This window comes from Enterobacter sp. NFIX59, from assembly GCF_900113755.1.
In the GTDB taxonomy this organism is placed as follows: domain Bacteria; phylum Pseudomonadota; class Gammaproteobacteria; order Enterobacterales; family Enterobacteriaceae; genus Enterobacter; species Enterobacter pseudoroggenkampii.
The window spans coordinates 1-44117 of sequence record NZ_FOQN01000012.1 but is presented as its reverse complement, the minus strand read 5'-3'; the positions used below and the strand labels follow the sequence as shown (position 1 = coordinate 44117).

49 protein-coding genes and 1 pseudogene are annotated in these 44117 nt (G+C 51.1%); 40 read left to right on the top strand and 10 right to left on the bottom strand.

Features of this window, described 5'->3' with window-relative positions:
• Window positions 1-419: 419 nt before the first annotated feature.
• A complete protein-coding gene (locus tag BM007_RS22465) occupies window positions 420-1481 on the top strand; it encodes a GTP pyrophosphokinase (RefSeq protein WP_090421127.1) in 1062 nt (353 codons plus the stop codon).
• Between the two features lie 190 nt (window positions 1482-1671).
• Here BM007_RS22465 and BM007_RS22460 read toward each other — a convergent pair whose 3' ends face one another.
• The 7 genes and pseudogenes from BM007_RS22460 to BM007_RS22430 all read right to left on the bottom strand — a co-directional run bounded on the left by BM007_RS22460 (window position 1672) and on the right by BM007_RS22430 (window position 5547).
• Complete coding sequence (locus BM007_RS22460; RefSeq protein WP_090421124.1) at window positions 1672-2850, bottom strand: phage integrase Arm DNA-binding domain-containing protein; 1179 nt, start codon at window positions 2848-2850, stop codon at window positions 1672-1674.
• Between the two features lie 2 nt (window positions 2851-2852).
• Window positions 2853-3062, bottom strand: coding sequence for a hypothetical protein (locus BM007_RS22455; protein ID WP_047055370.1), 210 nt, complete (start codon window positions 3060-3062; stop codon window positions 2853-2855).
• 46 nt (window positions 3063-3108) lie between these two features.
• Window positions 3109-3342: pseudogene (locus BM007_RS23500) on the bottom strand (hypothetical protein); the annotation flags it as partial.
• Window positions 3343-3431: 89 nt separating this feature from the next.
• Entirely contained in the window at window positions 3432-3629 is a 198-nt protein-coding gene (locus BM007_RS23495; RefSeq protein WP_016247400.1) for a hypothetical protein, read from the bottom strand.
• Window positions 3617-4156: a hypothetical protein gene (locus BM007_RS22440; RefSeq protein ID WP_090421121.1), complete on the bottom strand. Its 540-nt coding sequence runs from the start codon at window positions 4154-4156 to the stop codon at window positions 3617-3619. The genes BM007_RS23495 and BM007_RS22440 overlap by 13 nt, the downstream gene beginning before the upstream one ends.
• Window positions 4157-4291: 135 nt before the next feature.
• Entirely contained in the window at window positions 4292-5122 is an 831-nt protein-coding gene (locus BM007_RS22435; RefSeq protein ID WP_090421116.1) for a YfdQ family protein, read from the bottom strand.
• A 53-nt stretch (window positions 5123-5175) separates the two neighbouring features.
• The gene (locus BM007_RS22430; protein WP_016247397.1) at window positions 5176-5547 is read right to left on the bottom strand and encodes a hypothetical protein; all 372 of its coding nucleotides are present in this window, start codon (window positions 5545-5547) and stop codon (window positions 5176-5178) included.
• Window positions 5548-6319: 772 nt separating this feature from the next.
• On the opposite strand from BM007_RS22430, the gene BM007_RS22425 reads away from it, so the two are divergent.
• Complete coding sequence (locus BM007_RS22425) at window positions 6320-6610, top strand: hypothetical protein (protein ID WP_090421113.1); 291 nt, start codon at window positions 6320-6322, stop codon at window positions 6608-6610.
• Between the two features lie 290 nt (window positions 6611-6900).
• On the opposite strand, the gene BM007_RS22420 is transcribed toward BM007_RS22425, so the two are convergent.
• Window positions 6901-7545: a helix-turn-helix domain-containing protein gene (locus tag BM007_RS22420; protein WP_090421110.1), complete on the bottom strand. Its 645-nt coding sequence runs from the start codon at window positions 7543-7545 to the stop codon at window positions 6901-6903.
• A 94-nt stretch (window positions 7546-7639) separates the two neighbouring features.
• Between BM007_RS22420 and BM007_RS22415 the strand changes: the two genes are divergently transcribed.
• From BM007_RS22415 to BM007_RS23165, 38 genes are all read left to right on the top strand, one after another.
• A complete protein-coding gene (locus BM007_RS22415) occupies window positions 7640-7849 on the top strand; it encodes a Cro/CI family transcriptional regulator (RefSeq protein WP_090421107.1) in 210 nt (69 codons plus the stop codon).
• Between the two features lie 28 nt (window positions 7850-7877).
• The gene (locus tag BM007_RS22410; protein WP_032678779.1) at window positions 7878-8426 is read left to right on the top strand and encodes a YmfL family putative regulatory protein; all 549 of its coding nucleotides are present in this window, start codon (window positions 7878-7880) and stop codon (window positions 8424-8426) included.
• Window positions 8427-8598: 172 nt separating this feature from the next.
• Window positions 8599-8778 (top strand): DUF4222 domain-containing protein, encoded by a 180-nt coding sequence (locus tag BM007_RS22405; protein ID WP_020690687.1) that lies wholly within the window; start codon window positions 8599-8601, stop codon window positions 8776-8778.
• On the top strand, window positions 8768-9631 hold the full coding sequence (locus BM007_RS22400) for a conserved phage C-terminal domain-containing protein (protein WP_020690688.1): 864 nt from the start codon (window positions 8768-8770) through the stop codon (window positions 9629-9631). The genes BM007_RS22405 and BM007_RS22400 overlap by 11 nt, the downstream gene beginning before the upstream one ends.
• Window positions 9631-10527 carry a phage N-6-adenine-methyltransferase gene (locus BM007_RS22395; RefSeq protein ID WP_090421136.1) on the top strand — a complete coding sequence of 299 codons (897 nt, stop codon included), beginning with the start codon at window positions 9631-9633 and terminating at the stop codon, window positions 10525-10527. Before BM007_RS22400 ends, BM007_RS22395 begins: the two co-directional genes overlap by 1 nt.
• Window positions 10520-12457 carry a DNA cytosine methyltransferase gene (locus BM007_RS22390; RefSeq protein WP_090421104.1) on the top strand — a complete coding sequence of 646 codons (1938 nt, stop codon included), beginning with the start codon at window positions 10520-10522 and terminating at the stop codon, window positions 12455-12457. The genes BM007_RS22395 and BM007_RS22390 overlap by 8 nt, the downstream gene beginning before the upstream one ends.
• 14 nt (window positions 12458-12471) lie before the next feature.
• Window positions 12472-13164 (top strand): phage regulatory protein/antirepressor Ant, encoded by a 693-nt coding sequence (locus BM007_RS22385; RefSeq protein WP_016247390.1) that lies wholly within the window; start codon window positions 12472-12474, stop codon window positions 13162-13164.
• Window positions 13161-14222, top strand: a complete 1062-nt coding sequence (locus tag BM007_RS22380; RefSeq protein ID WP_090421101.1) for a DUF968 domain-containing protein — start codon at window positions 13161-13163, stop codon at window positions 14220-14222. Before BM007_RS22385 ends, BM007_RS22380 begins: the two co-directional genes overlap by 4 nt.
• 21 nt (window positions 14223-14243) lie before the next feature.
• Window positions 14244-14936 (top strand): bacteriophage antitermination protein Q, encoded by a 693-nt coding sequence (locus BM007_RS22375; protein ID WP_090421098.1) that lies wholly within the window; start codon window positions 14244-14246, stop codon window positions 14934-14936.
• Window positions 14937-15088: 152 nt separating this feature from the next.
• Window positions 15089-15769, top strand: coding sequence for a hypothetical protein (locus tag BM007_RS23170; protein WP_139210948.1), 681 nt, complete (start codon window positions 15089-15091; stop codon window positions 15767-15769).
• Window positions 15770-16420: 651 nt separating this feature from the next.
• Window positions 16421-16723: a hypothetical protein gene (locus tag BM007_RS22370; protein WP_052953277.1), complete on the top strand. Its 303-nt coding sequence runs from the start codon at window positions 16421-16423 to the stop codon at window positions 16721-16723.
• On the top strand, window positions 16723-17259 hold the full coding sequence (locus tag BM007_RS22365; RefSeq protein WP_090421091.1) for a lysozyme: 537 nt from the start codon (window positions 16723-16725) through the stop codon (window positions 17257-17259). Before BM007_RS22370 ends, BM007_RS22365 begins: the two co-directional genes overlap by 1 nt.
• A complete protein-coding gene (locus BM007_RS22360; protein WP_090421088.1) occupies window positions 17256-17771 on the top strand; it encodes a hypothetical protein in 516 nt (171 codons plus the stop codon). The genes BM007_RS22365 and BM007_RS22360 overlap by 4 nt, the downstream gene beginning before the upstream one ends.
• A gap of 124 nt (window positions 17772-17895) precedes the next feature.
• Entirely contained in the window at window positions 17896-18393 is a 498-nt protein-coding gene (locus BM007_RS22355) for a hypothetical protein (RefSeq protein WP_139210946.1), read from the top strand.
• A gap of 193 nt (window positions 18394-18586) precedes the next feature.
• Complete coding sequence (locus tag BM007_RS22350; protein WP_020884621.1) at window positions 18587-19075, top strand: DUF1441 family protein; 489 nt, start codon at window positions 18587-18589, stop codon at window positions 19073-19075.
• Window positions 19075-21177 carry a phage terminase large subunit family protein gene (locus BM007_RS22345; RefSeq protein WP_090421082.1) on the top strand — a complete coding sequence of 701 codons (2103 nt, stop codon included), beginning with the start codon at window positions 19075-19077 and terminating at the stop codon, window positions 21175-21177. Before BM007_RS22350 ends, BM007_RS22345 begins: the two co-directional genes overlap by 1 nt.
• The gene (locus BM007_RS22340; protein ID WP_001704123.1) at window positions 21174-21389 is read left to right on the top strand and encodes a hypothetical protein; all 216 of its coding nucleotides are present in this window, start codon (window positions 21174-21176) and stop codon (window positions 21387-21389) included. Before BM007_RS22345 ends, BM007_RS22340 begins: the two co-directional genes overlap by 4 nt.
• Window positions 21386-22885: a phage portal protein gene (locus BM007_RS22335; protein WP_010429887.1), complete on the top strand. Its 1500-nt coding sequence runs from the start codon at window positions 21386-21388 to the stop codon at window positions 22883-22885. The genes BM007_RS22340 and BM007_RS22335 overlap by 4 nt, the downstream gene beginning before the upstream one ends.
• Window positions 22830-24845 carry a ClpP-like prohead protease/major capsid protein fusion protein gene (locus tag BM007_RS22330; RefSeq protein WP_020690717.1) on the top strand — a complete coding sequence of 672 codons (2016 nt, stop codon included), beginning with the start codon at window positions 22830-22832 and terminating at the stop codon, window positions 24843-24845. Before BM007_RS22335 ends, BM007_RS22330 begins: the two co-directional genes overlap by 56 nt.
• An 82-nt stretch (window positions 24846-24927) precedes the next feature.
• Complete coding sequence (locus BM007_RS22325; protein ID WP_090421079.1) at window positions 24928-25254, top strand: DUF2190 family protein; 327 nt, start codon at window positions 24928-24930, stop codon at window positions 25252-25254.
• 25 nt (window positions 25255-25279) lie between these two features.
• The gene (locus BM007_RS22320; protein ID WP_254780663.1) at window positions 25280-25522 is read left to right on the top strand and encodes a DNA breaking-rejoining protein; all 243 of its coding nucleotides are present in this window, start codon (window positions 25280-25282) and stop codon (window positions 25520-25522) included.
• A 9-nt stretch (window positions 25523-25531) separates the two neighbouring features.
• Entirely contained in the window at window positions 25532-26110 is a 579-nt protein-coding gene (locus BM007_RS22315; protein ID WP_032623278.1) for a phage tail protein, read from the top strand.
• Entirely contained in the window at window positions 26107-26508 is a 402-nt protein-coding gene (locus tag BM007_RS22310; protein ID WP_001704117.1) for a phage minor tail U family protein, read from the top strand. Before BM007_RS22315 ends, BM007_RS22310 begins: the two co-directional genes overlap by 4 nt.
• Before the next feature lie 9 nt (window positions 26509-26517).
• Entirely contained in the window at window positions 26518-27261 is a 744-nt protein-coding gene (locus BM007_RS22305) for a phage tail protein (RefSeq protein ID WP_090421073.1), read from the top strand.
• Between the two features lie 10 nt (window positions 27262-27271).
• Window positions 27272-27703: a phage tail assembly chaperone G gene (locus tag BM007_RS22300; RefSeq protein ID WP_032638505.1), complete on the top strand. Its 432-nt coding sequence runs from the start codon at window positions 27272-27274 to the stop codon at window positions 27701-27703.
• A gap of 50 nt (window positions 27704-27753) precedes the next feature.
• Window positions 27754-28026 (top strand): phage tail assembly protein T, encoded by a 273-nt coding sequence (locus BM007_RS22295; RefSeq protein ID WP_010429901.1) that lies wholly within the window; start codon window positions 27754-27756, stop codon window positions 28024-28026.
• Window positions 28010-31153, top strand: a complete 3144-nt coding sequence (locus BM007_RS22290; protein ID WP_090421070.1) for a phage tail tape measure protein — start codon at window positions 28010-28012, stop codon at window positions 31151-31153. The genes BM007_RS22295 and BM007_RS22290 overlap by 17 nt, the downstream gene beginning before the upstream one ends.
• Window positions 31154-31156: 3 nt before the next feature.
• Entirely contained in the window at window positions 31157-31504 is a 348-nt protein-coding gene (locus BM007_RS22285) for a phage tail protein (RefSeq protein ID WP_090421130.1), read from the top strand.
• A complete protein-coding gene (locus BM007_RS22280) occupies window positions 31501-32256 on the top strand; it encodes a phage minor tail protein L (RefSeq protein WP_090421067.1) in 756 nt (251 codons plus the stop codon). The genes BM007_RS22285 and BM007_RS22280 overlap by 4 nt, the downstream gene beginning before the upstream one ends.
• A 1-nt stretch (window position 32257) precedes the next feature.
• Entirely contained in the window at window positions 32258-32968 is a 711-nt protein-coding gene (locus BM007_RS22275; protein WP_090421064.1) for a C40 family peptidase, read from the top strand.
• A 29-nt stretch (window positions 32969-32997) separates the two neighbouring features.
• Window positions 32998-33408: a hypothetical protein gene (locus tag BM007_RS22270; protein WP_200882527.1), complete on the top strand. Its 411-nt coding sequence runs from the start codon at window positions 32998-33000 to the stop codon at window positions 33406-33408.
• Between the two features lie 58 nt (window positions 33409-33466).
• Entirely contained in the window at window positions 33467-34057 is a 591-nt protein-coding gene (locus BM007_RS22265) for a tail assembly protein (RefSeq protein ID WP_090421057.1), read from the top strand.
• Window positions 34058-34109: 52 nt separating this feature from the next.
• Window positions 34110-37322, top strand: a complete 3213-nt coding sequence (locus tag BM007_RS22260) for a TipJ family phage tail tip protein (RefSeq protein WP_090421054.1) — start codon at window positions 34110-34112, stop codon at window positions 37320-37322.
• On the top strand, window positions 37322-38275 hold the full coding sequence (locus BM007_RS22255) for a DUF6453 family protein (protein WP_302847493.1): 954 nt from the start codon (window positions 37322-37324) through the stop codon (window positions 38273-38275). The genes BM007_RS22260 and BM007_RS22255 overlap by 1 nt, the downstream gene beginning before the upstream one ends.
• Window positions 38276-38322: 47 nt before the next feature.
• Complete coding sequence (locus BM007_RS22250; RefSeq protein ID WP_090421048.1) at window positions 38323-39576, top strand: phage tail fiber protein; 1254 nt, start codon at window positions 38323-38325, stop codon at window positions 39574-39576.
• A gap of 146 nt (window positions 39577-39722) precedes the next feature.
• Window positions 39723-40142 (top strand): translesion error-prone DNA polymerase V autoproteolytic subunit, encoded by a 420-nt coding sequence (locus BM007_RS22245; protein ID WP_090421045.1) that lies wholly within the window; start codon window positions 39723-39725, stop codon window positions 40140-40142.
• Window positions 40143-40144: 2 nt separating this feature from the next.
• Window positions 40145-41413: a Y-family DNA polymerase gene (locus BM007_RS22240; protein WP_090421041.1), complete on the top strand. Its 1269-nt coding sequence runs from the start codon at window positions 40145-40147 to the stop codon at window positions 41411-41413.
• 112 nt (window positions 41414-41525) lie between these two features.
• Window positions 41526-42677, top strand: coding sequence for a YaaC family protein (locus BM007_RS23165; protein ID WP_139210944.1), 1152 nt, complete (start codon window positions 41526-41528; stop codon window positions 42675-42677).
• A gap of 32 nt (window positions 42678-42709) precedes the next feature.
• Here BM007_RS23165 and BM007_RS22225 read toward each other — a convergent pair whose 3' ends face one another.
• Complete coding sequence (locus tag BM007_RS22225; RefSeq protein WP_090421032.1) at window positions 42710-43390, bottom strand: SOS response-associated peptidase; 681 nt, start codon at window positions 43388-43390, stop codon at window positions 42710-42712.
• Window positions 43391-43617: 227 nt separating this feature from the next.
• Window positions 43618-43857, bottom strand: a complete 240-nt coding sequence (locus BM007_RS22220) for a DinI family protein (RefSeq protein WP_068795469.1) — start codon at window positions 43855-43857, stop codon at window positions 43618-43620.
• Between the last annotated feature and the right edge of the window lie 260 nt (window positions 43858-44117).

The window sequence follows — 44117 nt, the reverse complement described above, 5'->3', positions numbered from 1 at the left end:
AGGCTGGTTTTCAATGTGTTTTTGGTCGGCACGAGAGGATTTGAACCTCCGACCCCCGACACCCCATGACACCGCAACTAAAGTGCTACAAACAGCGTCTTTTATGGTGTCGGGAGGTGTTCATGTGTACAAACAAACAGTGCTTTTTTAGCAAAATTCGCACTATATACATCAATGGGTTATGGGTAGTTTCTCCCCAAAGGATTTAAGTATGAGTTGCCTAAGCTTAGGGTGGAAAGCATCAAATATGCCTGTGGCACTGTGGATGAAAACTCTTTTTGGCGAGGGTGATGTGATTTTACAAATTTAAGGTTAAAATGTTTTAAATTAACTCTAATTAAATTTATAATATCATAGGTTGGAATAGTTAATTTGTTGTATGTAATGCGCATGAATTTAATAATTTCAAGGGTAAACACATGGCGAAGGAATTTGAGTTAAATAAATGGATTGATGAGAGTCTTCCAAAATTTGAGCTTTTAGGAAAACATATTGCTTTTATAATTGAAACTTTACTCCAGCAGAATGAAATAGCGTATCTTTCTGTAAGTTATAGGACTAAAACCAAAGAAGGAATTATCGAAAAGGTTGGTCGAAAAAATTATAGAAAACCAGTTGATGAGCTAACCGATGTTTCAGGTGTCAGAGTTATACTTTACCTTGAATCAGATATAGCTAAAGTAAGTGAAATTATAAAATCAACATTTAATATCGATGAAAAAAACAGCATGAGTAATGAGAGTAGACTTTCATCAGATAAAATAGGTTATAGGTCCGTACATTATGTATGTGATATTGGTGAAAATAGAATTGCTTTAAAAGAATATGAATATATTTCAGGGTTGAAATGTGAAATTCAAATTAGAACAATGTTGCAGCATGCTTGGGCTGAACTGACACATGATAGAAATTATAAGTTAGGTACCAACTTACCTTTACAAATACAGAGAAAAATAAATCTATTTTCGGGAATGCTTGAGATAGCCGATCAGGGATTTTCTGAAATAGTTAGCTCAATTGAACAATATAAAGAATTAATTGATAGTAATGACTTAGGGCAATTAACTTTACAAAAAATCAACTCTATAAACTTACACAAGTTCGTGGAGGAAATTACCAAGGAATTGGGGCTGGAGCTAATGCCAGTCTTTGATTGGGAAGGTGATTCATCAAAGGAAATTCTTGAGGAGTTAAAAATCTCAGGTCTTAATAGTTTTAATGAAATTACTGAAGCCATACCAGAAAATTATAGTGAAGTATGCAAACTAAATGGTGTCCATTTAAATATATATGCTTTTTTACGCGATATAATGGTAATTCATAATTATGAGGCGTTGAATGGGAAAGATTCTATTAATTGGGTTCTGGCTTCAGAGTCTGAACCTGAGGAATTGGAAAGGCATAAAAAATTCTATTCCAACTTTATGGATCAAAATAGAGCAACACAATTAGTTCAAGCTTTTACATTAATGAATGATTAATTTTTTTTGTCGAGCATCAATAGCCATCAAAAATGATGGCTTTGAAAAATGGAGTACATTTATCCTGAATGATTCAAAGTTTTTTAGTCAAAAAATTCCCAAGTCCTGACCGAAGCCCATTCAGATGGAACTGTCAGTATAAAACCTGTCATTTTACATAAGCTAGTTCCAGCTTGTTATGCGCAATAAGCTAATAAGCCATAATTTCTCCATGCGGAACGACAACCCAATCGATGTGGTTTTGCGTGTAGATTTTTGTCGACTTCGCATCGCTGTGCGCCATGCGTCCTTGTGGATCTATACCTTGCTTATCAAAAAGGTGAGCAGCCAGCGCTCGGATTTCATGAAAAGTTGGTCTTTCATCCATTGCCAGCTTGTCACATAAACCTAGCTTGTCTCGTAGTGCTGAAAACGACCTGCTCAGATAATCTGGAGCAACCTGTGTCGGGTGTGACACCTCTTTACTGCGTTTAACCTGTCGCTCCGGAATCCTGTGAACAACAAACGGACTGGCTACGTTATCCCTACTTTCATCAATTATGCGCTTTAACTCATCTCCAATTGGAATCGCAACGTGGGATGCTTCCTTCTTTTGTACCTTTTGACGATGGATGTAAAGCGTTCCATATATGCCATCTTCTGGCTGTTCGAGCCATACACAACCACAAATACCATTCTTTGGTTCACGAATGGAATACCGAATCCTAGATACTTCTAGGCGTGCATGTGTCGTCTGTAAGGCCAAATCCATCGCAGTTCTTAACCACGGCGCCGCAGCACTACGTATAGCCATGAAATGCTCTAGCGACAGTCGTTGCCTTTTCTTCTCTTCAGTCCTGCGCATTTTCTTCCTGGTCGCTGGATTGTCGAGCATCAAGGATTCATCGACTGCATACGAAAAAAGCTTTTTTAGAAAGCTGACTTTTCTGTTTTGCACGTTGGCGGACGCGCCGGCATGGTATTTGTTGATGTAGGCGTTCACGTGCTCCAGTTCGATATCGCAAGCTGGAATACTAGTGAAGAAATCTTTCACGCGTAATGCGTCATTATTCCAATCATCCAATGTACTCTGAGAAGGGCGTTCGTCTTCAACAGCCCGAGCCATGATGTGATCCACGTGATCTGCAAATGGTTTGGCTTCTCCAGTAACACCGCCGGATTCTCTAATGAGATTATCAACGGATGGAGAAAGTTCAGGTCTCATTCTAAGGTTGTACTCACGGGCAATAGCTATGGCCATGGCCCGATCCTTACCTATATTCTTCTTCTTGCCTGTTACAAGCGTGAATTTATAAACACCGCGATCTTTATCAAAAAATAAATAATCTGGCAGGTGTCGGTATTCTTTTTTTCTTGGCCTTGCCGCCATGGTTAGCCCTCATTAATCAACTGGCGAACTGCTTGACTAACCATTGAGTCGACGCCCCATTTTTCTGTTTCGCAGACAAAAACAGATCCGTCCACGATACGCCCCATGAGTAAACCATTCTCGACCCAACGTTTAATCGTTCGGTTATCAGGAACAGAGTCATCGGTGAACTCTCGGCGTCCCCATTGACTCGCCTTCATCAGCTTTGCCATGGTTTCCTTCTCCATAAGCCCGGCTGCACCCGGGCTAATAGTATTGTTACTCGCTACTGGTAGTGATGTTCAACTTCGGTGCTGCAAAAATCTTAATGCCAGCCGTAAGAATCTCGTGAATAGCGTTGTCATTACCAGAACACCAGCCTTCTGCATATTCGCGGCTGAACCCGCTAATGTGCATTACTTCGCCTACGCTACGTTTTGGAAGATTTACCTCCCGCGCCTCCAGTACAGCACTTCGCTTTTCCGCGTTTGCTAGTTGTTCGAGGAGTTCTTCAACTAACGTCACACGCATCACTACCTTCTGACAGTCGTGGCGTTTGGCTCTGGCGATTGTGGCGCGCAGAGTCGCATATTTGTTGGGGGTCATTGGACGGACTCCTGACGAAGATGGTTTATTTCGGCGTCAAGGCTCATTCGCTGGTCCATCGATTCCGTCAAGGCGGCAAATGTAACGTCCAAGCGAGTGGCTACCTCACGCATCAGGGAAGCTTCTGCTGGTGGCAGTTTCCCCGCCGCAGCATGGGCTGCGGCTACCAGTTCTTTTATCTTCATGCGAGGCATGCGCGTGATTCCGTAAGCTCATTGAAACGGTTAATGAACAAACCATATGCCTGGCCTGGGCGAAGAGGAACGATCTGGATAATGTCGCTGGCCGGAATACCTTCGAGGCAAGGCCAGAGTGAGCCGTCGTCGATATCCAGATCGCGGCGTTCCGTGGCAAGCATCACCAGATCGGCGTATTTCACTACCGCTGACATATCAGGGGTGATGCTGAATTTGGCCCGGAGCAGCTGTTCTACCCGCTCTTCAATGCGGCGGTAATCTGGAAGCAATGCTTTCAGGGGGGCAGGGATGTCCTGGCAATAGGCTTCAGCTGCGTCATGCATCAGGGCTTCAAAGGCAAACTCTGGCGGCACAATTTGGCTGCACAGTACCGAGTGCTGGGCCACGCTGTAAAATTCCGGCAGATGACCACTGAAGCGGCAGATGTGGGAAAGTGCGGTCGCAATATCCTCGATCTCTACGTCGTCAGTGGTTGAATTGAGGTAATCGAATTTCTTACCTGAAAGTGTCTGGATATAACTCATCGTATTTTCTTCTCCATATTTGGCAGCTGCACCTGCGCCAGTTTTTGGTTGTACGAATCCCTCGCCATTGGCGATTAATAAAGGGAATTACGCTTCAATAAATCCCCGCGGCGCCGGGGATTTAATGCAGTGAAATTACGCTTTAAAGTTACCGATAAAGGTTTCAACCGGCTTGTCGGTGAACTTCTCGATCAGCAGGTCACGGAACTCGTTGGCGATAGCTTCTTCCTGGGCTTCCAGTTGAACGATGCGGAGTACAAACACCGGTTCGCCGCTTTTAAGCAGGCTGTTACGCAGGCTAAAGCGGCGTTCGCCCAGGCCTTCATATGGCACGCATTTGAACTCGAAGGCGACAGGCATCACGTCTTTACTGCTGGCTTCAACGCTCTGCATCAGGGACTTTCTGCCGCCAAAATCTTCGTCTTCATGAGCTGCTTCCGAGACTTGTTTGATATTGACGCGACGAACGGCACCAGCTGCCTGCGCGATGGACAACACATTCCCGTCGGCATCAAATGCGGTCAGAAAGTCGGCCCAGTCCTCCAGCCATTCAGCAATTTCTTTCTGGCCCAGACGATTGCCGTTTACCTGAAGCAAGGCTCGGAATGGTGCTGTCTTTTTGAGGTTGATAGAGGCGACGTTATCAGCATGGCCAGGGTTAGCCAATGTACCGATGTTGAAGACAGAGCGTGCGGTCATGTTGTCAGCATCGATAAAGCAGCGCGCTGGTTCGGCTTCGTTGGCATAGCCTGCTGCGTAACGCACAAAATCAGGAATACTGGTTGTGGTCATGGCGCCACGGAAGCGAAAACGCTCCAGTTCGAAACGCTCGAGGCTTTCAACGTTAACACCTTCAGGAAGCAGGGCAGTCGGGCATGCCGTAACTTTTGCTGCATCCAGGTGGTACCCGGAAAGAACCAAGTCTTTCACCTGCTGCAGGGCATTGCCGTCTAAAATCTGGGACATAAAATTTCCTTAATATGTGGTCAATCGGATGTCAGTGATTTGTCTGCTGCGAATCACTGTGCCGCTTTAAGCTTTCCGTCAACGCCGCCATTGATCCCGAACAGCTGCCCCTGATCTTCCTGCAGGATGGTCAGCTTGCCGCCTTTGTTAACCCACATTGGTGTTTCGGTGGTGTCTTCTTCGGAGGCTTTACCGCGCGGGGTTGGGGTGACGTAGTTCAGCTTGTGCTTGATCTTGACGCGCTTCTCTTCGACGGAGTTACCCATACGCTCAATATCAAAGGTGAGGACTACTTTGCCCTTGGTACCGTTGTTCAGAACGCCAAGCGCGGTAGTGTTTAAAGCTGCCGCGATCTTGTTCATGAACACGCCGGCATCCAGTTCGCCCAGGAAATCGGGCACTACGGTCATGCGGTCATTACTCATGGTCTAACCCTCGGTGAGGCGGCTGCCACCGCCAGTGGAACTTCTCCATACACAACAGAAAAGGGCACCTGCGTAGCACTGACGGCTGCAACCACCATTTCTGCGCCCGGGTGGATTGGGGAATGAGCCCGTCGCCCGGTGATGCCCTTGTCTCTTGTGTAAAAAAGGTGCCCACCGATGTGATGGGCAAAGACTACACACAGCAATGATTTTGTTGTGGCGGTGGTGCCTCCACCTGCCGGACCGGCCAGAACCGGCGACGCTACACCTCAAGAAACGTATTCATTTCAAATGTTGAAATAAAAATTTGTTGGCCTCGTCACGTGCGCAGAGCCGCATTACCACAACTGGAAGCGCACTCCACCAGGTAACAAACCGATCCCCATCAGTGAAAAGAGGAATGCGCTTTCATGTTGTGTTGTGCTGGTCGGTGCTGATCTCCAACTTTCGGGATGGTTGTGCCATTGCCCCGCGCGGGTTAATAGTCCGCTGCACATCAGCCTGTGCATTCACCACAACGGTGAGAGCACTGTTTACCTGCTTTACCGCGTCGCGTCTCACGCAGTCCGATAATCAGCAATGCTCTCGCCTGTTGTGCCCTTAAAAAGCTGGCTGTCACCCTCAAGGGGGAAGTGAGCAGCCAGAACAGGGAGCACGTCTTATTGTTTTGGCCTGCTTTTAGCCACATCAGGCGAGGTGATGCCTGCTATTCCCCAACAACAAGGATTCGGTTATTCTGCTTATTCCCCAGCAAGTTAAAGGACTAAGCGTTATGTCATCTGCTCAAGAGCAAACTATTAATCAACTCCGCTCCGATATCTCTAATCTTACAAAGGCACTCGAGCTGGTTAATGAAAGGCTCAACAAAACTCAAAACGAACTTTATGCGTATGTACTAGTTTTATCTTCTGGACTTACCGCTATGGATGAGTCCACAAAGGAGCGTGCACGAGTTTCCTTAGCCTCAACTATTGAGCACTATCCTGAGGGGGATAAAGACCGACCTGAGTTTCTTGACCAGGCATCTGAGATAGCGAAAACAGTCTTTGTGAAACACGGATAGCGATTTTTTCCAATATCCTGCAGCTCCTCAGTGGATGGCACTTTCGCCATCCATTCTTTGCGACCGCAAACTTAGCATTCTGATTCCTGCTGAAGACGTTTCGTCATTTCTATTCACCTATATATTCCTGCGAATCATCCGGTCATTCATATGCTACCGGCGGCTACTTCGTGGGCTTCCTGCCTGTTCGTTGTTGATGAATGAAATCTAAAATAATTTAGTTTAATGGTCAAGGTGAAATGGCTAAATATTTTTAGTTTTCACCAAGGGAGGAGGGAAAGGAGGAAGGATTAGCGGCGCATTTGTCGTCGATGTTCTACGACCACTCCAATTATAGAGATATGTTCTACAGCAGAGTTTAAAGGAGCAAAATCAGGATTTAATGGAATAAGTTCAAAGACTTCCTTACCGTCCTCATTAACGCCTCTTGCACGATATTTCTTGAAGGTGGCGTACTCGCTACCATTTTTGGCGACTACGTAATCTCCTGGGGCTGGGCAAAGGTCAGGATCAACAATTATGGTATCGCCCTCCTTAAATTCTGGCTCCATCGATTTGCCGCGGACTTTAAGGGCAAACGTTCCAAAGGAGTGCGCACCTGTTGTTAGAATGTAATCAACAGCGCCTTCTAGATTCCTTGCGTCGCTTTCAGATGTCCACGTTCCCGCTTGTACCCAACTGATAATAGGTACTTGCATTGCTCCAATGGTACCAGTAGAGACATTAGATTTTTCTTCTTTGCCTGTTAAAAGAAAAGCTTCTGATACGCCAAAATACCGAGCAAGTTTAGTAAGCGAGACACCGCCTGGGATGTTTAGGTCTTTCTCCCAATACCCGACAGTCACATCCGTCACGCCCACAACCCTACCAAGTTGCTTTTGTGTGAGCTTTCGCTCCTTTCTTAGTGATTTTAAACGACTTCCAAATGTATTCACGGTTGTTCGCCAGTTGTCAAAAACTAAATTATCTTAGCTTTAATTGACCTAAATTTGTTTGGTACGTAATATCTAAATAAATTTAGGAGGGTGTATGACAACAACTGAGTTAGAAACGTTCTTCGGAACACCCAATAAAGCAGCTGATTTCTTCGGTGTATCCCCTGAGGCATTTTACCAATGGCGGAAAAGGCCGGGCAGTTTAATACCAAAAGGCCGCGCTGCTGAAGCTGCATATCGCACCAAAGGAAAGCTCGTTTTTCGTCCTGAGCTTTACAACAAGCCTAATGGACTGAAGTCCTAAGAAATACCACAGAAGAGAGGTACAAGCCGTGGGTATAGAACCTGAATGGAAAGTGGATAAGCAGCCAGCCTGGCTGGTGGCCGCAATCAAAAAAACGATAACTGAACTGCCTGGCGGGTATTCCGAAGCAGCTGAGTGGTTGGGTGTGACCGAGAATGCGCTGTTTAACCGGCTGCGTACCGATGGCGATCAGATCTTCCCGCTGGGTTGGGCGATGGTGCTTCAACGTGCTGGTGGTTCAAACCACATAGCGAACGCTATTGCACGTCACTCGAACGGTGTTTTCGTGCCATTGGCTGACGTTGAAGAAATAGAGAACGGCGACATCAACCAGCGTCTTATGGAGTCAGTGGAGTGGATCGGCAGGCATTCGCAATACGTTCGCAAAGCTACCGCTGACGGCGTTATTGATGCTCAAGAACGCGCCCAGATTGAAGAGAACAGCTATCAGGTGATGGCTAAGTGGCAGGAACATTTGACGCTGCTTTTCCGTGTGTTTTGTGCGCCGGAAAAAGGTGACGCCCGCGAGTGTGCAGCTCCGGGCGTCGTGGCAGACAAATCTTGTATGGAGAAGTAATCCGCATGACCAGTTTAACGGCTTTTAACCGTTTACCGCAACTCAGGATGATCCCGGTACCGGGCGCTCCGTTGTTTCGGTATGAACGCAGAATAGCAAACCGCTGGGTGCCATGTAACCACAGTCGGGCGGTCGCAATTGTGGGGGTTTACTACAGGAAGGCGAAACGCTTATGCGCGAAGTTAACCGAAGGTTCAAAGACCACAGAGGGATCCCCGTTCGGGTTATCCGGTGGGAGCCAGAGACTCAACGAGTTATCTACCTGCGGGATGGTTATAACCACGAATGTTTCAGCCCGCTCGAACAATTCAAGCGCAAGTTTACAGAGTTAAAGGACGACCATGAGCACTAAATTAACGGGTTACGTTTGGGACGCTTGTGCCGCTTCTGGCATGAAGCTGTCCAGCGTTGCCATCATGGCGCGTCTGGCAGACTTCAGCAGTGATGAAGGGGTTAGCTGGCCCTCCATTGCTACCATCGCGCGCCAGATTGGTGCTGGTGAGAGCACGGTTCGCACTGCCATATCTCAACTGGAAAAAGATGGTTGGTTAACCCGCCAGCAGCGCCGTAAAGGCAACCGCAATGCATCGAACGTTTACCAGCTCAATGTTGCGAAATTACAGGCTGCTGCCTTTTCTCACCTGTCAGATTCTGACGCATCAAAATCTGATGCCTCAAAAACCGACGCGTCAAAATCTGAGGCATCAAAAAACGATGAAAAAGGGGGTTTTCACCCGTCAGAATCTGGGGGGGATCCGTCAGTAAATACAACTACTGATCCATCAGATAAAAAACATTCTTGTCCGGTTGCTGCGCAACCCGACCCTGTGGTGGTTATCACCGATCAGGCGAAGCAGGTTTTATCACATCTGAACAAGACCACCGGATCACGGTATCAGGTCTGCAAATCGTCCTTGGAAAACATCCGGGCTCGCCTGGCTGACGGGTTTACGCCCGATGAGCTGCTGTTGGTGGTGGATTACAGCGTCGAGAAGTGGGGCGAAGATCTGAAAATGGCCGAATATCTGCGCCCAACAACGTTGTTTTTGCCATCTAAATTCCCAGGTTACCTGCAATCCGCAAATAAGTGGAACGCAGCAGGACGCCCAGAACGACAGTACTGGGGCTCAATTCGTAAGCATGATCCGATGAAATTTGGTGGGCCAGATAAAGCCATCCCAGCTGGCTTCAGGGGAGCGAAATGATGAGCATGAATGCTGATAACAAATATTGCCGCGCGCTGGCTGAACTGCGCTCAAAGCCAGCGCATGAATTGAAAGAGGTTGGCGATCAGTGGCGCACTCCGGATTTGTTGTTTTGGGGCATCAATTCGATATTTGGGCCGATGGTTCTGGATCTGTTTGCAGACGATAGCAATGCTAAATGTCCTGCATGGTATACCGCCGAAGATAACGCGCTAACGCAGGACTGGTCAGAGCGTCTGGCAGAACTCGGTGGCGCCGCGTTTGCAAATCCGCCATACAGCCGTTCTCAGTACCATGAAAAGCAGGCCATCACTGGCATGACCCACATCATGAATCACACAATGGTGATGCGTGATAAAGGTGGTCGTTACATATACCTCGTGAAGTCAGCCACAAGTGAAACATGGTGGCCGGAGGATGCCGATCACATCATGTTTATTCGTGGTCGTATTGGGTTCGATCTTCCTGTTTGGTTTGTTCCCGCTGACGAGAAGCAGCAACCCACCAGCGCATTTTTTGCCGGGGCAATCGCTGTCTTTGACAAAACCTGGCGTGGTGAAAGATTCAGCTATATCAATCGCACCGAACTGGAAGAAAAAGGGCGTGCTGCATTGTCATTGGCTCAATTCGCCGCGGCAAAATTGGCCCTTCCGTCGGTGCCGACAAAAGTAATGCCTGCTCCCATTGCAACGCCTGATGCAGAGTCACGCATCTGGCCGCTGGAGGTTGGTCTGGTATTCAACCAGGTCGAGGGGGCGGATTCTCTGGGGGTGAACCAACAGAACAAGTTGAAGGCCAACATCAACCAACTCTGGCTGGAGCGCGTGCCTACCAGCGAAATAATTAGCGTGGCTGGTGGTCTGGTTAACAGCATGCAGGGGGCCGTCAATGCGTGAAATTATCGTTGATAACTTTGCCGGTGGCGGTGGCGCGAGTACCGGCATTGAACTGGCGATCGGGCGTAGCGTGGATATCGCTATCAACCACGAAGAAAACGCTATTGCGATGCATAAGACGAATCACCCGGACACTCTGCATTATTGCGAGTCGGTGTTTGACGTTGATCCAATCGCAGCCACCAGCGGTAAACCTGTCGGTCTGGCCTGGTTTAGCCCAGACTGTCGCCACTTTTCCAAAGCGAAGGGCGCTAAGCCAGTTAAGAAAGAGATTCGCGGGCTGGCGTGGATTGTCTTGCGCTGGGCGCTGGCAGTACGTCCGCGCGTCATGATGCTGGAGAACGTCGAAGAATTTAAGACATGGGGCCCGCTGCTGGATGAAGAATTACGGCCGGATCCTGAGCGTGCTGGTGAAACATTCGAGGCATTTGTCGGCATGCTGTCGACGGGGATCGCGGCGAATCACCCAGCATTGGCTGAGGTTTGTGAATTTCTTGCCATTGAGCCGCAAGGCCAGCAGGCGCAACAGCTGATCGCCGGGCTTGGCTATGAGGTCGATTATCGTGAGCTGCGCGCTTGTGACTACGGCGCGCCGACGATCAGAAAGCGTTTCTTCATGGTCATGCGCTGTGACGGCCGCAAGATTCATTGGCCTGAAGCGACTCATGGGGATCCAAAATCACTGGAAGTACAAAGCGGCAAGCTGGCGCCATGGCGTACCGCGGCGGAGTGCATTGACTGGAACATCCCGGCCCGGTCCATCTTCGACCGCAAAAAGCCGCTGGCGGAAAATACGCTCAAACGTATAGCCCGCGGCATCCAGCGTTTCGTTATCGAGAATGCTTCGCCGTTTATCGTTAAGTGCAACCACACCACTTCACACGGCAAATATGATTGTTTCCGTGGGCAGGAGCTTGAGGCTCCTTTACAGACCATCACGAAAACCCACGGCTATGCGCTGGCGGTACCGCACCTGACTAAATTCCGCACCGGGGCCACCGGGCAGCCAGTAACCGAGCCGGTACCAACTGTCACCGCTGGTACGTCGGCGCGCCCGGGCGGGAATGGGCATGCGCTTGGCGTAGTTGAGGCCGCCCTGACACCGTTCCTGGCTGGCAATGGCGGCAGTGAGTACCAGGCAAAGCCGCGCCCGCTGGATAAACCCGCTCATACAATCCTCAAGCAGTCCCGCGCGTGCGTGGTTGCGCCGGTCATCGCCCGCCAGTTTGGCGCCAGTGTTGGGCACAGGGCTGACGAACCGAGCGCGACGATTACTGCAGGTGGTGGCGGTAAGTCGCAGCTGGTAACTCCAACACTGATCCAGATGGGGTACGGCGAACGCCCAGGGCAAGAACCGCGTGTTCTTCAACTGAATAACCCGCTCGGCACGGTCACTGCTGGTGGTAATAAGTTTGCAACGGTGAGCGCGTTCCTGGCGAAGCACTATGGTGGGAATTACACGGGGCCGGGTGTTGGTATGGATGAGCCTGCCCACTCAGTCACTACTGTTGATCATCACGCGGTAGTTGCGTCGCACCTGGTGAAGCTGCGCGGAACCTGCCGCGACGGTCAGACCATGGATACACCTATGCCGACGATTACCGCTGGTGGCCAGCATGTTGGCGAGGTCCGGACATTCCTCGAAACATACTGCGGTGATAGCGAGGATGAATGGCTGGTGACGATCGAGGGGGTTAAGTACCAGATCGTCGATATCGGAATGCGCATGCTGCAACCGCATGAGCTTTATAAGGCGCAGGGCTTCCCTGACGGCTACGTTATCGATCAGGACTATCGCGGCAATCGTTACGCCAAAGACAAGCAGGTAGCGCGCTGCGGTAACGCAGTACCGCCGCCGTTCGCTCGTGCGCTGGTAGAGGCAAATCTTCCTGAATTATGTGCAAATCAAAAGGCGGGTGCAGCCGCCTGATATGGAGAAATAGCATGAATCAGTTAACCGCAAAGGGTGTTGTGACAATGTCCAGCCGTGAAATTGCCAGGCTGGTGCAGAGCAAACATGGTGATGTGAAGCGCTCAGCTGAGCGCCTTGCATCTGCTGGTATTTTAACCGCGCCGTTGGCGCACACCCCCTACACACACCCGCAAAACGGGCAAACCTACGAGGAGTATTGGTTCAACAAACGTGATTCTCTGGTGATCGTCGCCAGGCTGTCGCCAGAATTTACCGCCGCTGTTGTCGATCGCTGGCAAGAGCTGGAGAACAGCCAGGCCGTAAGTGTCCCGCAAACATTGCCGGAGGCATTACGTCTCGCCGCGGATCTGGCCGAGCAGAAAGAACAGCTGGCCCAGCAGTTAGCCGCTGCCGCGCCGAAAGTTGAGTTTGTCGATCGGTATTGTACTGCTAAAGGCTCAATGTCTTTCCGCCAGGTGGCAAAGCTGTTGCAGGCCAAAGAGACCGATTTCCGCTTGTTCCTCATTGAGAGCGGCATTTTGTACCGGCTCAGTGGAGTGCTGACACCACGGCACCAGCACATTGCTGCCGGGCGGTTTGAAGTGAAAACTGGCACCACGAGCGAAACAAACTACGCCTTTAGCCAGGCACGTTTTACACCCAAAGGCATAGAGTGGATCGGCGGCCTGTGGACGGCACACATCGCTAAGGGGCATGCCGCGTGAGAGGACTTTTTACAGCCGAGACTGTTCCGCGCCTTGGGCTGGTGGTGTTAAAGCCGGGCAGCGAACTGATGTCTCTGTTTCAACAGGGGCGTGTGCTGGTGGAGCCTCAGCCAAAAAGCATGGCTGGGCTTCCGTCGGGCCTCGTCCCTGATGCCAGGCAGCCGCTGGCAGAAGATAAGTCCCTCGAGGAATTCTTCACCGACGAGAGAGTAATCCGTGCAGCAGGCGGTTTGACCGCGTTGGAATCCTGGTTAGAGCGTAACGTGAAGGAATGCCAGTACCCGCACGCTGATTATCACCATCATGAGCTGGTAACGATGCGACATCCCCCCGGATCAATGTTGCTCTGTTGGCATTGCGATAACCAGCTGCGCGAGCAAACCACCGCGGCGCTGGCAGAACTGGCCCGGCGTAATCTCATTAACTGGCTGATCAGTTCCATCCTGTCTTCGCTTGGCTACAACAACGAGCGTGAACTATCACTCGGTGAATTGTGCTGGTGGGCCGTTTACTCAGGCATTGCTGATGCAATCACGGAAAGGATGGCCCAGCTTGCGCTTCGACTACCGGATGAGCCGTTTTTATCCGTATATCGAGAAACTGACATTGTGCCGATGCCCCCGGCAAAAAGCATTTTGCAGAAGAAGGTCACCCCTGCGGTCACGGCTGCGAAATTAAAGCATGGAGCAAATCAGGAAGTAGCCTATGAACAGCCAAAGGTTCTGGCTCTGCATGCGGATCCCGAATCCCCTGAATCATTCATGTTGCGCCCAAAACACCGCAGGTGGGTGAATGAGGACTATACCCGGTGGGTTAAAACCCAGCCCTGTGAAGGTTGCCGGCGGCCAGCGGATGATCCACACCATGTCATTGGTCACGGCATGGGCGGTACCGCCACTAAAGCCCACGATTTGTTTGTGATCCCTCTGTGCAGAGAGTGTCACGGCAAATTACATGCTGATGTTGCAGCGTTCGAGAAAAAACACGGTACCCAGCTGGAGCTGCTATTCCGGTTTATGAATCGAGCGCTGGCGATCGGCGTAATAACAAAAGCGTAATTGTATGGAGCGCTGAACATAATGAATTTACAAGAACTGGAATTTACGCGGATTGAACTGCGCCGCGCTCTGGCAGATTTATCAGGAACGACCAAAGGACAGCTGCAGGCGTTCAGTGAGCATCCACCAGCAGATAAGAACAAATACCCCCGGCGCCATCCTGAAATCGTCATGGAGGGTGGGGAATGTTGTGGATCAAAGGTTGTAAAAACGCTGGTCACTCCACTTTATGTTCTTGAGACAAGGAGCCGTCGTCGACCTTTACCGCCTATTAAAGATACGGAGTTCGCTTATTCAGCATGGCGTCGTTCGGTCAATGGTCTGGGTAAGCATTTGCAGGCATGGGTGCGGTACTGCTATGGGTATGACCTTACTTTCCGGTATCAGACGTTAATGTGCCAGTACGTGTGGGAACAGTTTCAGCGTCAGCATAGTGGCAAAAAAATCCAGGACCGTGTCACTAAAAAACTGGTAGGGCTTGTCTGGCTGGCGGCGCAAGAGGTTGCTCTCTCACGTAATAACAATACCTATCAGGAGTATGCTGGTGCAGCTTTGGCGCGCATGGTCAGCGTTGAGCGTTCAACCTGGCTTAGAGTGTATTCAGGCCACTGGGCGGCGTTCAAAACGTCGTTTGCTGAAATGGACAGTCAGGCACTAAGCGAAATTTTGACACGATATGAAGAGTATCAAGAAATGAAAGTGGCAGAAATGTGAGGTAAATTTCACTAACTTCTTCTATCAGGCTTGCAAAATGCAACAAAATGAGTCATATTTGTTTGTGATCATATAAAATGCCATTATTATATTCAACCTCGCAATTGCGAGGTTTTTTGCTATGATAGCTTCCTTTTACAGGAGAGCAGATCATGGATCTGATTCATTTATTAGAAATTTTAAGTCCAGCTAAAAATGTATTAACGGTAAAAGTTGATAATGCTAAATCAACATTTGATACTATATCTCAGTTATTAGTGGCAGCTTCTCCTGTAGCTGTTGGGCTGTTAGCAATGTGGCTTTCACACCGACAATTCAACAAAAATTTATCGCAGCAATCGTCACAGTTTAACTTGAGTATTAAAAATCAATTAAGTGCATTAAGATTAAATACTCGGTTGGTAACTGAAATAGAATTGAAAAAAGAGACTTGCAAAGAAGTGCGGTCAGCTTGCGTTGACTTTTTGGAACATGCTTATGCTTTTTATACAAATAAATATTTATATAATTCCTATCAAAAAATTTCATTAGAAAACCGAGAAGCAAATCATAGACAATTGATCGATGATGCTTTCAATGCGTCTGTAGAGTTTGGTGTGAAACTTTCGTCCTCTCGTTGTTATTTAGGTACTTTTCTTGATCTCGATAAAGACAAGGATTTTATAAATAAAATAAACCATGTCTTTGATATAGCAAATAGTGACTACTCAAGCGAACTTCCAAAAAAATTTGGAGATGCAAGAAGGCAATGTCTTGATATGTGTCGCCTGTATATATCTTCTATTCATCAAGAAGTAATAAACTTGTCTGAAAATTTAGAGTCTAATTCATAAAGTTTTAACTATAAAGGTCTCATGTGAGGCCTCACTTCTGTGAACAGGGCGACTAAAGGATGTTTTATCACCAATATAGTCATAAGTTCATGCATTTAGATCACAAGCTAACCAAAGCTCACTGCGTTAGCGCAAAAATCTAGTGAGCCTATCTGTTTTACGCTTATTATCTATGGATAATACTTTGAATATAATCAGCAGTGAATGAGTTAACTAATTAGCCGCTTAGAAAGTGTGTTGTATTCTCTCGCAAATTATTCTAGAGGAGTTGAGATTATAAGAGGGGGTAATGTACGATCCTGTTTCTGGCACTATTTTAACGACAGATAGTCTTTTCTTCACTAACTTGAGCACAAAAAAGTGCGGAGAACGACATCACTCCTCTCCGCAATAATAACTCCATCCCATGCCCGCTTGTCTTTCTTTTATCCACAAAGAGGTAAAGTCATGACTTAGTGCAAATGGTAACATCTAAAAACTATTTGAAAAGTTAATTATTTTTTCATTGGTTAGCTCTTCTTAAGGATTGTTTAATTTATTGCACTCCTAAGGAGAAAAAAGCTCCGGAAAGTATCAAACATCCCAAGGTTGCCGTTTGGCGGCCTTTTTTATTTCAAGTAACAGCACCCGCACATTGCGAGGTGAGAGACCATGAAAATGAATGATTCAGGGAACATCTTCACGCAGTTCTTCGCGTGGGTAGCGGCTCTGGCGTCAGCCATTGGATTTACCACTCAGGATCTGGTGTTCATGTTCTTTGGCGCAGCCGGTTTGCTTATCTCGCTTGCCTCCTACATCAACGGGCGTATAGATGCACACCGCAGGCGTAAAGAGGATGAGAAGCGAACAAAAATGGTCAATGACTACCTGAAAGGCGTTGGTGACAAACCGCTTCACGAACGTCCTGCAGCTGCAAGCGTGGTCGTTGAGGCATTACAAAAGGAAGGTGAGTGATGGGAACCAGAGCAAAATTGAGTGCTGCTGTTCTGGGGCTGGTACTCGCTGGTGCGCCAGCATCCGTCATTCTCGATCAGTTTCTGAATGAGAAAGAGGGTAACAGCCTCACGGCGTACAAAGATGGCGGCGGAATCTGGACTATTTGCCGCGGTGCCACGATGGTTGATGGTAAAGCGGTTGTGCAGGGCATGAAATTGACACAGGCCAAATGCAATCAGGTGAACGCCATCGAACGCAATAAGGCTCTGGTGTGGGTTAACCGCAATATTACGGTACCGCTTACCGAACCGCAGAAGGCCGGGATCGCATCTTTCTGCCCGTACAACATTGGTCCGGGTAAGTGCTTCCCTTCCACGTTCTACAAGCGCATCAATGCCGGTGACCGCCACGGGGCATGCGAGGCGATTCGCTGGTGGATTAAGGACGGTGGGCGTGATTGCCGCCTGACAAAAGGCCAGAAGAATGGCTGTTATGGGCAGGTCGAGCGGCGTGATCAGGAAAGTGCGCTGGCGTGCTGGGGGCTGGACCAATGAAAATTAATCCGGGTCTTATCGGCGTTGTCGTAATAGCTGGCCTTTCGGTCGCTCTCGTTAAGAGTTGCTCCGACGCCAGTAGCCTTCAGAGCGATAACGACGTTCTGCGAAGTGACAACTCTATGCAGGGGCAGGTGATCGCCACCCAGGCATTCAACTTCAATCGATTCAATCAGGTTGCAGAACATGCCAACAGGCTTAACTCCCTGATCGACACCAGCACCGAAGAAACCGTAATCGAATACCTGGAGATACTCCGCCGTGAAAAAACCTGTGATCTGCCTGTTCCTGCTGACATTGCTGGTGGGCTGCTCGAATACGCGTACCGTTTACGTGCCAGCGCAATGCACGCCGATACCGACGGACCTAACGCAGCCGATGATAGTACCGCTGCCGCCGGCTCAATAACGTATTGCCAGGCTGTTTTGTGGATTAAGCCTCTGCTGGCCGTTATCGAAAAAGGTAACAACAACTTCGCGGGTATAAGGCAGATTGAGCAAGATCGCAAGTGACAATATCCCTCAATGGAATACCACAGTCATTATCTCAGCAGGATATTAAGCAACTTCCACTAAGCTGCTGCTTTGATAGATGCCATAAAATATAATCATTCGAAACGCCGTAATAAACGAGGTCATGATGGATGAAAAAGTAATGGCTTTATCGTCTCTTGAAGCAGCGCAGAAAGCAGCTGAATGGGCGTATTTGTCAATGTGGGGAACATGGGCCTCTGCCATAGCGACAGCTTTTGCAGCGTTTGTGGCCTTATGGGCGATCAAAGGCTGGAGAAAACACGAAGAAGCGCTTGAGCTGAGGGAATTACGAGTCACGGCTTATAACTATCACGTTTCTTTGATACGAGCACCTGAAAGAAACAGTGACGAGCTAGATGAACGTGAGTTTCTTGGAGTTCAAAGGACATACGATGCTCTGAATGAGTTTTATCTTTCCACAATAAAAATGCACTCTGCTGTCACTAGAGGAAGAGCCGCTGTGGTTTACAAGCAAATTGCTGATGTTCAGCAAAAATATACTGCTGGGCAAATAACAAAGGGTGAGGCTGAACAAGAGGTATTAAAGATTCGACAGCACGAACCTTTATTGGGTATCGGTTTGAAGGATGAAAAAAAATAAGTTGTCACAAGCCCTGCTAGTCAGGGTTTTTTTATGGGTCCTCCCGGCAGGGTAGCCTACCACGGGGCGGCGCGCTCGCGGGAAACGGCTAGTTTTTCGGATCCAGGGTCATCATCATCATATGCGCAGGTCTTTGATTTAATTAGAGGCCATTTTCTCAAGATGTCGAATCGTTCAAAAAGTGTTCACCATCATGGACCAGGAAATTGCCACTTTAAAACTCAATATCAACCAGCTGGCAGGGATAACCGGCGTACACCGTCAGACGGTTGCCGCGAGACTGAAAAATGTTGAACCTGCTCCAGGCAGCAACAGCAAGTTAAAGCTCTATCTGGTGACCGACATTCTGACCGAACTGATGATCCCTACCGTTTCGGCCAACATCGATGATATGCCCCCCTCTGACAGGCTGTCCCACTGGAAAGCAGAGAACGAGAGGCTGAAGTTCGAACAGGATACGGGGCAGTTAATACCCGCAGATGAAGTGGCGCGAGAATTCTCATTGATGGCGAAAGCTGTCGTCATGGTACTTGAAACCCTCCCGGATGTGCTCGAGCGCGACTGTGCTTTAACGCCTGCTGCGGTAGTTCGTGTGCAAAGCGTTATCGATGATCTGCGCGACCAGATGGCGGAGAGGGTGCAGGACGCTGAAAAAGAGGAGGAAGAGCCTGAGGAGGACTGATGGCAAAGCGGGCATCCGCCAGGGACATCCGCCGCGATGTTTCCGGTATTTTACGAGCCCCGCGTCGTATGCCGGTGGCCGATGCGGTCAGTACTTATATGCGCGTGCCGATGGGGGCGGGAAACTCAGTTCCGTGGGATCCGGATCTGGCACCCTATGTGATTGAGCCGATGAACTGCCTGGCATCGCGTGAATACGATGCGGTGGTGTTTGTGGGCCCGGCACGAACGGGTAAAACCATCGGGCTGATTGACGGCTGGATTGTTTATAACATTGTCTGCGATCCGGCAGATATGCTTGTGATTCAGGTATCTGAGGAAAAAGCGCGCGAGCATTCCAAAAAACGCCTCGACCGCACTTTTCGCTGTAGCCCTGAAGTTAAAACCCGGCTAAGCCCAAGACGTAACGATAACAACGTCTACGACCGTACATTCCGCGCCGGTAACTATCTGAAGCTGGGCTGGCCATCCGTCAATATCATGTCGTCCTCGGACTATAAGAGTGTGGCGCTGACGGATTATGACCGCTTTCCGGAAGATATCGACGGGGAGGGGGATGCTTTTTCACTGGCATCAAAACGTACCACGACATTCATGTCCTCCGGGATGACGCTGGTTGAGAGCTCGCCCGGGAGAGATATCAGAGACACAAAATGGCGGCGCTCCACGCCCCATGAAGCCCCTCCGACCACCGGAATTTTATCGCTCTATAACCGTGGTGACCGCCGTCGTCTTTACTGGCCATGCCCGCATTGCGGCGAATATTTCCAGCCGGAAATGGACAATATGACCGGATACCGCGACAGCAGCGATCCTGTGCTTGCCAGCGAAGCGGCGTTTCTTCAATGCCCTGCCTGCAAAGGGAGGATCACGCCGGACATGAAGCGTGCGCTGAACATGAAATGTGTCTGGCTCCGGGACGGACAAACCATCGACAGTAAAGGCCTGGTTAGCGGTGACGGCCGTCGTTCCCGTATTGCCTCCTTCTGGATGGAAGGTCCGGCAGCTGCTTACCAGACCTGGTCGCAGCTTATTTATAAGTTCCTGACCGCCGAGCAGGAATATGAATCCACGCGCAGCGAAGAAACCCTGAAGACGGTGATCAACACCGATTTCGGCAGGCCCTATTTGCCGCGGGCCAGCATGGAGCAGCGTAAAAGTGAATTGCTTGAACAGCGTGCCGAAGAAGTCCCAAAACGCTCGGTACCGGACGGCGTGCAGTTTCTCACTGCGACCGTGGACGTGCAGGCCGGGCGCAACCGGCGCTTTGTTGTGCAGATTACGGGTTATGGAAGTATGGGTGAGCGCTGGATAGTTGACCGTTACAACATCCGGCATTCGCTGCGCTGCGACGGCAACGGGGAAAGCTTACAGGTGGATCCGGCGAGCTACCCGGAGGACTGGGATCTTTTACTCACCGACGTCTTTGATAAAACGTGGCCACTCGCAGCTGACCCGTCAAAGGGCATGCGGCTGATGTCGATGGCCGTGGACTCAGGGGGGGAAGATGGCGTGACGGATAATGCCTACAAATTCTGGCGCAGATGTCGTCGTGAAGGGCTGGGTAAGCGTATCTATCTCTTCAAGGGGGACAGCGTCAGGCGCAGCAAACTTATCCAGCGAACGTTTCCCGACAACACGGGCAGATCAACGCGCCGCGCACAGGCGACGGGTGATGTGCCTCTTTATCTTCTCCAGACCGATGCCCTTAAAGACCGGGTGAACAATGCGCTGTGGCGTGATTCACCCGGCCCTGGCTATGTGCATTTCCCCGCCTGGCTGGGCAGCTGGTTCTATGACGAACTGACGTATGAGGAACGCTCGAATGAAGGGAAATGGAGCAAGCCCGGCCGGGGCGCAAACGAAGCATTTGACCTGCTCGTTTATGCCGACGCGCTCGCCATCCTTAGTGGTTACGAAAAAATCAAATGGCCGTCAGCTCCTGAGTGGGCACGGCGGGAAACGTGGATCGAGGACACGCAGACGGAAACTGGCGAAATGCCATCCCCGCCGCCTGCGCCGAAATCTAAATCAAAACCAAAACGTGAGAAGCCCGTAACCGAGCAGGCTAATCCGTGGTCTTCGTCAGGAGGTTGGGTGTGAATCCAGCAGATATTCAAAACATGATCGACCGCTACGCTGCAGCCGAGCTGTCTGTTCTGGAGGGGAAATCAATCACTTTCAACGGACAGCAGATGACGCTCGAAAACCTGTCGGAAATCAGAAAAGGCCGTCAGGAATGGGAGCGACGACTGGCAACGCTCAATAACAAACGCCGCGGGCGACCCGGCTACAGGCTGGCGAGGTTTGGATGAGTTTTTTAGATGATGCGATTGGCCTGTTTTCACCAGGCTGGAAAGCCTCACGCCTGCGTGCCCGCGCAGTTATTAAGGCGTATGAGGCGGTAAAGCAAACGCGTACCCACAAAGCCCAGAAGGAAAATCGTTCAGCCGATCAGCTCAGCCAGATGGGGGCGGTTTCACTGAGGCAGCAGGCGCGCTGGCTGGACAACAACCACGATCTGGTGATTGGCGTTTTCGACAAGCTGGAAGAAAGGGTGGTGGGTGCGAAGGGCATCATAGTTGAACCGCATCCGATGCTGACTAACGGGAAGATAGCTAAAAAGCTGGCCACTGATATCCGCAGAAAGTGGGGTGAATGGTCCGTAAGACCCGATGTTACAACCCAGTTTACCCGCCCCATGCTGGAGCGGCTGATGCTGCGAACGTGGCTCCGGGACGGTGAGGTATTTGCTCAGCTGGTTCGCGGTACCGGAAATGGTCTTCAGCCGGTTGCTGGCGTGCCGTTCTGGCTGGAAGCGCTGGAGCCGGACTTCGTGCCGATGAACAGCGATGCCGCCACCCAGCTCAATCAGGGCGTTTTTGTCGATAACTGGGGGCGCCCGAAAAAATATCAGGTCTATAAAAGCCTGCCAGTATCCGGGCGTCAGTTCGATACCAAAGAGATTGATGCAGAAAACATGCTTCATCTCAAATTCACACGACGCCTGCACCAGACCCGCGGAACGTCTCTTTTGTCAGGTGTTCTGATGCGTCTGAGCGCGCTGAAAGAGTACGAGGACTCGGAGCTTACCGCTGCCAGAATTGCTGCCGCACTCGGCATGTATATCAAAAAAGGCGACGGACAGAGCTTCGAGTCTGATTCCAGCAGCGATGACCGCGAGCTGATGATTCAGCCCGGTATGCTCTATGACGAGCTGCAGGCCGGGGAAGAAATCGGGATGATTAAATCCGATCGCCCGAATCCTAACCTCGAGTCGTTTCGTAACGGACAGCTACGCGCAGTGTCCGCCGGCAGTCGCCTCAGCTTTTCCAGCACATCCAGAAACTACAACGGAACGTACAGTGCCCAGCGGCAGGAGCTTGTCGAGTCAACCGACGGATATCTGATTCTTCAGGACTGGTTCATCGGTTCAGTGACCCGGCCCATGTACCGGGCCTGGCTGAAGATGGCTATTGCTGCCGGAGAAATCAAGTTGCCGAGAGGCATCGATATGGACTCGCTTTATAACGCGGTTTATTCGGGGCCCGTTATGCCGTGGATTGATCCCGTTAAAGAAGCGAATGCCTGGAAAACGCAGATCCGCGGCGGTGCTGCTACTGAATCCGACTGGATACGTGCCAGCGGTCGCAACCCGGATGATGTTAAGTCACGCCGTAAAGCGGAGGTTGACGAGAACCGTGAACAGGGCCTGGTGTTTGACACCGACCCCGCCAATGATAAAGGAGGCACCAGTGCCGAAGCCAAAGAACCGGGCGCGCCACCGTCCGAAAGCCAGCGCAAAAAGTAATTCGTGGTTCCGCATGCAGGCCAGCAATAACAGCGAGGCCGACATTTTTATTTATGACGAAATCGGGTACTGGGGCGTAACGGCGAAACAGTTCGTCAATGATCTCCGGGCACTTGGGGACGTCACCCACATCAACCTTTATATCAACTCGCCCGGTGGTGATGTCTTCGACGGTATTGCTATTTATAACGCGCTGAAGCATCACGGCGCGGCGATTACCGTGCATATCGACGGTCTGGCGGCCTCCATGGCCTCGGTGATTGCGATGGTAGGCAATCCGGTCATCATGCCTGAAAACACGATGATGATGATCCATAAGCCCTGGGGGTTTGCTGGTGGTGACGCGAGCGATATGCGCGACTATGCGGATCTTCTCGACAAGGTTGAATCCGTTCTTATCCCGGCTTATGCGCAGAAAACCGGAAAATCCACCGAAGAAATTGCGGCAATGCTGGAGGACGAAACCTGGATGAACGGCAGCGAGTGCCTTGAACTGGGTTTTGCCGACCAGGTGACACCATCCCTTCAGGCTATGGCCTGTATTCATTCAAAACGTATTGAGGAATTTGAAAAAATGCCAAAAAGCATTCGCAACATGATCACCCCGCCGCGCAACACTACCCAGCGTGACCCGGTTATTACCCAGCCTCAGGCACCGCAGGCAAAAACAGACCCGGCACCGGATGAAAATGCGATCCGCGCGCAGGTGTTGGCTGAGCAGAAAGCTCGTGTTAACGCTATCGGCGATCTCTTTGCCATGTTCGGCAATAAGCACATGGAACTGCAGAACCAGTGTGTAGCCGACCCTGATTGTTCCGTCGATAAGGCGAAAGATTTGCTGCTGGCAGAACTCGGTAAAACGGCCACGCCGTCCAATAAAACCACCCAGCCGCATATTCATGCGGGCAATGGTAACTTCGTCGCGGATGGTATTCGCCAGGCACTGATGGCGCGTGCGGGGTTCGAAGGTCAGGAGCGGGATAACGTTTATAACGGTATGACGCTGCGCGAGTATGCGCGTATGGCCCTGACTGAAAAAGGTATCGGCGTGGCCAGCTACAATCCGATGCAGATGGTTGGCCTGGCGCTGACCCACAGCACCTCTGACTTTGGCAACATTCTGCTTGATGTTGCGAACAAAGCGCTGATTCAGGGCTGGGACGAGGCGCAGGAAACCTTCGAGCAGTGGACCAAAAAAGGCCAGCTGTCGGACTTCAAAACGGCGCATCGTGTCGGTATGGGTGGTTTCCCTTCGCTGCGAAAAGTTCGCGAAGGGGCTGAGTACAAGTACATCACTACCAGTGATAAAGGCGAAACCATCGCGCTTGCCACGTATGGTGAAATCTTCTCAGTAACCCGCCAGGCGATCATCAACGACGATCTGAACCAGCTTACCGACGTACCGATGAAGATGGGGCGCGCAGCGAAAGCAACGATTGGCGATCTGGTTTACGCCATTTTGACTAAAAACCCGAAACTCTCAGACGGAAAGGCGCTGTTCCATGCCGATCACAAGAACCTGAGCGCGGGCGCAATTTCTGTGGCCAGCCTGGACGAGTCGCGCAAGCTGATGCGTCTGCAGAAGGAGGGGGAGCGAACCCTGAATATCCGTCCGGCCTACATGCTGGTGCCCGTCGCCCTGGAAACTCTGGCAAATCAGACCATCAAGTCGGCCAGTGTAAAAGGTGCAGACATCAATGCCGGGATCGTTAACCCTATCCAGAACTTTGCAGAAGTCATTGCCGAACCACGCCTGGATGAAGCTGATGCGAAAGCCTGGTATCTGGCTGCCGCGAAGGGCACCGACACTATTGAGGTCGCTTATCTCAATGGCGTCGACACGCCGTACATCGATCAGCAGGAAGGCTTCACCACTGATGGTATCGCCACGAAAGTGCGTATTGATGCCGGTGTTGCACCGCTGGACTATCGCGGCATGACCAAATCCACTGGTCAGTAAAAAACAGTCCTGACAAACAGACGCCCGTAAGGGCTTTTTTTATACCTGAAACCAGCCCCGCAAGGGGCTGAACGGAGAAATTATGGCTAAGAACTATGCGCAGGACGGGAAAACGATCCCTCTGGTAAACGGTGGTGCAACCGATGTTCACAGCGGCGACCCGGTTGTTGTTGGAAAACTGATCGCGGTGGCAATTACCGATATTCCGGCTGGCGATACCGGGGACGGTTTTACTGAGGGTGTATTCCTCCTGCCAAAAGTTTCCGCAGATGCGGTTACTGCCGGGGCGCAGGTGTATATCAAGGACGGCAAAATCACAATCGAAGAAACGGACGCCGTTGCCGCGGGCATCGCCTGGGAAGATGCAGGGGCAAGCATCACCGTTGTTGAAGTTAAGATCAATGCCTAACCCCTTTGACCGGATGGCGGCGCGCATGGACGCGGCCACCATAAAAAAGATGGGAAAGACAGCGATCATAAATGGCAGCAGCTATGACGTTGTTCCCGCCGAGCAGCTCGAGGAAATGGGGCCATTGTCGGGAACAGTTACTTCGCTGGTGGTTTTCTCTGAGCTTTACCAGCCACGCCGAAACGACAGCGTCGACTACGACGGTAAGAACCTGACAGTTACCCGCTATGACATGTTCAACGGAAAACCCCGCATCCATCTCGAATGAGGAGGCGCTATGTCTGTGAAAGGACTGGAAAGGGCTATTCAGAACCTGAACAGCCTCAGCCGGTTAATCGTTCCTGAGGCAACCGCAAAAGCACTAAACCGGGTGGCCAGCAGAACGATAAGCCAGGGGAGCAAAGCTGTAGCGAAAGAAGCAACAGTTGATGATAACCGGAAAAAGGGGCTTCCGGTTCGTCTGGTCCGCCAGCGTTCCCGTCTGCGCAAGGCCCGTCACGATCGCCCGGTCGCGTCGATAAAAATCAACCGCGGTAATCTTCCTGCGATAAAGCTCGGCACGGCGCGCGTCCGGCTCTCGCGTAAAAAAGGGGCCAGAAACGGAGCGGGCAGCGTCCTTAAAATCGGGCCCTATACCTTTCGTAACGCTTTTATCCAACAGCTCTCGAACGGGCGCTGGCAGGTCATGCGGCGCGTAGGTCAGGCTCGTTATCCGATTGATGTGGTCAAAGTTCCTCTTGAGACACCGCTCACCGTGGCCTTCACCGCTATTTCAAAGCGCCTTATTGAAAGCGATATGCCCAAAGAACTTTCCGCAGCCCTGAAAAATCAACTGAGGATCCACCTGAAGCGATGAACAGACACAGCGCAATTCGTGCAGCCATTCTGGCAAAACTGAAAGCCGAGATCACCGACACGGTCACCTGGTTTGACGGGCGCCCTGTTTTTCTTGAAGAGCAGGATCTCCCTGCCGTGGCTGTATACCTTTCTGACGCGGAGTACACCGGCGATTCGCTTGACGAAGATTCGTGGCAGGCGGTTGTTCACATCGAGGTATTTCTTAAAGCCTCCAGCCCCGACAGCGCGCTTGATTCCTGGATGGAAGAGAAAGTGTATCCGGCAATGGCCTTCATCCCGGGTCTGACCGAACTGGTCGAGACGTTCACCCCGCAGGGTTATGACTATCAGCGGGATGATGAAATGGCCACCTGGGGTTCAGTCGATTTCACGTACTTAATCACCTATTCAATTTAAGAGGTACTTATGCCTACTCCAAACCCGCTGGCTCCCGTGAAAGGTGCCGGTACCACCCTCTGGCTTTACACCGGAACGGGCAACGCTTTCGCTAACCCACTCTCGGATATCGACTGGAACCGCCTGGCGAAAATTAAAGAGCTGACGCCGGGCGAAATGACCGCCGAATCGTATGACGACACTTACCTCGACGACGAGGATGCCGACTGGAACGCGACGGCCCAGGGGGCAAAATCTGCTGGCGATACCTCGTTCACCCTCGCCTGGAAGCCGGGCGAAGAAGGGCAAAAAGACCTTGTCGCATGGTTTATTGATGGCTCAGTACGCTATTACAAAATCAAATACCCGAACGGTACCGTCGACGTTTTCCGCGGCTGGTGCAGCAGCCTGGGTAAAGCCATTCCGGCAAAAGAGGTCATTACCCGTACAGCGAAAATCACCAATACCGGCAAGCCGGAACTGGCAGAAGAAAGCGGGACCCCGAATATCCCCGTGACCGGCGTTACGCTCGATAAAGCCACGGCAAGCGTGGCCGTCGGCGCAACCACAACGCTCAATGTGGCGGTTAACCCTGCCAGTGCCTCAGATACCTCGTTCCGCGTGGCAACCTCCGACGGGGCAAAAGCAACGGTCACCGTTAGCGGCAACGCGATCACCGTCACCGGCGTAGCGGCAGGCACCGCTGACGTTATTGTTTTGACCAGCGACGGTAATTTCGTTGCGGTCTGCAAAGTCACCGTAACTGCAGCGTAAGGAAGGACGCATGTTTCTGAAAAAAGAGAAGTTCACCTGGCAAACAGAATCCCTGACCATCTTCGAGCTGTCGGCGCTGCAGCGTATTGAGTACATCACGTTTATGGCCGCAGAGGAAAAGGCCGTCAGCGCTGACAGCGACGGCATCAGCGATCAGGAAATGACCGCCAGGCTGATAGGCTCAAATATTCGCTGCGGTGCGCGTTTGATCGCGATGTCTTTGTGGCATAACGATCCGGCTGGCACGGATGTGGAAACGCTTTATCAGCAGGTGCTTAGCGGCTGGCCGCCGGAGGCGATCGGTAAAGCAGAAATGGAAATAAAGCTGCTCTCCGGCATGCTCGTTCCGGTTGAGGATGACAACGTTGCCGATCCGGATGCCTCAGCGGAGGCCGAAAGCGCTGAACCCGTTACGGCGGAAAAGCCCTTGCCAGCGAGCTGAAGTTTGTCCTGAATCTGGCGCGCGAGTTCGGGCGACCCGACTGGCGCGCCATGCTGGCTGGAATGACTTCCAGTGAGCTGGGCGACTGGCACCAGTTCTACCGGGAGCATTATTTTCAGGACGCGCAGCTCGATGCGCATTTCTCAGAGCTGCTTTATTCCATCTCCACTCTTTTCTTCCGCGACCCGGAACTTACCCCCGCACATTTCAGCCTGCTTTCTCCTTCCGGTATCGTCATCAGCGATGACGAGCCGGATGATGATGCGCTGATGGCCGCAGCTGAGGGGATAACAGGAGGTATCCGATATGGCCCAGCAGATTAGCGATCTGGTCATCAACCTTGACGTCGACAGCGCCACGTTTAGTGAGCAGGTTGCCCGCATAAAGGGCCAGCTCACCGGGATGGCTGAGGACTCTGAAAAAGTCCAGACGCGAATGCAGCGCGCTTCCGAGCGGCAGGCGGCTGCGTTTAAAACCGTGGGCGACGCTGGCGCGGCGGCTGCCGCAGATATGAAATCCCGCCAGTCGGCCGCAACGGAAGGGCTGACCAAAGACTGGCAGAACGTTTCAAAGTCCGTTGATGAAACTCACCGCCGCGTTACCGAGCTTAATCAGCGCATGCGTGAGAATTACGGGCAGGCCGCAGCGCTTGCCCGTCGACAGGATGAACTGGCGGCATCATTTTTCCGCCAGATTGACGGCGTTCGCCAGCTCAACGGTGAGACACAGTCGCTTGCGAACGTGCAGGCGCGCTTTCGCGCAGCCAGGGCACAGGGCAACATAACCCAGCAGGATTATCTCGCCCTTATTTCCCGCACCACGGCCCGGCAAAAAGAACTGCAGATCGTGGAGGAAAAATCGGCCGCAGCGCGCACGCGATTCCTCAGCCAGCTGAAGCAACAGGTTGCAGAGCAAAAGCTCTCCGGTACCGAGCTGCTGCGCATGAAGGCGGCGCAGGTCGGTGCCAGCGATGCGGCTGAGGTCTATATCCGCAAGCTTGAAGTTGCCAAAGTGGCCACGCTTGGTCTGGGGCTGCAAAGTGCTGCTGCCCGGCAGGAGCTGGGGGTACTTATCGGCGAGGTCATGCGCGGTAACTTCGGTGCGCTGCGCGGCTCCGGGATCACGCTGGCGAACCGGGCAGGATGGATAGACCAGCTGCTGTCGCTGCGCGGCCTGGGGATCGCCGGCCTGGTTGGTGGGATTGCCGCGGCGGTATTCGGGCTGGGTAAGGCCTGGTATGACGGCAGCAAAGAGTCTGAGGAATTTAACAGGCAGCTGATCCTGACCGGGAACTACGCGGGGAAAACATCAGGGCAGCTGCAGGCGCTGGCGCGCTCGCTGGCAGGTAATGGCATCACGCAGCATGCCGCTGCAGGCGTGCTGGCGCAGGTCGTTGGCAGCGGCGCGTTCAGCGGTAATGACGTCAGCATGGTCAGCAATGTTGCCGCCAGGCTGCAGCAGGCTACCGGACAGGCCGTCGACGAAACCATAAATCAATTTAAACGCCTGAAGGATGATCCGGTTAACGCAGTCGCTACGCTCAACGATTCCCTTCACTTTCTGACGGCTACCCAGTATGAACAGATAGCTTCTGCTCAGGCGCTGGGGGATTCGCAGAAAGCTGCCGAGTTGGCCATGCGGGCATATTCCGACGCGGTCATTCAGCGCGCCGGGGCGGTCGAGGATAATCTTGGCTCCCTCGAAAAAGCCTGGAACTGGGTGAAGAATGCCGCCTCCGGCGCATGGGATGCGATGCTTGGCATAGGGCGTAATCCTGACTCCGCGATGAAGCGCCAGGACTCTTTTGCTGAATGGCAGGCAGCAGAGAAAGAGTACCGCGCGCTGTCCAGCAATCTTAAAGTCGATCCGGATTATGCCGGTAACAACGTTCTGCAGAAAGCGGATGCGGAAAGGCTGAGAAACGCGCGCCAGCAGGTGGAGCTGAAAAAGCAGGCTTACGATCTTGCCGATCAGCAATATGCCCAGGAAGGGCTGGCAGCCGCGCGGGAAAAAATGCGGACGGACCAGCAGGCTCAGGCAATCCGCAGCCAGCAGCAGTTTAATCAGCTGGTGGAGTCCGGCGCGACGGCGGCAGAAAAGCGGGCTTCAGCAGAGAAAAAGCTGAGTCAGCTTATTGAGAAAAACCGCCAGGATGCGAAAGACGGTGTCGCCACGCTGTGGACTGAAAAGGACATTGCCGCGGCCCGCGCCGGGATTGAAAAGCAGTGGAAGGATCCAAAAACGCCGAAAGGCAAAAGCTACTCAACGCCCGCCGGGGATAAAGCCGAGGAAAAGGCGCAGGCCGAACTTCTCACCCTTCAGGCCCAGCTTAAAACGCTCGAGCAGCATACCAGCGTGAACGACGTCATAAGCAAACAGCGTCAGGATCTCTGGCAGACTGAAAATCAGTTCACCGTTCTGCAGGAGGCCGCGGGGCGTCGACAGCTTACGGTACAGGAAAAATCCCTGCTGGCGCACAAGGAAGAAACGCTTGAGTACAAGCGGCAGCTGGCCGACCTGGGCGATAAGGTTGCCAGCCAGCAAAAGCTCAACCAGCTGGCCGATCAGGCCGTGAAGTTTGAGCAGCAGCAAAAAGCCGCCAGGGCGGGCCTGCAGGCTCAGTCTGAGGGGGTATCCAGCCGGGAAGCCGGGCGACAAACTACGCTGCAACGCCTCAGCGAAAGCTATTCCTACAGTCCTCAGGCACAGCAAAAGGTTCTGGAAGAGCAAAGGGCGACGTTCGAGGCTGAAGATGCCCTGCGCGCAAACTGGCTGGCCGGTGCTAAACAAGGCTGGGCTGAATATCAGGACTCAGCGACAAACGTCTTCAGCTCGGTACAGCAGATTTCGCAGGCAACGTTCAGCGGGCTGGCGGGCCAGCTTACCAGCCTGACAACAACCGGGAAGGCGAGCTTCAGGGACTTCACGACGTCGATCCTCAAAATGATTGTCTCCGTTATCAACCAGCTGCTGGTGGCCTACACCATCCAGAGCGCGATGGGCTGGGTGAATGGTGGTACCAATACAGCATCTGCAGGTCAGTCATTTTCGGTTCCGTCTTTCCGCCCTACGGGCTTTGACGCAGGCGGCTTTACCGGGCATGGCGGCAAGTACGAGCCAGCCGGTATCGTTCACCGCGGGGAGTTCGTCTTCACCAAAGAGTCAACCAGCCGCATCGGCGTGGCCAATCTTTATCGGCTGATGCGCGGGTATGCATCCGGTGGTCTGGTCGGCGGGGGGAGCGCAGCAGCTTCTGGTATCGGTGGGATTAACGTTTACGCACCCGTTTCAGTGACTACAGCGCAGTCTAACGATACGAAGCAGCAACAGAGTGGTGATGGTGCACTTGCTCAGGCTTATCAGAAAGTGGTTGATCGTTCGGTCCGCGAAGGCATCGCGCGCGAAATAAGGCCTGGGGGAATCATCTGGAATGCCAATAAACAGAGGTAAATGATGGCCATAGAGCATTTTGCATGGAAGATTCAGGCAGCAAGCCAGCCCACTCTGAGCAGCAAAGATACAGTCAGAACGGCGCAGTTCGGTGATGGGTACAAGCAGGTATGTGGTTCTGGCCTGAACGATGAGGTTCTAAATTATGCCTTTTCTTTTACTGGCGATCCGGTAACAGCCAGGGAGATTCATTCATTCCTGCGGAGGCATAAAACCAAGTCTTTCACATTCACTCCACCTGGTGGTGATCTAGCCCTCTGGCGTGTTGAGGCTGACAGCCTTCAGCGAGTCACCCTGAATAAAAAAGTGGAAACCGTAACCGCAACGTTTGAACAGGCATTTGCACCATGAGCCTTAATGCTGATTATCAAAAACTCGAGCCGGGCAATGAAGTCCGGCTTTTTTCTGTCGATGGTACGGCCTTCGGCATGTCAGATGTGCTTTTCTTCCATGCGCATAATATCGCGCATACACCAGAAGAGATTGATGCTGCTGGTGGGGATGAAAGTAAACTGCCAGCGAAATCCATCTGGTGGCAGGGGCAGGAATACAAAGCGTGGCCCTGCCAGATTGAGGGGATTGAGGTTTCCACCAGTGGGAGCAGCGCGCAGCCTAAATTATCTGTTGCTAACCTCGACAGCTCTATCACTGCGCTCTGTCTTGCCTATGATGATCTGCTGCAGGCGAAGGTCACTATCCATGATACGTTGGCCTGCTACCTTGATGCCCGAAATTTTCCAGACGGGAACCCAGCGGCAGACCCTACGCAGGAAAAGGTGAAAGTATTTTACATCGATGCCAAAACCGCAGAGACGAACGAGTCCGTGGAGTTCACACTTTCAAGTCCGATGGACCTGCAGGGACTGATGATTCCGACGCGACAGCTGCATTCGCTCTGTACCTGGTGCATCCGGAATAAGTATCGCACCGGCGACGGCTGCGACTATGCCGGGACCAACTATTTCGACAAAAACAATAACCCGGTCAGCGATCCGTCCCTGGATGAATGCAGCGGCACTCTGACGGCCTGCAAACTTCGGTTCGGCGAAAATAACGAACTCTCGTTTGGTGGCTTCCCGGGGACGTCTTTGATCAGGAGCTGATATGCATCAGAAAACCATTGATGCCATTATTGCGCATGCTGCAGCTGAATATCCTCGTGAGTGCTGTGGCGTCGTGGCGCAGAAAAGCCGCGTTGAACGTTATTTCCCATGCCGTAATCTTGCCGAGGCGCCAGAGGACAATTTTGTCCTTTGTCCGGAAGATTACGCAGCAGCTGAAGACTGGGGAACTGTGATCGCCATTGCTCACAGTCACCCTGATGCCACGACGCAACCAAGCGAACTGGATAAAGCGCAATGCGATGCAACGCTTTTACCCTGGCACATCGTGAGCTGGCCGGAGGGGGATTTACGCACCATTCAGCCGCGTGGAGAACTGCCACTGCTGGAGCGTCCGTTTGTGCTCGGACACTATGACTGCTGGGGGCTGGTCATGAGCTATTTCCGGCAAACCCACGGTATCGAGCTCCACGACTATCGGGTTGACTATCCCTGGTGGGAAAAGGGCTATCCGGACAACTTCTATCAGGATTGCTGGTACGAGTGCGGCTTCCGGGAATTCGACGGACCACCGAGGCCTGGCGATATGGTTATCATGCAGGTCCAGGCCGATAAATGGAATCACGCGGGGATCCTGCTTGAGGGCAATATGCTACTGCATCATCTGTACGGACATCTTAGCCAGCGCGTGCCGTATGGTGGTTACTGGCAGGAACGGACGATGAAGATTTTACGTTACAAATCTCTGTGCTAACCTTTTGCAAAACCATAGGGGTTAGGGATATGAAAAAAACATTATTGGCATTTTCATTGTTAATTATGGCTGGTTGTTCGACAGAGCCAGTTCTCCCGCAGTATGCAAAAGAAGTGTCAGCACCAAAAGAATTTCAACAGAAAACAAACACAACTGCCGTGACTATCATTCGCGATAAAGGTTTCGTTGCTGGTGGGTGCGCTATTACAACCTATATCAATGGTAAGTATTTGGCTGAACTTGATACTGGGGAAAAAGTTACTGCTTTCTTAAACCCTGGCGATGTATTGGTTGGAGCAGGGTTTGCCGGGAAAGGCCTATGTAATGGCGCACCTAAAAAAGAACGGGAGTTTTCAATAAAAGAAAATGCTCCACGAGCTTTAAGGATATTTATCGACCAAAGTGGGAATGTGGACATACTCCCGATGTCGATAAACTAGAGTCTATTTTTAATATTAAAAGGCCACCTTCGGGTGGTTTTTTTTATCGGGGTGATTCATGTCAGATGTAATGACACGCATTGAACTTGGCGGCGTTCTAGGAAAGACTTTTGGTAAAACACATTATCGCTCGATAAGCACAACCCAAGAAGCCTGCAAAGCCTTATCTGCAACGATTAATGGTTTCGAAAAATTCATGAATACGAGTAAGCAAAGAGGACTTTCTTATGCGGTTTTTCGTGGGAAGAAAAATATAGGCATTGATGAATTAGGTTTTCCTGTTAAGGGTGAGGTTATAAGAATAGTACCAGTGCCGATTGGAAGTAAAAAAGCAGGTGTATTACAAACTATTTTAGGTGCGGTATTAGTAGCAGTAGGGGTGGTATTGAATTTCACACCATTTGCTGGAGCATCACCATTTTTCTATCAAGCTGGTGGCGCTTTGATCCTTGGTGGTGTTGTCCAAATGCTATCACCTCAACCAACCGGATTAGCCAGCAAACAAAGCGCAGACAACCGCGCCTCATACGCGTTCGGTGGAGTGACAAACACCGCTGCTCAGGGCTACCCGGTACCGCTGCTTTATGGTCGCCGGCGAATCGGCGGAGCGATTATTTCAGCCGGAATTTATGTCGAAGATCAGCAGTAGATAACAAACCTTTTTTCAGGCCACCTTCGGGTGGCTTTTTTATGGGCGCAATATGGCTACAGAAAAAGTGTTAAAGGGCCGCAAGGGCGGCAGTTCCAGTTCCCGAACCCCTACTGAACAGCCAGATGATCTTCAATCTGTAGCGAAGGCTAAAATCCTCGTTGCGCTTGGGGAAGGGGAATTTGCAGGGCAGCTAACCGGCAAAGATATCTACCTGGACGGAACGGCGCTTGAGAACGCCGACGGCTCCCAAAACTTCAGCGGTGTGACGTGGGCGTTTCGTGCGGGGTCGCAGGCGCAAAATTACATTCAGGGCATTCCCGGTACAGAAAATGAAATCAGCGTGGGTACAGAAGTATCAAGCGCTACAGCATGGACACGCACGTTCACCAATACGCAGCTATCAGCGGTTCGTCTGCGTCTGAAATGGCCCTCACTTTTCAAGCAGGAGGACGACGGGGATCTGGTCGGCTATTCGATTAACTACGCGATCGACCTGCAGACGGACGGCGGAACATGGCAGACGGTACTCAATACCAGCGTGACCGGGAAAACGACATCAGGTTATGAGCGCAGCCACCGAATTGATTTACCGCAGGCTGGCAGCACCTGGACAATTCGACTGCGTAAAATTACCGCCGATGCCAACAGCGCGAAGATCGGCGATACGATGACCCTGCAGAGCTTCACTGAGGTGATTGACGCCAAGTTACGTTATCCAAACACAGCGCTGCTCTACATCGAATTCGACTCCAGCCAGTTTAACGGCTCTATCCCTCAGATCTCCTGCGAGCCCCGCGGCCGCGTAATCCGCGTGCCAGATACTTACGACCCAGAAACCCGTACCTACAGCGGCACATGGACCGGTGTGTTTAAATGGGCATGGACGGACAATCCCGCGTGGATTTTTTACGATCTGGTTGTTTCTGACCGGTTCGGCCTCGGCCACCGCTTAACAGCTGCTAACATCGATAAATGGACGCTTTATCAGGTTGCCCAGTATTGCGATCAGATGGTACCTGACGGCAAAGGGGGTAACGGTACCGAACCGCGTTATACCTGCAACGTGTACATTCAGGATCGGAATGATGCTTACACAGTCCTCCGCGATTTTGCTGCCATCTTCCGTGGCATGACCTACTGGGGTGGGGATCAGATTGTGGCCCTGGCAGACATGCCGCGCGATGTAGATTACAGCTATACGCGCGCTAACGTTATTGAAGGGCGTTTTACCTATTCGAGCAGTACCACGAAAACCCGCTATACCACGGCGCTGGTGTCATGGTCCGATCCGGGCAACGCCTACGCCGATGCTATGGAGCCCGTATTTGAGCAGGCGCTGGTTGCGCGGTACGGTTTTAACCAACTGGAAATGACCGCCATCGGCTGCACCAGACAGTCAGAGGCGAACCGAAAGGGGCGCTGGGGCATTCTCACCAACAACAAGGATCGTGTTGTTTCGTTTGATGTCGGTCTGGACGGAAACATACCACAGCCGGGGTACATCATTGCCGTGGCAGACGAGCTGCTGTCCGGAAGGGTTATGGGCGGCCGCATCAGTGCCGTAAACGGTCGCGTTATCAAACTTGACCGCGTTGCTGATGCAGAAGCTGGTGATCGCCTGATTCTCAACCTTCCCTCAGGAGCGTCACAGAGCAGGACCATTCAGGCTGTGAACGGCCAATCAGTCACAGTCACTACTGCATACAGTGAGACCCCACAGACCGAAGCTGTTTGGGTGGTTGAATCTGACGAGCTTTACGCGCAGCAGTATCGTGTTGTCAGCGTTTCTGATAACGATAATGGCACTTTCTCGATTACCGCCGCATGGCACGACCCGGATAAATATGACCGTATTGATACCGGAGCCATCATTGACCAGCGGCCGGTGAGTGTGATCCCGCCGGGTAACCAGTCGCCGCCTTCGAACATCGTGATCAGCTCGTTTTCCGTGGTGCAGCAAAATATCAGCGTTGAGACCATGCGCGTGAGCTGGGACCAGGCGCAGAACGCTATCGCCTATGAAGCGCAATGGCGCCGCAATGACGGGAACTGGGTTAACGTGCCGCGCAGCTCCACCACGTCATTCGACGTCCCGGGGATTTACGCCGGACGCTATCTGGTGCGCGTGCGTGCTATTAATGCCGCTGAAATTTCCTCAGGATGGGGATATTCGGAAGAGAAGACACTGACGGGCAAAGTAGGAAACCCACCTAAGCCAGTAGGATTCACGGCCACGGGTATTAACTGGGGCATTCGTCTTAACTGGGGCTTCCCGGCAAACACTGGCGATACGCTAAAAACGGAAATTCAGTACACTGCCAACAGTGACTTTTCAGACCCACTCTTGCTCTCAGATGTGCCTTATCCATCTGCGGAATACACCCAGCTCGGCCTTAAAGCAGGGCAGGAATTCTGGTACCGCGCGCAACTGGTAGACAGAACGGGTAACGAGTCCGGGTATACCGACTGGATCAGGGGGATGTCTAACGATAACGCCGATGATTATCTGGGTGATATTGCAGACGATTTCCTTACCTCTGCTGATGGGGAGCGCCTCACTGGTGACATCGATACCAACATTGAGGGAATTCTTCATAACGCTCTGGCGAACCACGGAACAGTCGAGCACCAGTGGGCACAATACGGGGAAGTGCGTGCCGATATTCTGGTTGTTAAAACGACCATTGCTGACGTGAGCCAGGCAATGGCGGAGATGTCCACTCAGGTGCAGGCGCAGTTTAACGATGTGACGGCAGCTCTTGAAGACAAGCTGACGGCAGTCGTGGACGCCACCGGCGCATCAGCCATTTATACGCTGAAAACGGGTGTCAGGATTAATGGCGTGATGTACAACGCCGGGATGTCGATTGCCGTCCTGGCTGAGGCAGGAAAACCGGTAGTAACTAGGGTTGGTTTTAACGCTAATCAGTTTGTGCTGATGAGCGGCAGTGGTGACACCCAGTACTCTCCATTCGCTGTAATCAATGGCCAGGTATTTATCAGCTCAGCGTTTATTCAGGATGGCAGCATTACTAACGCGAAGATAGGTAATTACATACGCTCATCAAACTATGTAGCTGGTCCTGGTGGTGCCGGGTGGAATATTGATAAGGGCGGGAATTGTGAGCTTCATGGGGCGCTTTACGCTACCAGCGGCAACTTCGCGTTCACCGGTAACGGTAACGGCGTCACCATTGACGGGAAGGGAGTAAAAGTCGACCTCGGCGGTGGTGATATGATGATTCTTGGGGAGTGGCCATAATGCCAAGAGGATTACGAATACCTTATAACGACGGAGGACCGGCAATGGAAATAACAGCCGGGCTCCGCTGCCCTTCATTTTGCCAGAATGTTAGCGATGCCGGTTCGGGGAACCAGTTCACAATTAACCAGCGAGTTGATGGAAGTCAGATCGTCCTTATTCCGCGCAATACTGTCGACAGATTTTGGGTTGGCACCAATCTGATTCCAACCATTGTCATGCTGGATGGTTTTACCGTAAACGGCAATACCATGACCATGAACAACTGGCGGAGTGATGGCCTTGGGAGCTCTCGTACTTTTGCCTCATCAATCTGGCAAATTCTACCGACCTCTTCAGGTAGGGGGTTGCTGATTAAGGACAGCACGGATTTCCTCTCAATCACTGATGCCACGATGTCGGGATACTGCGTCTGGCGCGGTACCGTCACCTTCACCGGAAGCTGGTCTACCCCAACGACAAACATCTCCCGCGATCGTTATATGGTGTTCGCCAAATGGAGTGCTGATAACGTCACCATCGAATTCGACGGCTCGAATATTATTGCAACAAAAGACCACTCCGGCCTCGATCAGGATGCTACGGTCACCATGCAAATCGCAATTTTTGCCAGTGGCGTAAGCCCGACGCCTGGGAGGGGGCTAAATATCATTAAGGGTGGTGTCTGTGTATTCTCCACCACGCGCAGGCCATTTGTGTACCGGAACCAGACCTATATACCATCATGGTCAAATACCGATATTGGCGAGGGCATGATTTTGCTTGGCCGCTATGGCTATAACAGCGAGGTTTACACCGGCTGGGACTATTTGAAATGGGCGGGCCTGATCCGCAGCGGCAATCTGGTGCGTGCCGGGAGGGGAAGAAATGCTGCTTCGTGGACATCGAAATACAGCGTCGTAGGACGAAGGCTGACAAGTCTATCCATCCCCGTTATTGATGCAATTTACTGACAACCCGCTCCGGCGGGTTTTTTATTATCTGAATTCAGGAGTCCATTATGTCGGCAGGAACCATTACCCTGACAAACGGGTCCGCCATTGTTGGCGGTTCCGGAACCTCATTCGCAACAGAACTCACCGCAGGGGACTTCATTGTCTCTACTGTGGGGGGTGTTCCTTTTACGCTGCCGGTGAAATCAGTCGAGAGCAATACCCAGCTGACACTGGTCATCAACTTTACCGGGCCAACGCAATCCGGTGCGGCCTGGTCAGCGGTCCCGCGCGTGGCGCTGAACATGGTAACTGCTGCGCTGGTGGCGCAAAGTGCTGAAGCACTGCGTGGACTGAATTACGACAAACAGAACTGGCAGCAGGTTTACAGTGCCGCTGGAAACATCACAGTGAAGCTGCCAGACGGCACTACCTTCACCGGCCCGTCATGGAAATACCTGTCTGACAATATGGCGACTAAGAACGGCGGAGCCGTACCTGTTAATCAGGGCGGTACCGGATCGACAACCGAATCAGGTGCACGCACAAACCTCGGTTTGGGAAGTGCAGCTCTGAAAAATGTTGGTTTAAATCCTGGAGACATTGCAACCGTCCATTCCGGGCGAGGATCATCAGCAAACCCAGTTCAAAAAATCTGGGATGGGATATATGAGCCGGGAGTAGCTGGGGCATTGTTTCCTGAAAGTTGTGTAATTCAGGTATTGCCGGGTCCGACATCATCTGAGTGGGGAGAATTGGGTATAGGGTATGGGCAGTCAAACAGGGCGTTCATTGCAAAGGCATCTTACAGTTCCACAATACCTACTGGAAATATTACGGTGATGGAGCTGTGGCACTCACATAATACAACGGTCGATGCGAACGGTTTTCTTAAGCGAGCTTCTCCAGTAGTGAAGATCTTTAAAGATGGCGATTATGAAACTAACGACGAATCAGCAGGGGTTACTGTCACTCGTCTGGATGTCGGCCAATATCTGATTGAAGGTTGTGAAGCACTCAATTCAGACGCTGCCTGGGGGGGGATCGACGGAGGGTTTGAGATTCCCACAGACCGGAATAAACAACCGCTGATTTGGCTGGATTATGAGGTTAATGCCGATGGTTCTGTGTTGGTCAAAACCTATCATCGTACACACTCTGATGCACCAGCATTCGCCAGGAACGAACAGGACGGTATAAACGATGGAGATCCTGTCGATATCCCTGCTGATCAGTTCGTCTGCGTTCGGGTAGAAATGCCGACTGGTTGTTTATTCAACCAAAAAAATAAAGTTGCTGAGACAACTCCCGACTTAAGTTGAAAAATTTACAAACGGCATAATTCGAAGCGCGTGAGAAACTTAGAAACGAAACGGCGAAGCTTTAAGCAGTGACGGTAGGGCCTGTATCTTGCGGACACTTAGAAATAAAACTACTGTATATAAAAACAGTATTTAGGGTGTGTATTATGGAATTCATCAGGCCAACAGAACTGCGAGAAATTATCGCTCTCCCGCTTTTCAGTGACTTAGTTCAGTGCGGTTTCCCAAGCCCCGCAGCTGATTACGTTGAACAGCGTATCGATCTCAATGAGTTACTTGTCGCTCATCCGAGCTCCACCTATTTCGTCAAAGCCGCAGGTGATTCAATGATCGAAGCCGGGATCAGCGATGGTGATCTGCTGGTGGTGGACAGCTCGCGCACAGCTGAGCACGGTGACATTGTCATTGCCGCGGTGGAAGGGGAATTTACTGTTAAACGCCTGCAGCTACGCCCGACAGTCCAACTCATCCCAATGAATAGCGCCTACAGTCCGATTGTTGTAGGCAGCGAAGAAACGCTTGACGTGTTCGGTGTCGTAACTTTCATAGTTAAATCTGCGAGCTGAACATGTTTGCGCTCTGTGATGTGAATTCGTTCTACGCATCATGCGAGACGGTGTTCAGGCCAGATCTGAGAGGGCGCCCGGTTGTCGTTCTCTCGAATAATGATGGCTGCGTAATCGCGCGCAGCGCCGAGGCCAAGGCCGCTGGAATTACTATGGGAGAGCCGTTCTTTAAGCAAAAGGAGTTGTTCCGGCGCGCTGGCGTGGTTTGCTTCAGCAGCAATTACGAGCTTTATGCTGACATGTCCAACCGGGTAATGACGACGCTTGAGGAAATGAGCCCCCGCGTCGAAATTTACAGCATTGACGAGGCTTTCTGCGACCTTACTGGCGTTCGCAACTGCCGGGACCTGACCGAGTTTGGCAAGGAGATCCGCGCTACGGTTCTGAAGCGTACGCACCTTACCGTTGGCGTTGGCATTGCCCAGACAAAAACACTTGCTAAACTCGCCAATCACGCTGCAAAGAAATGGCAGCGGCAGACGGGCGGGGTAGTTGACCTGTCAAATATCGATCGGCAGCGTAGGCTGTTGGCGATCGTGCCTGTAGAGGATGTTTGGGGTGTTGGTCGCAGAATCAGTAAGAAGCTAAATGCCATGGGCATCAAAACGGCGCTGGACCTTTCCGAGCAAAGCACCTGGATTATCCGCAAACACTTCAATGTTGTACTTGAGCGAACCGTCCGGGAACTGCGCGGCGAGCCCTGTCTCGATCTGGAGGAATTTGCGCCTGCAAAGCAGGAAATCGTCTGCAGCCGGTCATTCGGCGAACGCGTTACCGACTATGAGCAGATGCGCCAGGCTATTTGCTCTTATGCCGCCCGCGGAGCTGAAAAGCTCCGCGGTGAGCACCAGTATTGCCGCTTTATCTCAGCGTTCGTGAAGACCTCTCCCTTTGCGCTTAACGAACCATATTATGGTAATAGCGCCTCAATGAAGTTGCTCACTCCAACGCAGGATAGCCGAGACATTATCAACGCCGCGGTAAAGTGCCTGGACAAAATCTGGCAGGATGGACACCGGTACCAGAAAGCCGGCATTATGCTCGGCGATTTCTTCAGCCAGGGTGTGGCTCAGCTTAACTTGTTTGACGAGAATGCGCCGCGAGCGGGTAGCGAAAGGTTGATGGAGGTTCTCGATCACCTGAACGCTAAAGACGGTAAAGGAACCCTTTACTTTGCCGGGCAGGGAATACAGCAGCATTGGCAGATGAAACGCGAAATGCTGTCGCCGCGGTATACGACAAGATATTCAGACTTGCTAAGGGTTCGATGATTTTCCTGATGCCTCGGTCCGCTTTGTATTAGAGACGGACGTTGAATAAGATTATGTTATGCTATTTTATGATGTGCTGGTATTGGATCATCAGATACGCTAAGGATCATTTATGTCTTCACAAAAAAAAATAGAGCGCTTCGTGGCAACGGACGTTAACGGTGCCATCTGGTTGCGATTGAAACGACTCACAAGCTCGCAACTTTGTAAAAAAATAATCCAAAACAATCATCCCTCGCTACAAGAAGATGAATATATTAATAAATCGGTTGGAATGTCATCTGCAATAAGAAGTGCAATCGGATATTGGGAAACCCAAAATGGGGGGTTGAATTCAAAAATCCTCTCCAGATATTATGCTTTATTGCAGCTAAGTTTGGCTGAGCAAATTTCATCAGGAAACCCTAAGGATGATTTGAAAACTGTCCAAAAGCATACCGAATCAGGGCATGGACTATTTACGAAGACTGTTGATAATGCAACCTTCCCTGATAATATATTTATTGGGTGTGTTAGGAGTGGACATTTTTATTCTTATGCAAAAAGTATTGGCATTGACATTAAAAAATATTCATCCGAGCGACGCCCACGGGATGATGAAGAGTTAAAATCGTCATGCACCTATACATTGACTGATTTATTAAGACGAATTCCTGAATTAACCCTTCAAATAAAAGAAACACTGGGTAAAAGTCCACTTTCATTCCAGATTGGGCATGCAAGTAGAAACATGTTATTAAGATCAAGAGGATTGTCACCGAAAGGATTATCAAGAGTGGCACCAGAATTTCCTGGGTTTACATATGCGGCAATTTATCCGAAAGGTGCCGAGGTTACTGCTGAAGAATTAAATGCTTTTAACCTTGGGATTGATGACATTGAAAAGGAAACTGAGGATAATCTAACTAGATTTGATGATGGCCATTTCGTAGGAAAAGTATTTCACCCTGAGGGTGAATTATGGTGGGATCATGTTTTAACGCACAAGTCGGGATATTGTGGAACAAGTGCTATAGTACCTTTCTGGGGAACGCAAGATCCATTTGTTTTGCACTTGGTTGTTTTTTATGCCCTAAGCATTATCGTAAGGTATCTTCCAGATACTTGGTATGAAATAGAACATGGTAAACTCGATTATATGAGTTCTCTCTTGGAAGATTACTTGGCTATTTTTGATAGCGTTCTGCCCAAACTCACTGTAGAAAGGTTAACAAAAACGCAGTTAATTGTGACTTCACCTGACAGCATGAATTCTCCCATATAGCTAAAAAAAGAAAAATAAGGTGTAGTTTAATACTATGAGTTTAATCGGATAGCCTCGGTCAGCTCCGGTCCCTGATTCTTCACATTACCCACGGCGCGCGTCACGGCGTGCCAGATAAACTTGTCGGCTGGTACGGCACCGTCGGCCGCTATCTCTTCTGCTTCTTTCCCGCCTATATCCTGGCTCATCCATTCGCGTGCCGCTTCAGGTGACAGAACCAGTGGCCTGCGGTCGTGAATGTCGACAAGACCTTTGTCAGCTGCAGACGTCACTATCAGGAAACCTTCTGCTTCATCGCCGCGCTCAAACGGTGTGCTGCCGATCGCTGCCATGAAAATGGGCTGGCCGTCGGCACGGTGGATGAAGTAGGGCTGTTTTTTGCCGCCTTCCTTCTTCCATTCAAACCAGCCATCAGCGAAACAAATCGCCCGACCATGCTGCCAGAGAGGTTTGAACATGCGGCTTGTAGCTGCTGTCTCGACTCGGGCATTTATCAGTGGCGCTTTATCCCACCACCCGGGCGCATATGACCACAGGACCGGATCAAGATGCAGCTGCTCGTCGCGTTCGCTCAGCAGCAGAACTCTAGTACCTGGCGCGACGTTGTAGCGGCCAATAGGCTCCGGGTCGTATGCGATGTCGCGATCGGCTTCTTCAGCCAAATAGGCAAGATATTCTTCACGGGTTTGTGCTTGTGCGAAACGTCCACACATAGAAACCTCCAGCCTGATGCAAACTGAAAGTATAGGGCAGGGAGAAAAAGTAGAGCGCGCTGGTTAAGTCTTACAAACGGATTCGTGGCGATTATGCTGAGCAGAAAGAGAGGCGTAAAGCGATACGTTGTGAAACTGGAAGGACCTACGTAAAGTTTCAACAATGATAAAAGAAAAAACTAAACCCGGTAGGGGAGCCGGGTTCACTGTGATGACAGTAAAGGAATTCATTCATTTGTAAGCCACATATCAGACTCTTCAAACATATCCTCCAGCATACGGTTCAACTTTTCACGATCACTTTTGCTTGCATCACTGTTCAATCCGTTAGCCTGCATAGGTTTTACCTTCACTTCAGCATCAGGGAATATGTGATGAACTCTCTTCGTCAGCTCAGCCAAAATAATTTCTCTGGCACCATCCAAACCTTGGACATTTCGCTTATCGTAAACCAACTCAACGAACATAACAGTCTCCTAAATTTCTATGAGAGGAGGTTGTATTTTTACTGTAAATATATACAGTGTCAAGGTGAGTGAAACGATTTCCAGGATGTGCTTTTTTCGTCTGTCTGAACATAAATTGCAGGTAGTTATTCCCCAGTTATTCCCCAATGTTTCCCCACAAGAAATTTGCCAATAAAAAACCAGCCATAAGAGGCTGGTTTTCAATGTGTTTTTGGTCGGCACGAGAGGATTTGAACCTCCGACCCCCGACACCCCATGAC

Bases quoted from the DNA above. Each gene is read 5' to 3' on its own strand.
- BM007_RS22465 (WP_090421127.1), top strand. From the start codon at position 420: ATGGCGAAGGAATTTGAGTTAAATAAATGGATTGATGAGAGTCTTCCA.
- BM007_RS22460 (WP_090421124.1), bottom strand. From the start codon at position 2,850: ATGGCGGCAAGGCCAAGAAAAAAAGAATACCGACACCTGCCAGATTAT.
- BM007_RS22455 (WP_047055370.1), bottom strand. From the start codon at position 3,062: ATGGCAAAGCTGATGAAGGCGAGTCAATGGGGACGCCGAGAGTTCACC.
- BM007_RS23495 (WP_016247400.1), bottom strand. From the start codon at position 3,629: ATGCCTCGCATGAAGATAAAAGAACTGGTAGCCGCAGCCCATGCTGCG.
- BM007_RS22440 (WP_090421121.1), bottom strand. From the start codon at position 4,156: ATGAGTTATATCCAGACACTTTCAGGTAAGAAATTCGATTACCTCAAT.
- BM007_RS22435 (WP_090421116.1), bottom strand. From the start codon at position 5,122: ATGTCCCAGATTTTAGACGGCAATGCCCTGCAGCAGGTGAAAGACTTG.
- BM007_RS22430 (WP_016247397.1), bottom strand. From the start codon at position 5,547: ATGAGTAATGACCGCATGACCGTAGTGCCCGATTTCCTGGGCGAACTG.
- BM007_RS22425 (WP_090421113.1), top strand. From the start codon at position 6,320: ATGTCATCTGCTCAAGAGCAAACTATTAATCAACTCCGCTCCGATATC.
- BM007_RS22415 (WP_090421107.1), top strand. From the start codon at position 7,640: ATGACAACAACTGAGTTAGAAACGTTCTTCGGAACACCCAATAAAGCA.
- BM007_RS22405 (WP_020690687.1), top strand. From the start codon at position 8,599: ATGCGCGAAGTTAACCGAAGGTTCAAAGACCACAGAGGGATCCCCGTT.
- BM007_RS22400 (WP_020690688.1), top strand. From the start codon at position 8,768: ATGAGCACTAAATTAACGGGTTACGTTTGGGACGCTTGTGCCGCTTCT.
- BM007_RS22395 (WP_090421136.1), top strand. From the start codon at position 9,631: ATGAGCATGAATGCTGATAACAAATATTGCCGCGCGCTGGCTGAACTG.
- BM007_RS22390 (WP_090421104.1), top strand. From the start codon at position 10,520: ATGCGTGAAATTATCGTTGATAACTTTGCCGGTGGCGGTGGCGCGAGT.
- BM007_RS22385 (WP_016247390.1), top strand. From the start codon at position 12,472: ATGAATCAGTTAACCGCAAAGGGTGTTGTGACAATGTCCAGCCGTGAA.
- BM007_RS22375 (WP_090421098.1), top strand. From the start codon at position 14,244: ATGAATTTACAAGAACTGGAATTTACGCGGATTGAACTGCGCCGCGCT.
- BM007_RS23170 (WP_139210948.1), top strand. From the start codon at position 15,089: ATGGATCTGATTCATTTATTAGAAATTTTAAGTCCAGCTAAAAATGTA.
- BM007_RS22370 (WP_052953277.1), top strand. From the start codon at position 16,421: ATGAAAATGAATGATTCAGGGAACATCTTCACGCAGTTCTTCGCGTGG.
- BM007_RS22365 (WP_090421091.1), top strand. From the start codon at position 16,723: ATGGGAACCAGAGCAAAATTGAGTGCTGCTGTTCTGGGGCTGGTACTC.
- BM007_RS22360 (WP_090421088.1), top strand. From the start codon at position 17,256: ATGAAAATTAATCCGGGTCTTATCGGCGTTGTCGTAATAGCTGGCCTT.
- BM007_RS22355 (WP_139210946.1), top strand. From the start codon at position 17,896: ATGATGGATGAAAAAGTAATGGCTTTATCGTCTCTTGAAGCAGCGCAG.
- BM007_RS22350 (WP_020884621.1), top strand. From the start codon at position 18,587: ATGGACCAGGAAATTGCCACTTTAAAACTCAATATCAACCAGCTGGCA.
- BM007_RS22345 (WP_090421082.1), top strand. From the start codon at position 19,075: ATGGCAAAGCGGGCATCCGCCAGGGACATCCGCCGCGATGTTTCCGGT.
- BM007_RS22335 (WP_010429887.1), top strand. From the start codon at position 21,386: ATGAGTTTTTTAGATGATGCGATTGGCCTGTTTTCACCAGGCTGGAAA.
- BM007_RS22325 (WP_090421079.1), top strand. From the start codon at position 24,928: ATGGCTAAGAACTATGCGCAGGACGGGAAAACGATCCCTCTGGTAAAC.
- BM007_RS22320 (WP_254780663.1), top strand. From the start codon at position 25,280: ATGGACGCGGCCACCATAAAAAAGATGGGAAAGACAGCGATCATAAAT.
- BM007_RS22315 (WP_032623278.1), top strand. From the start codon at position 25,532: ATGTCTGTGAAAGGACTGGAAAGGGCTATTCAGAACCTGAACAGCCTC.
- BM007_RS22310 (WP_001704117.1), top strand. From the start codon at position 26,107: ATGAACAGACACAGCGCAATTCGTGCAGCCATTCTGGCAAAACTGAAA.
- BM007_RS22305 (WP_090421073.1), top strand. From the start codon at position 26,518: ATGCCTACTCCAAACCCGCTGGCTCCCGTGAAAGGTGCCGGTACCACC.
- BM007_RS22300 (WP_032638505.1), top strand. From the start codon at position 27,272: ATGTTTCTGAAAAAAGAGAAGTTCACCTGGCAAACAGAATCCCTGACC.
- BM007_RS22295 (WP_010429901.1), top strand. From the start codon at position 27,754: ATGCTGGCTGGAATGACTTCCAGTGAGCTGGGCGACTGGCACCAGTTC.
- BM007_RS22290 (WP_090421070.1), top strand. From the start codon at position 28,010: ATGGCCCAGCAGATTAGCGATCTGGTCATCAACCTTGACGTCGACAGC.
- BM007_RS22285 (WP_090421130.1), top strand. From the start codon at position 31,157: ATGGCCATAGAGCATTTTGCATGGAAGATTCAGGCAGCAAGCCAGCCC.
- BM007_RS22280 (WP_090421067.1), top strand. From the start codon at position 31,501: ATGAGCCTTAATGCTGATTATCAAAAACTCGAGCCGGGCAATGAAGTC.
- BM007_RS22275 (WP_090421064.1), top strand. From the start codon at position 32,258: ATGCATCAGAAAACCATTGATGCCATTATTGCGCATGCTGCAGCTGAA.
- BM007_RS22270 (WP_200882527.1), top strand. From the start codon at position 32,998: ATGAAAAAAACATTATTGGCATTTTCATTGTTAATTATGGCTGGTTGT.
- BM007_RS22265 (WP_090421057.1), top strand. From the start codon at position 33,467: ATGTCAGATGTAATGACACGCATTGAACTTGGCGGCGTTCTAGGAAAG.
- BM007_RS22260 (WP_090421054.1), top strand. From the start codon at position 34,110: ATGGCTACAGAAAAAGTGTTAAAGGGCCGCAAGGGCGGCAGTTCCAGT.
- BM007_RS22255 (WP_302847493.1), top strand. From the start codon at position 37,322: ATGCCAAGAGGATTACGAATACCTTATAACGACGGAGGACCGGCAATG.
- BM007_RS22250 (WP_090421048.1), top strand. From the start codon at position 38,323: ATGTCGGCAGGAACCATTACCCTGACAAACGGGTCCGCCATTGTTGGC.
- BM007_RS22245 (WP_090421045.1), top strand. From the start codon at position 39,723: ATGGAATTCATCAGGCCAACAGAACTGCGAGAAATTATCGCTCTCCCG.
- BM007_RS22240 (WP_090421041.1), top strand. From the start codon at position 40,145: ATGTTTGCGCTCTGTGATGTGAATTCGTTCTACGCATCATGCGAGACG.
- BM007_RS23165 (WP_139210944.1), top strand. From the start codon at position 41,526: ATGTCTTCACAAAAAAAAATAGAGCGCTTCGTGGCAACGGACGTTAAC.
- BM007_RS22225 (WP_090421032.1), bottom strand. From the start codon at position 43,390: ATGTGTGGACGTTTCGCACAAGCACAAACCCGTGAAGAATATCTTGCC.
- BM007_RS22220 (WP_068795469.1), bottom strand. From the start codon at position 43,857: ATGTTCGTTGAGTTGGTTTACGATAAGCGAAATGTCCAAGGTTTGGAT.